53 protein-coding genes (2 of these 53 cut by a window edge) are annotated in these 57671 nt (G+C 68.2%); 19 read left to right on the forward strand and 34 right to left on the reverse strand.

Annotation, left to right across the window (positions count from 1 at the left end):
- The 7 genes from VIP82_RS13915 to VIP82_RS13945 all read right to left on the reverse strand — a co-directional run.
- On the reverse strand, positions 1-429 hold the start of the coding sequence (locus tag VIP82_RS13915) for an ABC transporter substrate-binding protein (protein WP_331909585.1). Its footprint begins 924 nt before the window's first position; the window shows 429 of its 1353 coding nt (coding positions 1-429); the start codon lies at positions 427-429; its stop codon lies beyond the left edge, outside the window.
- Positions 430-469: 40 nt separating this feature from the next.
- Positions 470-1672 carry an ABC transporter ATP-binding protein gene (locus tag VIP82_RS13920; protein WP_331909587.1) on the reverse strand — a complete coding sequence of 401 codons (1203 nt, stop codon included), beginning with the start codon at positions 1670-1672 and terminating at the stop codon, positions 470-472.
- Between the two features lie 101 nt (positions 1673-1773).
- Complete coding sequence (locus tag VIP82_RS13925; RefSeq protein ID WP_331909589.1) at positions 1774-2715, reverse strand: MurR/RpiR family transcriptional regulator; 942 nt, start codon at positions 2713-2715, stop codon at positions 1774-1776.
- Positions 2716-2739: 24 nt separating this feature from the next.
- A complete protein-coding gene (locus VIP82_RS13930) occupies positions 2740-3588 on the reverse strand; it encodes a metallophosphoesterase family protein (protein WP_331909591.1) in 849 nt (282 codons plus the stop codon).
- 253 nt (positions 3589-3841) lie between these two features.
- Positions 3842-4663 (reverse strand): carbohydrate ABC transporter permease, encoded by an 822-nt coding sequence (locus tag VIP82_RS13935; RefSeq protein ID WP_331909593.1) that lies wholly within the window; start codon positions 4661-4663, stop codon positions 3842-3844.
- Positions 4660-5568 (reverse strand): carbohydrate ABC transporter permease, encoded by a 909-nt coding sequence (locus VIP82_RS13940; protein ID WP_331909595.1) that lies wholly within the window; start codon positions 5566-5568, stop codon positions 4660-4662. Before VIP82_RS13940 ends, VIP82_RS13935 begins: the two co-directional genes overlap by 4 nt.
- 15 nt (positions 5569-5583) lie before the next feature.
- On the reverse strand, positions 5584-6792 hold the full coding sequence (locus tag VIP82_RS13945) for an ABC transporter substrate-binding protein (protein WP_331909597.1): 1209 nt from the start codon (positions 6790-6792) through the stop codon (positions 5584-5586).
- 234 nt (positions 6793-7026) lie between these two features.
- On the opposite strand from VIP82_RS13945, the gene VIP82_RS13950 reads away from it, so the two are divergent.
- Positions 7027-7638: a TetR/AcrR family transcriptional regulator gene (locus VIP82_RS13950; RefSeq protein WP_331909599.1), complete on the forward strand. Its 612-nt coding sequence runs from the start codon at positions 7027-7029 to the stop codon at positions 7636-7638.
- A 5-nt stretch (positions 7639-7643) separates the two neighbouring features.
- On the opposite strand, the gene VIP82_RS13955 is transcribed toward VIP82_RS13950, so the two are convergent.
- Positions 7644-8396: an alpha/beta hydrolase gene (locus VIP82_RS13955; RefSeq protein WP_331909601.1), complete on the reverse strand. Its 753-nt coding sequence runs from the start codon at positions 8394-8396 to the stop codon at positions 7644-7646.
- A gap of 258 nt (positions 8397-8654) precedes the next feature.
- On the opposite strand from VIP82_RS13955, the gene VIP82_RS13960 reads away from it, so the two are divergent.
- Genes VIP82_RS13960 through VIP82_RS14015 form a run of 12 tightly spaced genes read left to right on the forward strand, consistent with a single transcriptional unit; the run spans position 8655 to position 19118 of the window.
- Positions 8655-8894, forward strand: coding sequence for a hypothetical protein (locus VIP82_RS13960; protein WP_331909603.1), 240 nt, complete (start codon positions 8655-8657; stop codon positions 8892-8894).
- Positions 8891-9841, forward strand: a complete 951-nt coding sequence (locus tag VIP82_RS13965) for a carbohydrate kinase family protein (RefSeq protein WP_331909605.1) — start codon at positions 8891-8893, stop codon at positions 9839-9841. Before VIP82_RS13960 ends, VIP82_RS13965 begins: the two co-directional genes overlap by 4 nt.
- A complete protein-coding gene (locus tag VIP82_RS13970; protein ID WP_331909607.1) occupies positions 9838-10782 on the forward strand; it encodes a phosphorylase family protein in 945 nt (314 codons plus the stop codon). Before VIP82_RS13965 ends, VIP82_RS13970 begins: the two co-directional genes overlap by 4 nt.
- Positions 10779-11537 (forward strand): type 1 periplasmic-binding domain-containing protein, encoded by a 759-nt coding sequence (locus VIP82_RS13975; protein ID WP_331909609.1) that lies wholly within the window; start codon positions 10779-10781, stop codon positions 11535-11537. The genes VIP82_RS13970 and VIP82_RS13975 overlap by 4 nt, the downstream gene beginning before the upstream one ends.
- A 52-nt stretch (positions 11538-11589) precedes the next feature.
- On the forward strand, positions 11590-12702 hold the full coding sequence (locus VIP82_RS13980) for a class I SAM-dependent methyltransferase (RefSeq protein ID WP_331909611.1): 1113 nt from the start codon (positions 11590-11592) through the stop codon (positions 12700-12702).
- Positions 12699-13820, forward strand: coding sequence for a hypothetical protein (locus VIP82_RS13985; protein ID WP_331909613.1), 1122 nt, complete (start codon positions 12699-12701; stop codon positions 13818-13820). The genes VIP82_RS13980 and VIP82_RS13985 overlap by 4 nt, the downstream gene beginning before the upstream one ends.
- Before the next feature lie 15 nt (positions 13821-13835).
- Entirely contained in the window at positions 13836-14900 is a 1065-nt protein-coding gene (locus VIP82_RS13990) for an ABC transporter substrate-binding protein (protein ID WP_331909615.1), read from the forward strand.
- Positions 14901-14917: 17 nt separating this feature from the next.
- Entirely contained in the window at positions 14918-15688 is a 771-nt protein-coding gene (locus VIP82_RS13995; protein ID WP_331909617.1) for an ABC transporter ATP-binding protein, read from the forward strand.
- Positions 15685-16485, forward strand: a complete 801-nt coding sequence (locus VIP82_RS14000) for an ABC transporter permease (RefSeq protein WP_331909619.1) — start codon at positions 15685-15687, stop codon at positions 16483-16485. The genes VIP82_RS13995 and VIP82_RS14000 overlap by 4 nt, the downstream gene beginning before the upstream one ends.
- Positions 16482-17279: an ABC transporter permease gene (locus tag VIP82_RS14005; protein WP_331909621.1), complete on the forward strand. Its 798-nt coding sequence runs from the start codon at positions 16482-16484 to the stop codon at positions 17277-17279. The genes VIP82_RS14000 and VIP82_RS14005 overlap by 4 nt, the downstream gene beginning before the upstream one ends.
- Complete coding sequence (locus tag VIP82_RS14010; RefSeq protein WP_331909623.1) at positions 17276-18241, forward strand: carbohydrate kinase family protein; 966 nt, start codon at positions 17276-17278, stop codon at positions 18239-18241. Before VIP82_RS14005 ends, VIP82_RS14010 begins: the two co-directional genes overlap by 4 nt.
- A gap of 1 nt (position 18242) precedes the next feature.
- Entirely contained in the window at positions 18243-19118 is an 876-nt protein-coding gene (locus VIP82_RS14015; RefSeq protein ID WP_331909625.1) for a MurR/RpiR family transcriptional regulator, read from the forward strand.
- An 82-nt stretch (positions 19119-19200) separates the two neighbouring features.
- On the opposite strand, the gene VIP82_RS14020 is transcribed toward VIP82_RS14015, so the two are convergent.
- The 4 genes from VIP82_RS14020 to VIP82_RS14035 form a co-directional block, all read right to left on the reverse strand.
- Positions 19201-19944 carry a cysteine hydrolase family protein gene (locus VIP82_RS14020; RefSeq protein ID WP_331909627.1) on the reverse strand — a complete coding sequence of 248 codons (744 nt, stop codon included), beginning with the start codon at positions 19942-19944 and terminating at the stop codon, positions 19201-19203.
- A gap of 32 nt (positions 19945-19976) precedes the next feature.
- The gene (locus tag VIP82_RS14025) at positions 19977-21509 is read right to left on the reverse strand and encodes an AtzH-like domain-containing protein (protein ID WP_331909629.1); all 1533 of its coding nucleotides are present in this window, start codon (positions 21507-21509) and stop codon (positions 19977-19979) included.
- Between the two features lie 18 nt (positions 21510-21527).
- Entirely contained in the window at positions 21528-22010 is a 483-nt protein-coding gene (locus VIP82_RS14030; protein ID WP_331909630.1) for a cupin domain-containing protein, read from the reverse strand.
- A gap of 141 nt (positions 22011-22151) precedes the next feature.
- Positions 22152-22877: a GntR family transcriptional regulator gene (locus VIP82_RS14035; RefSeq protein ID WP_331909632.1), complete on the reverse strand. Its 726-nt coding sequence runs from the start codon at positions 22875-22877 to the stop codon at positions 22152-22154.
- Positions 22878-23009: 132 nt separating this feature from the next.
- On the opposite strand from VIP82_RS14035, the gene VIP82_RS14040 reads away from it, so the two are divergent.
- Together VIP82_RS14040 and VIP82_RS14045 are read left to right on the forward strand one after the other, a co-directional pair.
- The gene (locus VIP82_RS14040) at positions 23010-24158 is read left to right on the forward strand and encodes a methylenetetrahydrofolate reductase C-terminal domain-containing protein (protein WP_331909634.1); all 1149 of its coding nucleotides are present in this window, start codon (positions 23010-23012) and stop codon (positions 24156-24158) included.
- A complete protein-coding gene (locus VIP82_RS14045; protein ID WP_331909636.1) occupies positions 24155-25210 on the forward strand; it encodes a phosphotriesterase family protein in 1056 nt (351 codons plus the stop codon). Before VIP82_RS14040 ends, VIP82_RS14045 begins: the two co-directional genes overlap by 4 nt.
- A 121-nt stretch (positions 25211-25331) precedes the next feature.
- On the opposite strand, the gene VIP82_RS14050 is transcribed toward VIP82_RS14045, so the two are convergent.
- The 20 genes from VIP82_RS14050 to VIP82_RS14145 all read right to left on the reverse strand — a co-directional run bounded on the left by VIP82_RS14050 (position 25332) and on the right by VIP82_RS14145 (position 46825).
- The gene (locus VIP82_RS14050; RefSeq protein ID WP_331909638.1) at positions 25332-26666 is read right to left on the reverse strand and encodes an amidohydrolase family protein; all 1335 of its coding nucleotides are present in this window, start codon (positions 26664-26666) and stop codon (positions 25332-25334) included.
- 26 nt (positions 26667-26692) lie between these two features.
- Positions 26693-27550 (reverse strand): ABC transporter permease, encoded by an 858-nt coding sequence (locus VIP82_RS14055; protein WP_331909640.1) that lies wholly within the window; start codon positions 27548-27550, stop codon positions 26693-26695.
- Positions 27550-28335, reverse strand: coding sequence for an ABC transporter ATP-binding protein (locus tag VIP82_RS14060; RefSeq protein WP_331909642.1), 786 nt, complete (start codon positions 28333-28335; stop codon positions 27550-27552). The genes VIP82_RS14055 and VIP82_RS14060 overlap by 1 nt, the downstream gene beginning before the upstream one ends.
- A 53-nt stretch (positions 28336-28388) precedes the next feature.
- A complete protein-coding gene (locus VIP82_RS14065) occupies positions 28389-29474 on the reverse strand; it encodes an ABC transporter substrate-binding protein (protein ID WP_331909644.1) in 1086 nt (361 codons plus the stop codon).
- Between the two features lie 223 nt (positions 29475-29697).
- Positions 29698-30240, reverse strand: coding sequence for a site-specific integrase (locus VIP82_RS14070; RefSeq protein WP_331909646.1), 543 nt, complete (start codon positions 30238-30240; stop codon positions 29698-29700).
- A 21-nt stretch (positions 30241-30261) separates the two neighbouring features.
- Positions 30262-31275 (reverse strand): LacI family DNA-binding transcriptional regulator, encoded by a 1014-nt coding sequence (locus tag VIP82_RS14075; protein ID WP_331909648.1) that lies wholly within the window; start codon positions 31273-31275, stop codon positions 30262-30264.
- A gap of 2 nt (positions 31276-31277) precedes the next feature.
- Positions 31278-32201 carry a carbohydrate ABC transporter permease gene (locus tag VIP82_RS14080; protein WP_331909650.1) on the reverse strand — a complete coding sequence of 308 codons (924 nt, stop codon included), beginning with the start codon at positions 32199-32201 and terminating at the stop codon, positions 31278-31280.
- Positions 32198-33079 carry a carbohydrate ABC transporter permease gene (locus VIP82_RS14085; protein ID WP_331909715.1) on the reverse strand — a complete coding sequence of 294 codons (882 nt, stop codon included), beginning with the start codon at positions 33077-33079 and terminating at the stop codon, positions 32198-32200. Before VIP82_RS14085 ends, VIP82_RS14080 begins: the two co-directional genes overlap by 4 nt.
- 70 nt (positions 33080-33149) lie before the next feature.
- Positions 33150-34484 (reverse strand): ABC transporter substrate-binding protein, encoded by a 1335-nt coding sequence (locus VIP82_RS14090; RefSeq protein WP_331909652.1) that lies wholly within the window; start codon positions 34482-34484, stop codon positions 33150-33152.
- A 49-nt stretch (positions 34485-34533) separates the two neighbouring features.
- Entirely contained in the window at positions 34534-36009 is a 1476-nt protein-coding gene (locus VIP82_RS14095; RefSeq protein WP_331909654.1) for a family 43 glycosylhydrolase, read from the reverse strand.
- Positions 36010-36410: 401 nt separating this feature from the next.
- On the reverse strand, positions 36411-37844 hold the full coding sequence (locus tag VIP82_RS14100) for a glycoside hydrolase family 32 protein (RefSeq protein ID WP_331909656.1): 1434 nt from the start codon (positions 37842-37844) through the stop codon (positions 36411-36413).
- 56 nt (positions 37845-37900) lie between these two features.
- Positions 37901-39394, reverse strand: a complete 1494-nt coding sequence (locus VIP82_RS14105; RefSeq protein ID WP_331909658.1) for a glycoside hydrolase family 32 protein — start codon at positions 39392-39394, stop codon at positions 37901-37903.
- Entirely contained in the window at positions 39391-39867 is a 477-nt protein-coding gene (locus tag VIP82_RS14110; protein ID WP_331909660.1) for an ABC transporter ATP-binding protein, read from the reverse strand. Before VIP82_RS14110 ends, VIP82_RS14105 begins: the two co-directional genes overlap by 4 nt.
- Positions 39868-39939: 72 nt before the next feature.
- Positions 39940-40425 (reverse strand): ATP-binding cassette domain-containing protein, encoded by a 486-nt coding sequence (locus VIP82_RS14115; RefSeq protein ID WP_331909662.1) that lies wholly within the window; start codon positions 40423-40425, stop codon positions 39940-39942.
- Complete coding sequence (locus tag VIP82_RS14120; protein ID WP_331909664.1) at positions 40422-41339, reverse strand: ABC transporter ATP-binding protein; 918 nt, start codon at positions 41337-41339, stop codon at positions 40422-40424. Before VIP82_RS14120 ends, VIP82_RS14115 begins: the two co-directional genes overlap by 4 nt.
- Complete coding sequence (locus tag VIP82_RS14125) at positions 41336-42322, reverse strand: ABC transporter permease (RefSeq protein WP_414684678.1); 987 nt, start codon at positions 42320-42322, stop codon at positions 41336-41338. Before VIP82_RS14125 ends, VIP82_RS14120 begins: the two co-directional genes overlap by 4 nt.
- A gap of 39 nt (positions 42323-42361) precedes the next feature.
- Complete coding sequence (locus VIP82_RS14130; RefSeq protein WP_331909668.1) at positions 42362-43339, reverse strand: ABC transporter permease; 978 nt, start codon at positions 43337-43339, stop codon at positions 42362-42364.
- Positions 43340-43401: 62 nt separating this feature from the next.
- Positions 43402-45072, reverse strand: coding sequence for an ABC transporter substrate-binding protein (locus VIP82_RS14135; protein ID WP_331909670.1), 1671 nt, complete (start codon positions 45070-45072; stop codon positions 43402-43404).
- Between the two features lie 64 nt (positions 45073-45136).
- Entirely contained in the window at positions 45137-46153 is a 1017-nt protein-coding gene (locus VIP82_RS14140; RefSeq protein WP_331909672.1) for a LacI family DNA-binding transcriptional regulator, read from the reverse strand.
- A gap of 234 nt (positions 46154-46387) precedes the next feature.
- Entirely contained in the window at positions 46388-46825 is a 438-nt protein-coding gene (locus VIP82_RS14145; RefSeq protein WP_331909674.1) for an SRPBCC family protein, read from the reverse strand.
- Between the two features lie 280 nt (positions 46826-47105).
- Here VIP82_RS14145 and VIP82_RS14150 point away from each other — a divergent pair, with 280 nt between their 5' ends.
- Positions 47106-47570 carry a RidA family protein gene (locus VIP82_RS14150; RefSeq protein ID WP_331909676.1) on the forward strand — a complete coding sequence of 155 codons (465 nt, stop codon included), beginning with the start codon at positions 47106-47108 and terminating at the stop codon, positions 47568-47570.
- A 56-nt stretch (positions 47571-47626) separates the two neighbouring features.
- Positions 47627-48343, forward strand: coding sequence for an alpha/beta fold hydrolase (locus VIP82_RS14155; RefSeq protein ID WP_331909678.1), 717 nt, complete (start codon positions 47627-47629; stop codon positions 48341-48343).
- A 210-nt stretch (positions 48344-48553) separates the two neighbouring features.
- Here the strand turns inward: VIP82_RS14155 and VIP82_RS14160 are convergent, their stop codons facing one another.
- A complete protein-coding gene (locus tag VIP82_RS14160) occupies positions 48554-52426 on the reverse strand; it encodes a S8 family serine peptidase (RefSeq protein WP_331909683.1) in 3873 nt (1290 codons plus the stop codon).
- A 126-nt stretch (positions 52427-52552) separates the two neighbouring features.
- Here VIP82_RS14160 and VIP82_RS14165 point away from each other — a divergent pair, with 126 nt between their 5' ends.
- Complete coding sequence (locus VIP82_RS14165) at positions 52553-55435, forward strand: helix-turn-helix transcriptional regulator (protein ID WP_331909685.1); 2883 nt, start codon at positions 52553-52555, stop codon at positions 55433-55435.
- A 113-nt stretch (positions 55436-55548) separates the two neighbouring features.
- On the forward strand, positions 55549-57003 hold the full coding sequence (locus tag VIP82_RS14170; RefSeq protein ID WP_331909687.1) for a glycoside hydrolase family 130 protein: 1455 nt from the start codon (positions 55549-55551) through the stop codon (positions 57001-57003).
- 52 nt (positions 57004-57055) lie between these two features.
- Here the strand turns inward: VIP82_RS14170 and VIP82_RS14175 are convergent, their stop codons facing one another.
- Positions 57056-57671: the final stretch of a vWA domain-containing protein gene (locus VIP82_RS14175; protein WP_331909689.1), read on the reverse strand. 1427 nt of this gene lie beyond the right edge of the window; 616 of the gene's 2043 nt are visible here — the last part of the coding sequence; its start codon lies off the right edge, out of view; the stop codon is at positions 57056-57058.

Genomic DNA, 57671 nt, shown 5'->3' on the forward strand with positions numbered 1-57671 from the left:
GCCGAACTGCTCCTCCAGCCCCTCCTCGCCGACCAGGGCGGTGAGATCCTGCGCGCCGAGGGTGGTGGCGGCGAAGTCGAGCTCGTTGAACGTGAGCTGTGCGACGTCGGGCGGATCGCCGGCGAGCACCTGCTTCTGCACGCTCGCCGCGGTGCCGCTCGCCGAGTCGCTCGGCTGGCCGACGACCGTGATGTTCGGGTGCTCGGTCATGAACTCGTCCAGCAACGTGTTGATCGTGTCGGACCAGATGCCGGCGTTGCCGAGGTTGTAGGACTCGAAGACGATCTCCACCTTCTGGTCATCGGCGAGCTCGGTGAGGCCGGCAGCCGGGGCGGCGCCGGTCGCTGCGGCTCCGGCGCAGCCGCTGAGCGCGGCGACGGCGAGCACGGCGAGCGAGGCGAGCCCGACGCGGCGGGTTCGGGTGTTCATGTCGTGGTTCTCCTGTTTTCGGGTGGGAAGGGACGGCGTATCAGGCAGTGAGAATGGGTTCGGCAACGCGGGCGGAGGATGCCGTGGGCTCGGGGTCGACTGTCGTCGCCGCGCTCTCGCGGGCCGCGGACGCGTTGGCCTCGGTGGGTCCGACGTCGGCGACCCATTCGAGGCGGCGGCTGGTGGCACTGTCGAAGAGGTGGATGTGCAAGGGATCTGCTCGCAGAGTGAGCTGTTCGCCCACGGCGACGTGCACGTCGCGGGTGGTCCGCATGTGGACGCGGGAGTTACCTGTCGAGAAGGTGAGTATCTGCTCGCCGCCGAGGTTCTCGACGATTTCGACGGTGCCCTCGAGCAAGATCCCGTCGTGTGCGTCTGAGAGGTGGGCGATCTCGAGGTGCTCGGGGCGGATGCCGACGACGACGTCCAGGTCGTCGGTGCTGCCCAGCCACAGGTCGCCCGCCAGGCCGTTGCCCGACAGGGACACGGTGCCCTGGCGGCCGAGGACTTGCGCGTCGAGCAGATTCATCGCGGGGCTGCCGAGGAAGCCGGCGACGAACACGGATTCGGGGCGGTCGTAGACCTCTTCGGGTGTGCCGTACTGCTCGATGGCCCCGGCGTTGAGCACGACGATCTTGGTCGCCATCGTCATCGCCTCGACCTGATCGTGAGTGACGTAGACGAAGGTCGCGTTCAGGCTGCGGTGCAGCGCCGTCAGCTCGTGGCGCGTCTGCGTGCGCAGTTTCGCGTCGAGGTTCGATAGCGGCTCGTCCATGAGGAACGCCTTGGGGTTGCGTACCAGCGCGCGCCCGACGGCGACGCGCTGGCGCTGGCCGCCGGAGAGTTCCTTCGGCTTGCGGTCGAGCAGGTGACCGATCTCGAGGGAGTCGGCGACGTCCTGCACCCGGCGCTGGATCTCCTCTTTGCCCAGCCGCTGGACCTTCAGCGGAAAGGCCAGGTTCTTGCGCACACTCAGGTGCGGGTAGAGGGCATAGCTCTGGAAGACCATCGCGAGGTCGCGCTTCTTCGACGGCAGCTCGGTGATGTCGGCGCCGTCGAGCAGGATGCGGCCCGTGGTCGGTTCGAGCAGGCCGGCGATCATCCGCAGCAGTGTGGTCTTGCCGCAGCCGGACGGTCCGAGCAGGACGACGAACTCGCCGTCCGCGATCGTCAGGTCGATGTCGCGGACGGCAGCGGTGCTCTTGAAGCTGCGCCCGATGCCTGAAAGCTGGATCGTGCCCATGAGTCGCTTTCTGCAAGCGACTTACTGTGCGGGACCCTCCCGCGAAATTCGCTTGCCTGGCGATTCAAAGATGTGAAAGTGAATTGCAGGCAAACCCGGCGTCAACGTTCGGCGGTGCCGTCGCGAACATCGATGGCGACGTCCGGCTCGCCCTCGGGTTCGGCCGACTCCGCCGGCATCTCCTCGGCGACGATGCCGAGCACCTCGTCGCGCACGGCCGCCCTCGCGTGCTCCGCGGCATCCGTCATCCGCTCCGCCACCGCGATCTGGAGCGCCGTCAGCAGCAGGAGTTGGACGAGGCCGCTGCCGAGTGTGCCCCGATCCCAGGCCTGGAACCGGGCGCCGCCGACGAGCAGCAGGTCTGCGTGCTCGGCGATCGGTGCGCGAGCGAAGCCCGTCACACCGATCACGGTCGCGCCCCCATCCGCTGCCGCCGCGGCCGACGCGAGGGTGACCGAGTTCGCGCCACTCGAGCTCACCACGAGGCATACGTCGCCCGGCCCGAGCACGCTCGCAGTCAGCTGCTGCACGACTCCGTCGCTGGGAGCCTCGCACGAGCGCCCGTTCATGATGAAGTTCACGGCCACGGCCTGCGCTGCCGGGTGCGATCCGCCGGTGCCGACCACGAGCACACGTGGCGCACGCGCGATGGCGTCCGCAGCCGCGTCGAAGGCGCCGGGATCGACCGAGGCCAGCGAGCTGCGGAGGAGGCCGGCCGCACCGTCTGCGAGCGTACGCAGCCAGCCCTCGGTGCCCTGGGGGCGCGCTTCCTCGTCCTGCGCGGCCGCACCGAGATCGCGAATGAGCAGCATCCGCATGTGTTGGAAGCCGCGGAAGCCCAGCGCCTGGCTTGTGCGGCTGACCGTCGCAGCCGACGTGCCGGCGGCCTCGGCGAGGTCCGCGCCCGACATGTCGACGACTTCCTGCGGCCGCTCCGCGCAGATCCGGGCGACACGCTGGGCGCTCGGGATGAGCGAGGGCAACACGGAGAGGATGTGGTCGATGGTTCCGCCGATGGGCGGTTCGGAGACGTGCGCGTGCATGCTGTCGGGTCTATCACGCCGCGATCACGCGGGGAGCACGACACCCATCGCATCCAAGGCGAGACGCGCCTGCTCGACCTGCAGGAACTCCGGCTCCACGAGGTCGTGCGGCGCGCGGAAGAACGGAAGCGCCCCTCTCTCGTCGACCACGTACTCGACCACGCCCAGCTGGATGAGCCCCGGACCGACAATGTCGGCGCTGACGGCGCCGCGGTGAACAAAGGCCGTCGACGGAGCCGAGACCACGGGCACTCCGTCGCGGCGCGTGAGGGCATAGTGGTGGAGGTGCCCGCTGCCATAGCCGCGGACGTCGAGTGCCGCCAGGGCGGCCTCGAGTCGGGGCAGTGACTCTGGTCCCACCGACAGGCGCGGATCCTGCAGCTCTGGAGTGAACGCCCACACCGGCTTGTGCGTGAAGAACAAGGCGGGGCGCGGCCCGGCGAGGCCAGGAAGAGCTTCGATCCACTCCCACTGCTCATCCTCCTCGGGCAGCCCCGAGTCGAACAACTCGCTGTTCACGCCGATCACAACCCAGTCGCCGACCTCCTCGACGAAGCGATCCTCACCGAAGTGCGCACGGAATGCGGCGACGCGCTCACTCGTGACCGGGCGGTCCCCGAACGGCTCCTCCCCCGGTTCGCCCACGTCGTGATTGCCGGGGAGCACGCGCAGCGGGGCCGCGATTCCGGCGAGTACCTCACGGGCCGCAACGCGATCTCGGTCCTCGTCCGGGTCGAGGATGGTCACGTCCCCGCTGTGGACGACGAAGTCGGGCTCCAGCGCGTTGATGAACTCGACGATCCGCACGGCGTTGTCGGTGGGAGACCCCCCGAGGTGGCTGATGTGCGTGTCCGACAGCTGCACGATCTTCATGACTGCTCCAATGCATCGACAGAATGTCGCGCAACGGCGGATCCGCGACGCCGTCACGATAGGAGAGGCGAGAGACGTCCATGCGAACGAGCGGTGAATGACTCGTTCACGATGTCAACCCGCGAGGAAACCTGCTTCCGCCCCCGCAACTCCTCACGCGCCAGGGCGCAAACCGGCCGAAAGCTGCTCTCTCGAATTGGATCGGCGGCGCCGTCCACGGTGGACCCTTCGCGCCTCGGCGCCGTTCCGACGGTCAACCTTTGATCGCGCCTGCGAGAACCGCCTTTACGAAGTGACGCTGAAGCAGCAGAAAGATGATGAGGGTTGGAGCCATGAGCAGGATGGCGGCGGCACAGAGCAGGACGATGTCGGTTTGGTACTGGCCCTGAAACGCCCCCAAGGCGCCCGCCATAGTTCGCTTCGATGGGTCATCGATGAGGACGATGGCGAGGATGAAATGGTTCCACGTGTTCAGGAACTGCAGGATGCCCAACGTCACGAGCGCGGGCACGGCGAGTGGAAAGTGTATGTGCCGAAACAACTGCAACGTCGACGCGCCGTCCATCCGTGCGGCTTCTGACAATTCGAGTGGGATCGACCGGAAGTGTCCGGTCATCCAGAACACACCGAACGGCATCGCTAGGCCGATCAATGGCAGGATCAGAGCCCATTGAGTGTTCAGCGTCCCCAACTCTGCAGCCTGGTAATAGAGCGGGATCACCGCGGACTCGAAAGGGATCGTCAAGCCGAGCAGGAATGCCACGTAGACGGCACGTCGCCCTTTTGGGCGAAGGTACCCCAGCGCAAACCCTGCCAGTGAGGAGAACAGGAGGGCGGCCGGCACAACTCCTAGAACGATGAACGAGCTCGATGCTGCGAGTTGGAGGAAGTTGGTGGCCTCGAACGCTGCGGCGAAATTATCCCAGTGAGCCCTGGTTGGAAGAGATAGGCCGGTCGGAGGGCTCCCTGGTTCGTGCAGTGCGGTGATCAGCATCGCGACGAACGGCAATAGCGTCAACGCCATGAGCAGGACGAGGGTGATAGACCCGCCCAGTTGCTGCCCCCGATCTCTCATCGCACACTTCCCTCGCGGTTGAGTCGTTGCACAGGCAGAACGATGGCGAGGATGATCACGAGCAAGACGACGGCCAGGGCAGACGCGAGTCCGACTCTGTTCTCTGTGAACGCCAGACGCACGACCTGGACCCCTGGCACCATGGTTGAATACCCCGGCCCACCCTGTGTGGTCATGTAGATAAGGTCGAAGCTCGCGATGGCGGCGATCAGCGTGACAGTGACGCACACAACGATCTCGTGCCGCAAGCCCGGGAGCGTCACTGCAAAGAACTCCTGGAGAGCATTCGCCCCGTCGAGGCGTGCCGCCTCATAGAGCGATGCGTCGATGCGCCCTATGCCTGCTGTCAGCACCACGGTGCAGAATCCGATCATCACCCACGATCCGATGAGTCCGACGGCTGGTAGCGCCGTCGAGAAGTCACCCAGCCAAGGTCGAGTAAGGCCACCGAGGCCCACGGATCTGAGCAGCTGATTGATGGGGCCGGCGTCGGCGTACATCCAGGTCCAGGCAACGGCCGCGGCCGCGAGAGGCACGATCTGCGGGAGGAACAAGACAGCGCGGGCAGCCGCGGCGAAGCCTGCGGATCTGACTAAGCGTGCAGCCGAGGCGGCGACGAGCCCAAGGGCTACGGGAACGACGCAGATGAACAGGATGAGCGTGAGCGTGTTCACCAGCGATCCGTAGAGCTGCTGATCGGAGAGAACGCTGTGGTAATTGTCCAGTCCGACCCACGAAGCGAGGCCGATGCCATCCCAGTCGTAGAACGAATAGCGAATGGTCTGCGTCAGGGGGTAGACGGCGAAGATGCAGTACATGATCGCGGCGGGCGCGATCCACAGATAGGCAAGGAGGATGCTGGGAAGACGCCTTGACGTCTTCCCAGCCGTTCGGTCGGCCACCACAGCGTGCTCCTCTACTTACTGCTCGACAGCGACCAGGTAGTCAGCCTGAAGTCTCGCGACGTATTCCTGTGGTGTGACTTGGCCTGCGATGAGGAGGTCACCCTGCGGATCGAGTGTGGCGCTCGCCATGCCGGCGGTTGCATTCGCGAGGAAATCAACGATTCCGTCGTCCGCCGTGACGGCATCGAATGCCGCCACGGTTTCGGCGAACACCGTTCCGGGCTCGGTCGGCGGCACGGGCATGTCGGCACTCCCTCCACCCACGAGCCCGCCGACGCTGGCAAGTGTCTCTCGGGCGCTCTCGCCGTTCACCCAGTTGAGGAAGGCGGCTGCCTCGTTGGGGTGTTTCGCGTTCGCAGGAATCACCACCGCGTTCGGGGCGGCCATCGTTTGGTAGCCGTCCTCGAGCGCCGCCGGCGGCAGGAGGAAGAAGCTGAATGCACCAGGCGCGGTTGCGTCCAGTCCCGCGGCGAACCAGCTCCCGTTATGGAAGAACAGGCTCTCGCCGCTGGTGAAACGACCGAAATCCAGATTCGGGTCCGCTGAGCCGAAGTCACGGGGAAAGTAGCCCGCCTCCACCCAGCTCTGCACCTTTGCCGCGGCGTCGATCGTGTCCGCGGCGTCGATGCTCGCCCCAGGCTGATTGAAGACCCAAGACGAAATCGTCTCCGCGGCGCCCAATGACTGTGCGACCCCTTGGAACAGGTAACTCACGTTGCCGATGAGCGGGGTAATCCCCGCCGCGGACGCTTGTGCAAGCATCGATTCGAATTCCTCCAGGGTGGCGGGAGGTTCGTCAAACCCGAGGGCCTCGAACTTGTCCTTGTTGTAGTAGACCCCGACCAGCCCAAACCCGACGCCCATCGCGTAGAGCGAACCCTCGCCCCGGACTCGCCCGTCACCATCAATGGTCCACTGCTCGAGCTGGGACTTGGGGAACTCGTCCCATCCGTAAGCCTCCGAATACTCGTCCAGGTTCAGCAGCAGATCGTTCTTGACGGCGTCACCCGGAGCGGCGAGCCGAAGCAGATCCGGTGTGTGCTGCGCCGACAGGTACCGGGGGGCGTTCTGCTGCAGAGTAGCGAACGCCTCCGTTTCAAGCTCGACAGTCACCGAGGGGTTCTCCGATTCAAATCCCTCGGCGAGAGCTTCCCAAAGCGCCGATTGATCTTCATTCACTCTCGCGGTGATCGTTACAGGCGACGAACCGAGCTCGGTGCTCACCGGAACCGCTGTTTGGGCCGGAGTGGTTCCGCCCGGCGCGGCGCATCCTGCGAGGAGCACTGCGAGAAGGGATGCTGCGGCGGTGACGCGAAGTCCTCGATGCCTTCCGCCTGCATGGATGCTGTTGATGTTCGCCTCTCCTTTGAACCGGAGTCGCACCAAAGCTGACTCGCCAGTCAGTATCGCACAAAACTGACTGAACAGTAAACTGTTCGCACCACTCTTGGAGGATCGATGTCTACTACGCGCACGAAGGCCGGCGGCACGTACGCCAAGGGCCGTGCCAGCCGGGAGCGGCTGGTGGACGCGACCATGCGGTTGGTTGCTCGGAATGGCTCGAGAGGAACGACCCTGGCGCAGATCGCTGCCGAGGCGGGCGTCTCCCAAGCAGCTGTGATGTACCACTTCACATCGAAGGAAGAGCTTCTCAAGGCGGCTCTCGACCGTCGGGACGAACTCGAGCGTCCCGCCTATCGAGACGCCGGGATAGGGCTAGGGATCTTCGACGCCATCGCGGCAGCAGTCCATCAGTGGAGCTCGCGGCCGGATGCGGTCGGGATGCATTCGGTGCTGATAGCCGAAAACATCGGCAACGACGGCGCGCTCCGGCCGCGACTGCACTCGCACTATGAACGAACCATAGACGAGCTGACGAGAATCGTGGCTGTGGCGCAGGACGCAGGTGCGATTCGCCGCGAGATCGACCCGCGGCTCAAAGCGGTCGAGATCCTCGCCTTCATCAACGGACTGGAGACAGCCTGGCTGCTCAATCCCACAGCTCCGGTGGCCCAGGCAGCGACCCAGTGGGCCGCGAATCAAAAGATGGCGCTAGCTCAACGAGACTGAACGCGTTACGGCACGGGGAGCCATGCAACGACCTTCTCGATCTCGCGATCCCAGTAGTCCCACGTGTGAGCCCCTGGTCCGAACTCGACCCGAACGGGGACCTGCATCTCGTCCGCCACGCGCACAAACGTCTCGTTCTCGTGGAACAGCGGGTCATCGACCCCGCAGCAAACGTACAAAGCCGGAGCGTCCCGCGGGTCGGCGACGGACTGCAGCAGTGCCAAGACATCATCAGCACCGCCAACGATCGACCGGTTGTCAAAGATGCGATCCCAAAGACCTGCATCGAGGCTTCCTGGCCCGGGACGAGTGCGTGCGGCAAGCCCAAGCGCGCCAGACAGGCTTGCTGCTGCGGCAAAGCGCTCGGGATGCCTCAGCGCCCATTTCATCGCGCCATAGCCACCCATGGACAGGCCGGCCACGAAGGACCGGTCGCGGCTGGACGGGACGTCGAAGACAGACTCCACGACGCGAGGAAGCTCGTCAGAGAGAAAGCTCCAGTACGCACCACCGTGCACCTCGTCGCTGTAGTACGAGCGGTGCACCTGCGGCATCACAACAGCGAGCCCGCGAGCTGTGGCGTAACGCTCGATGCTTGTCTGGCGGACCCACATGGAGTCATCGTCACTCAGCCCGTGAAGCAGATAAAGAGTTCCGCGAGCCGCCACCCGCTCCGGGACGATGGCTGTCAGCGAAGTACTGAGTTCGAGGGCTTCGGACCGGAACGCGCAATGTAGGACGGCCACGTAGATCTCCAATACTGAGTAGGTAGTCAGTATCGATCCTAGTTGAATCTCCGAGCCCCTGTACACCTTTCACTGGCCGGCTGCAGTGGACGCCGCGCGCGGGACCGTTCGGGATGCGGCGAGCCGAGTCTGGTCGTCGCGCCAACCCGCTCCGTCGCAGATCAGCATCCATCTGACCGATGAAACATGTCCGTAACGACGCTGTCATACCAGATGCTCCAGTCGCTCCTAACGTGGACTCACGCTCAACCGGGACCGGAAGGACTCGAAATGTCCGACGTCGATTTACCGCTCGACACCATGGATCTGACGTTTCACCTCATCCATCCGTGGGACGCCGCGCGGCGGGCACGGCTCGCTGATTCGTCAGACGGATCGCACACCACGGTCCTCCTCGACAACGTCCAGATCATGGGGCACAAGGATGCCCGCATCACAGCCGTCTGCGCGTCGCGAAATCCCGGACGCACTAGCGCAGAGGTGCATCGACGGTTCGGGGTTGCCGCGTGAGCGCGGCATCAGCCGGCCGCATCACCGTGCTCTCGCGTGTCGTGCTGGACGAGATCGTGGAGGAGAGCACCACCAGAGTCGTGCTCGGCGGGTCGGGCTTCTGGGCGGCGTACGGTGCGGCGACGGTCTCGGACGGCGTCGCGCTGGCCTCGCGAGTCGGCACCGACTTCGCACCGTTCCTGCCGCAGTTCTCCGAGCTGGGCATCGGGACGATGGGACTGCTGCCTTCTGTGGATCCCACCTCGCGCACTCTGATCACGTACAGCGGCGATCAGGTGCGCCATGAGGAGTTCGTCGGCGGCTGGGACGCCCATCTGCGGATGCGAGCGTACCTGCCCGAGCTTCCACGCGTCATGCGGGAGGCATCGGCGCTGTACGTGTTCCGCGATCTTCCGCCTGGATTCTGGGGGCCGGTTCTCGAGCACGTCGCAGGCGGAGCCACGCTGATGTGGGAGATTCCCGGCGCCGTCTGCGCGGCACCGTTGAGCGACGAAGCCCGGATCGTGCTGCGCGCGACGTCCATCCTGTCGATCAACCGCGAAGAGGCGGCCGATCTGGTGGGGGACGGAGACGAGCGCGCGACCCTCGAGCGGCTCCTGGCGCTCGGGCCGCGCAGTGTCATACTCCGGCTGGGCAGTCGCGGGTCGATCGTGTCGGACGGGCACCGAGTCGTGGCGGCGAGCGTTGCGAGAGCGGCGACGGTCAAGGACCCTACCGGTGCCGGCAACGCATACTCGGGGGCCTTCCTCGCAGCGACGATGTCGGGCAGTGATCTTGCTGAGTCCGCGCGCACCGCCACGGCGGTCGCCGCCACCGCCATCGCACGGGTCGGTGCCCCGAGCGATCGCGAGTCTGCGAGGGCAGAGACGCGACGGCTCGCCGACTCGGTGACCGTGACCGAACTGGCTCCCATCACCGCAATCGCGGGAGAGGCGATGAACCGATGAGCGGATACCACGAGCCCACGTGGGCCGACGAGCGCGACAGCAGACTACTCGCCGAGGTGCGCGATCGCGCATGGGCGGGGTACGCGTATGCCGATGCGCTCCCCCGGCTTGGGCTCAGCGCTGCCGGCGTGCCGGCGCTCACAGGCATCCATCCCGATCGGGTTGGGCGATATGTCGTGCTGACCGTCCGCGACCCGCTCGCCGGCCATGCCGGGCGCTCCCACGCCGAGACCCTCGCGTCCGCGTTCGGTCCCGCCGAACCGGCCGGCTCTAGCAGCCTCTTCGATGCCTGGACGGCTCCGCTCGGCGATGAGCGAGTGACGGTCATCTCCACCGGCAGCGGTTCCCCGGAGTTGGAGCTGGTGCTGGTCGAGCTCATGCAGCACACCCCGGCGGATGTGCTCATCTACTTCGGCACCGCGGCAGGCCTGCACCCCTACGTGCATCCCGGGCACGTCGTGGTGGCGACCGGCGTAGTTCGGGGGGAGGCGACGACGCGGGCCTATATCGACTCGTCCTTCCCGGCGGCGCCGCACCACGACGTGGTCAGCGCCCTCCTTGCTGGCGCCCGCGACGAGTCGGTCGCCGCGGTGACCGGCATCACGAGGTCCACCGACTCGGACATCCTCGGCAACGGGCGGCCATCCGTCGGCGGCTACTTCCAGCCTGAGCTGCGCGACACGATCGACTACTGGGTACGCGCGGGAGTGCTCTGCAACGAGCGCGAGTCCTCTGCGGTGGTGACGCTGGGATCGCTTTTCGGACGCCGCACCGGCGTGGTGCTCGCGGTCACCGACAACTACCCCAACGGCCGCCCGCTCATCATCGGCGCCGGCGTCGCGGACGCCACGCGCACTCTGGTCGCGGGTATGCGCGAGCTCGAACAGCAGGATCGCGAGCGGCCGCGTGCCCGTGAGACCGGATGGCGGGCCGGCGCATGAGTCCCGACGTCGTCGTGCTGCTACCGGCCGCGCCCGGCGGCGCCGACCCGTGGATCGACGGGGCTACCGAAGCCGCGCGGCGGTTGGCCGGCCTGGGGATGACCGTCGATGTCCGCGTCGGCTTTCCGGAACGTTTGCCTGCCGCCGGGGTGACGGTGTGTCACGGCGTGCAGTACGAACCGCTGCTCGCCGGCGGTGCGGCTGCCCCGGTCATCGTGAGCGATCTGCTCAGCACCCGTGCGGCCGGCCCGGTGACGATGATCGACTGGTGCTGGGCACACGCCGCCGCCGACGCGGCGCGGTTCGCCGCCGAGAGCGGATTCCGTCGACTGGGATTCGTCGCCGGACCACCAGTGCCGACGCAGCGTCGAGTGGTCGCCGAGTTCGCCGACGCCGCCGCCGCGCCCCTCAGCGTCGTCCATCTGCCGGCGTTCGACGACGTCGACGCGGGGCGCGCAGCCGGGGCACTGCTGACGGATGAGTTCGGATGCGACCTCGTCGCCCATGCTGCCGACGCAGGTGGCGTCGCGGCCACGAGGATCGCACGCAGTCGAGGCGCGACGACATTCGGGTTCCTCTCCCCTGACCCCGACGACGACGGCTGGATCGGCAGTGACATCGCGGGTGCGCTGACCGCCCTCGCCACGCGGGCGCTCGCCGGCGAGCGGCTGCCGCAGCGGTTCGATGCGGACCTGGCATCGGGCTTCGGGGGCTTCCAGCGCCGCCCCGATTTCGGCGACGTTACTTCGGTGTAAAATTCCGTCCTTGAGCGTCTCGATTGGCATTTCACACCATACTGTCGATCCCATGAGCCAGAGCACAGTCGGAGTCGACGCCAACAGGGCGGCGCACGACCACATCGTCCGCGTGATCAATGAGGGCTGGCTCGCGCTCATCCTCTCGTTCGGTGAGCGGCTGGGCCTGAGCGCGGCTCTCGCCGAACTCGGCCGCGCGGACGTCGCCCGGCTGTCCGCGCAGACAGGTGTCGGCCACCGGTACGTCGAGGACTGGCTGTGGGCGATGGCCGCCGCCGGCATCGTGGACAGCGAGCGCGATGCCGACGGCGCCGACCGCTTCTTCCTCGCCCCGGGATACGCCGACGCCGTCACGTCGAGCGGCGGCACGGGCAACTGGGGGCGCATCGCCGAGCAGCTCGTCGCGATGGCGTCGTTGGAGGACGAGCTGGTCCGGGCCGCGCGGTCGACCGGCGGGCTCCCGGCATCCGTCTACGAAGGGCGGATCGTCGACGTGCTGGCCGTCGAGAGCGGTCCGATTCTCGAGGCAAGCCTGATCGACGAGGTGGTGCCCCTGCTGGGCGTGCACGATCGGCTGGATCGCGGCGGCCTGGTCCTTGATGCGGGGTGCGGGTCGGGCGAGGCGCTCGCGATCCTCGCTGCGCACTACCCCCGGTCCCGGTTTGTCGGCGTCGACCAGTCCGCGGATGCGATCGCGTCCGCTCGCGCCCGAACGCTTCGCCTCGGACTGGACAACATCGATCTGTACGTCGCCGACTTGGAGGACGAGTGGCCGGTGGGAGTGGCGGCGACCGAGTTCGACCTCGTCCTGGCCGTCAACGTCGCCCACGACCTGTCCGACCCGCACCTCTTCTTCCGCACCGTGCGAGACCTACTCGCCGATGGCGGCGTGTTCGGCCTTGTGGAACTCGGCTTCGACACCGACATGCGCGTGAACATCCAGCACCCCCACGCCATCGGCGTGCTCGCCTTCGGGCTCTATCACTGCCTCCCGCTCGCACAAAGGCGGGCCGGCATCGCTCCGGGCGGCATGTGGGGCAGTCGCACCTACGTCGACGCCCTGGGCACTGCCGGATTCACGGACATCGTTCTGACGCACGCCCCCTCCGACCCGACCAACGACCTCATCATCGCCCGCAACACAGGATCGAACACCGCATCATGAGCACCGCCTCTCCCGTCACCGCCCCCACCAGCTCCTACGAGACCTATCTCGTCATGCCGTACGTCGACGAGCTCCACCAACTCGAGGCCACATATGCGCAGGCCATGACACACGACGTGGGAACGCTCGCAGCCTGGCTCCGCACGCAGGCGTCGAAGCCGCTCGCGACCTTCGGCGCCGGCGGGTCCCTCGCCATCGCCGAGATGGCCGCCGTCCTCCACCAGCGTGCGACCGGTCGCCTGGCACGCAGCGGCGAGCCGATGGACCTCTACTTCCTCGACGAGACCACCACCGACACCGCCGTGCTGCTGGTCACCGCATCGGGAGGGCACAGCGACTCGCTCTTCGCTTGCAGACTTCTCCCGGACGTGCCCACTGATTCGGCCGTGCTGTGCGGGGCGCTCGACTCGGAGGGACAGCGCCTGCTGGCGGGCACCGACGTCGAGGTCTTCGCCTACCCGATGCTGCCGAAGGTGCACGGCTGGGTCGCCGTCAACTCGATCCTGGCGCAGGCCGTGGTCCTCGCACGCGCGTACGGCGAGGCCTTCCCCGAGCAGATCGGTGCACTGCCGCCCACCCTGTGGCCGCTGCTGCCCGACCCGGAAGGAGTGGATGCCTCGCTCGACCTCCTAACCGCGACGCTCGCGGGGGTGCTCGCCAAGCCGGCCCTCGTGCTGCTTCACGGCCCGGACACCCGCACTGCCCAGCGCGACTTGGACTCCAAGTTCGCCGAGTCTGGACTGGGTGAACTTGCCGCCTCCGAGTACCGCAACTTCGCGCACGGGCGCTACCAGGCGCTTCTGCCCCGCGAGTCGGAATTCGGGATCCTCGGCATCGCCTCCGCGCGCGAGTCCGCCGTGGCCGCTGCGACGTTCGCCGAACTGCCGGACGAGCTCCCCCATCGCCTGATCGCCATCCCCGGCGACTCTGCCGCCGCCGAGCAGGTCGCGTGCGTGCTCAATGTGCTGTTTGTGTGCGGCGCCCTCGAGCGCGTCCGCGGCACAGCGGTCGGATGGGGCAGCCGGAACACGTTCGGCGACACGCTCTACGAATTCGACCTCACCCCGATCTTCCGCCCGCACGGACCCTCCGCCACCGTTCCACTCCCACCCCGATAGGAAGGACGCTCCACCATGCACAGCACCAGAACCCGGTTCCGCCGAGGACTCATCGCCCTTGGCGTCGTCACCTTCGCCGCCGCCTCGCTCGCCGCTTGCGCCGCGGACGACTCCGGTTCGGCAGCCGCCGACGAGCTCACCTCCGTCGGGCTCCAGACCAACTGGATCCTCAATTCGACATGGGCGGGCAGCTACACCGCCGACGAGGAGGGCTACTTCGAGGATGCCGGCCTCGACGTGGACATCCTCACGGGTGGCCCCAACGTGGACTTCATGGCCGCGCTCAGCTCGGGCCAGGCGCTCGCTGCGTTCGCCGGATTCACCGAGCCGGCCACCCTCAACCAGGATGGCGGCGACTTCGTCGTCGTCGGCACGCTGTACCAGGCGAGCCCGCTCGCCTTCATCTCCGCCGCCGAGGATGGGATCACCGAACCAGCCGATCTCGAAGGCAAGCGCGTCGGGGTGTCGACCACCGCGATGTCGGTGTGGGAGCAGTTCTCGTCGGTGGCGGGCATCGACACCAGCACCGTCGAGCTCGTGCCGATCACCACGGGGCCGGAGGCGCTCGTCGCCGGGGACATCGACGCCTACCTCGGCTTCAGCACCGAGGGACCGGCGCTGCTGGAGTCGCTCGACATCGAGCCCGAGTGGTTCCTGCTTCAGGACTACGGCTACGGCTACTACGTGAACGTCTACACCGTGCGCGCCGCGGACCTCGAGGACGACACGAAGCGGGAGCAGATCAAGGCTCTCCTCAAGGCTGACCTCGAAGGACAGCTCGCGATGATCGAGGACCCGGCCGCCGCCGCACAGCTCACCGTCGACCTCCACGGCCAGGAACTCGGTCTCGACTACGACACCGAGCTGTTCACCGCGGAGAGCGCGTCGCAGCTGTTCTACTCGCCGACCACGGAGGAGCACGGCATCGGTTACATGGGCGGCGACGAGATGACCGTCGCGATGGAGACCCTGAACATGATCCTCGGCACCGACATGCCGCTGGACGGCAGCGGCTACGTCGACATGTCGCTGCTCGACGAGATCCGGGCCGAAGACCCCGGCTTCGGCATCCTTCCCTGACCAGGAGCTTCACCCTCGTGGAATCACGCACAACGATCTCGGTGGAGAATGTCTCCAAGACGTTCTCCACCGAGAGCGGTCCCGTACATGCACTCGACGACATCTCGGTGGAGGTGCCGGAGGGAGGATTCGTCTCGCTCGTCGGTCCCAGCGGGTCCGGCAAGTCCACCCTGCTGCGCATGATGGGAGCGCTCGATACGCCGAGCATCGGCGCGATCTCGCTCGGCGGCCTCTCGCCGGCGGACCGCGTCGGACGCCATGAGCTCGGCATGGCATTCCAGGACAGCGCCCTGCTGCCGTGGCGATCGGTCGAGAGCAACATCGCCTTCGCACGGCAGATGGCGCGATTGCCCAAGGACCCGGACTACGTGCGCGAGCTCGTGCAGCTGGTCGGGCTCGCGGGATTCGAGCGGGCTCGGCCGGCGCAGCTGTCTGGTGGCATGCGGCAGCGCGTCTCGATCGCCCGGGCGCTCGTGACGCGGCCTCGAGTGCTGCTGCTCGACGAGCCGTTCGGCGCGCTCGACGAGCTGCTCCGCGAGAACCTCAACTTCGAACTGCAGCGCATCTGGATGCACGAACGGATCACGACCGTGATGGTCACGCACTCGGTGGTCGAAGCTGTGCTGCTCAGCGATGCCATCGTCGTGATGAGCGCGCGCCCGGGTCGAGTGCACGCGGTCGTGGACGTGCCGTTCGCACGGCCGCGCCGACGGGAGCTGCTCGACTCGGACGAGTTCTTCCACATCTGCCGACGCGTCAGCGACGCACTGCGGGCGGAGACGCCGTGACGACCGCGACCACAACCACGGCTACGGCCACGACCCGGGCGTCGCGTTCGCGGCTGCCCCGCCGCCTGCCCGCCGTCCTCGCCTTCGCCGCATTCCTCCTCGCGTGGACGGCCTACGCCGCCGTCGCACCCGGCGGCGGCCGCCTGCTCCCGACCCCCCTCGCCGTGATCGAGCAGCTCGTCGTCGACGGCGCAATGATCATGGGCGCACTCAGCGTGACCTTGGTGTCGGCCCTGCAAGGCCTCCTTTACGGCACCCTCGTCGCCTTCGCAGGGTGCGTGATCGTCGTGTCGGTGCCGTTCCTCCGCCGGGCCACAACCCGTCAGCTGACGATCGTGTACTGCATCCCGCTCGCCGCCATCGCCCCGCTGCTCTTCCTGCTGCTGCCCCTTCCTGGGCCCCACGTCGCACTCGCCGCGATCGCCGTCGTGTTCCCCGTCTACATATCGCTCGTCCAGGGGCTCACGGCCTCGCACGCCCAGTGGGAAGATCTCGCCAACGTGGTCGGCGGCGGGCGGATCGCGTACTTCTTCCGCGTGCAGGTGCCGGCATCGACCCCGAACCTTCTGGTGGCGGCTCGCATCGCAGGCCCCACCGCCGTGCTCGGCACGACCCTCGCGGAGTACTTCGGGGGTACCCGCGGAGTCGGGGTGCTGATGATCAACAGCATGGCGCAGGTCAACGCACCGCGGGCGTACGCGCTCGGACTCGTCATCACGCTGCTGAGCGTGGTCGTCTATCTCCTGGTGGACGCCGTGGAGCGCTTGCTGCCGTGGACCGCGGAGCTCGGGTCATGACGGCCCGCACCCGCCCCCTGCGCAAGTTCGCGGCGGAAGTCGGCGCCGGACTGGCCCCGGTGGTGGTCCTGCTGGTGCTCTGGCAGGTCGCATATTGGGCGATTCCCGCGAACACGTTCCTCCGCAGCCCCATGGAGGCGCTGGCCTTCCTCGCCGACCCGGCCCACCTCGGCGACGTGCTCCAGGCGGCCGCAGGCACGCTTCTGATGCTCGGCGTCGGCTACGTGATCTCGCTCGTCGTCGCCCTCGCTCTCGCGTGCCTGGTGACGGCGAGCGACGTGCTCGACCGGGCGCTCTCGCCCCTCGCCCTCGCCCTCGGCGTGGTGCCGGTCGTCGTGATCACGCCGGTCGTCATCCTCCTGCTCGGCCGCACGCCGGCGACGAGCATCGCCGTGTGCGTCATGATCACGTTCTTCTCGAGCTTCGTCAGCCTCACGGCAGGTATGCGCTCGGCATCACGCGCGTCGCTCGACCTGGCAGCGGTGCTCGGCGCGGGTGCACTCCGCACGGTCATCGGCGTGCGGTTGCCGTCGGCGGTCCCGAGCCTGCTGTCGGCGACGAAGCTCGCATTGCCCGCCGCCCTGAGCGGCGTCATCCTCACCGAGTACATCGCCACAGGAGCGGGAATCGGAACGTTCATCAACCACGCGCGGGCCAACTACCACTACATCGATATGTGGGCCGGCATCCTCGTGATCGTCGTCGCCTCGACATTCGTCTACGTGCTGATCGGCGCGCTCGAGGCGTCGCTGGGTGATCGGTTCGCGCCGCGTCGGGCGAGGGCCACGTCATGAAGACTCGGCCGAAGGTGGTCGTCGTCGGAACGACATCTCTCGACTTCGTCGCAGCGAGCGATGACGCGCCCACGGCGCGGACCGCGGCCGGAAACTCCGGGTCGAACATCGCCGTGCGCCTTGCCGCACTCGGCTGGGACGCGCACTTGGTCGCCCTCGTCGGAGAGGACACGCTCGGCTCCCTGGTCCGTGCGGACCTCGAATCGTGGGGAGTCGACGTCACCGGTGTGGTCTCGCGCGACGGCTATCGCACCCCGCGTGTGTTCCACGTCGCCTCCGACTCCGGCTCCCACTTCTTGTTCGAGTGCCCACGCTGCCACCGGCCGCGTGGTCACACGCTCGACCTGCCTCACCCCGAGGAGATCTCCGCGGCGACCTGGGGGGCCATCGAGGATGCCGATGCGGTCGTCGTGGACATCGCTCAGCCGCTCGCGATCGAGGCGGCGCGACGCACGCGCGCGGGGCTCGTCTGGTACGAGCAGAGTCTCGCGGAGGCATCCCCCGCGCAGATGCGGGAGATGACGGCGTCCGCACACGTGGTGAAGGTGTCGTCGGACGACGTGGACCACTACCGCCCATCGGAGCAGGTGGACGGACCGCACCTGCGACTGGTGTCTCGCGGCGCCGACGGCGTCGAGGCGTACTGCCGCGCCGACGGTGGCTGGGTCTCGTCCGGGCGAAAGCGCGGCCCCGCCCCCCGCTCGGTCGTCGACACGATCGGCGCGGGCGATGCGTTCACCGCGCACGCGGTGAACGGCATGGTGGGCGGAGCGCCGCGCGATGAATGGCTCAGAGACGCTCTGACGGCGGGCGCCCGTGCATGCGAAGTCGTCGGCGCGCGCGGCGATATGATCGACTCCGCCAGAGCCCGCGAGGCTCGGGTGTCGCCAGTCGTCGCGTTCCAGTGCGCAGTGTGCGATGCCGAGGACGCCACCGCGCTCGGACCGTCTGCGAAAGGGTGACATGCCACGGGTGAAGTTCGAGGAGTCGGCTGCCGTTCCGTCCGCGCTCGGGCGCATCCGCTCCCGCTTGCCGTCTCTGTCGCCGAGCGAGACGCGGATCGCGGAGTTCGTACTCGCGAATCCCGCCGAGGTCATCCACATGTCGGTCGCCGAGGTGGCCGAGCGCGCCGGATCGGCGGAATCCACGGCGGTGCGATTCTGCCGCCGGGTCGGGTTCACGGGCTTCCAGGACCTCAAGATCCAGCTCGCGCGCGACACCACGTCGCTTTCGCACTACGCGTATGACGACGTCGAGCCCACCGATGCTCCCGGCGACGTTCTGCTCAAGGTGATGGGGTTCTCCTCGCGCGTCATCCAGGACGCCGCGAGCAGCATCGATGCCGCCGTGTTCGACGACACCGTAGCGATGATGTCGGCCGCGTCGGAGATCCTGATCATCGGCTACGGCACCTCGCAGAACGTAGCCTTGAGCGCCCGCGATCAGCTGACGTCGATCGGGCTGAAGGTCGCCGTACCCGAAGACGCCAACCACAAGCACCTTGCCGCACGCACTGCGGCGCACGATTCGTGCGCGCTGCTCATCAGCCACACCGGCGCGACACGTGACACCATCCGCTGCGCGGAGGCGCTGCACGCTCGCGGCGTGCCCACGGCGGCCCTCACCAGCACTCCGCAGTCGCGGCTCACGACCGTCGTCGACCGCTCGCTGGTGGCGGGAGGGCATTCGATGTCGTTCCGGTTCGAGGCGCTGTCGGGCCGGCTTGTGCACCTCGCGGTCATCGACGCGCTGTATCTCGCGCTGGCGCTGCGCGACCCGGTCCGGGCCCGCGCTGCGCTCGACGTCTACTTCGAGGCCGATTCGTCCTGGCGGCTCTGAGCGTCGCCAGCCCAGGCGAGCCCGTGGGGTCGGTCGTGTGCGCCGTCGATCGGGCCGAACCCCGGCTGCAGCACGTCAACGGTCATGACGACGAGAGTGCAGTCTCGAGCTGCGCCGGGGTGGTCGTGAACCCGAAGCACTGGCGCACGTTGTAGACGGTCGCGTCGAGGCAGAAGGCGGGCGAAGTCGTCGCGCTCGCCTCCTCCACGAGCACGACGTCGTAGCCGAGGCATGCCGCGTCGGTGAGTGTCGCGAGGACGCACTGGTCGGCGTTCACCCCGGCGAACAGGATCGTGTCGACGCGCAGGGAGCGCAGGATCGAGTCGAGGGCAGTGTCGAAGAAGCCGCTCATCCGGTACTTCGAGACATGGATGTCGGTCGGTTCGACGTCCAATCCGTCGACGATCTCCGCACCCCAGCTGCCCGCGACGAGCACGGCGTCGCTCGAGCCGACGCGGTCGCCGATGCCTCCCCCGGTGCCATCGGCGTCGTACACGTGCAGCACGTTCGGCGGCAGATTCGCCACGTCGGCACGGTTGCCCCAATTGAGCCAGATCACCGAGACGCCGCCGTCGCGCAGGCGTGGCAGCAGCCGCCGCAACGGGTCGACGGCGGCCGCGGCCATCGCGACGTCGACGCCGATCGCGTCGAGCCAGCCTCCGGGCGTGCAGAAGTCGTTCTGCATGTCGACGACGATGACCGCTGTGCGCTCGAGGTCGATGGTGAGGTCTTGCGGGAGCGCACCGAGCGACGTCGCGCGCACCGTCGGCGCGCCCGTTGTGTCGACGTGCGCCGCGGCGAGGGACCATCTGCGGAGCGAGGCCATCGGGATTCCTTTCGGGGAGCGGAAGTCGGATGTCAGCGGGCCGAGGAGGCTCGCTGGGCGATGTCGACGAGGTCGAGATCGCGGCCGCGACCGCCGATCACGCACACCCCCACCGACGGGTCGCCGGGCGAGGGAAACGCGACGGCGGGCAGGCCCGCGATCGGCGCGAGGCAGCAGAGCCGCAGTGTGTTCGCGCGGTGCGCGTCGATCTCCTCCGCGGTCGCGTTCAGCGCCGGCGGGGCCGAGGCGGTGGTCGGCAGAACGAGCACGCGATCGGCGACGACGTCACGCAGAACGGATGCTGCGCGCCCCGTCACCGCGCGTGCAGCCTCGGCTTCGGCAGCGCTCACGCCCGCGGCCAACGCGAACCGTGCGGCGACATCGCCATCGAGAGTTCCGGGGTGCGCGATGATCCACGCTCCGTGCTGCGCCCACGCCTCGAACGCCTGCACTGTCCGGAACGCCGCGAAGGCCTCGTCGAGGTCGAGTTCGAGTTCGAGCTCGAGCTCGAGACTGTCGGCATCGAGCGCGCGCGCCGAGGCCTCGGCCGCGGCACGCCCGGCCTGATCCGACAGAGCGTTGAGCGAGCTCACCGTCACCGCACGGCTGAAGGCGCGTGACTCGGCCGGAAGCATCGCGGCGGTCACCCGTCGCAGCGTGTCGGCGTCTCGGGTGATCCATCCGGCCGCGTCGAACGTGGGGGCGAGCGGCAGCACGCCGTCCAGCGGCACGGCCCCGTGGGTGGCGCGCAGCCCCCACAGGCCCTGGTAGGCGCTGGGCACGCGGATCGACCCCGCGGTATCGGTGCCGAGCGCGACCGAGGCCCACCCGAGCGCGACGGCGGTCGTGCCGCCGCTCGTCGACCCGCCCGGCAGCGCGTGCGGCGCGAGCGGATTGAGCGGCACGCCGTATTGGCGGTTGGCCCCGGCGATGCTGTACGCGAACTGGTCGGTCTGCGCGATTCCCACCACATCGGCACCGCGCTGCAGCAGTGCCTCCACGGCCGCGGCGTTACGCGGTTCGGGCGTCGCCTCGCGCACGAACGACGGCACTCCCCCGCCCAGTCGCTGTCCTTCGACGGCGTAGACGTCTTTCACTGCGACCGTGAGGCCCGTCAGTGCTCCCTCCCGCGGCGCGGGCACGAGCGGTGCTCCCACCACGCGCCACACGGCGCGGTCGAGGGGCGCCGCCGGAGCGTTTACATGCGCTGCAGTGACGCGCCAGCACCCCTCGCTCCACCGCCACAGCTGCGTCTGCAATCCTGGCGCGCCGGTCGACGACCGCACGCTAGCCATGATCAACGCCTCGTTCGCGCCAGCCGGCACGACGTGCACGCTGCTCACGGTGCGCGTCGGCACTGTCGTGCGCGCATGCCGGAAGCGCGAGATCTCGTCATGACCGACGGCGAGGGTGATGCCGTCCCCGCGCGCCGTGTCGGCACCGGGCGCGAAGAGCGCGTCGAGTGCGGCGACGTCGTTCGTGAGCAGCGCGCGGTCGTACTCCCAGAACGCGTCGAGCAGACCGGGGTACGTCGTGAGCTCTCCCGTGGGGGCGTGCAGAGTCATGGGCTGCGGCGCCGAACGTCAGGACGTGTAGCCGCTGATGGTGGCCGCGTGGGCGCCGATCACGGCGAGGTCGGCGTCGTCGAGGGGCACGCTCACCCCGGACGTGACGAGCGCGTGGAACCCGGGCATCGTCGACTCCTCGGGCTGCGAGCCGAGGTCGTTGGCCATCACCGTGATCGCATACAGGCGGTCGGTGTCCGAGGCGTTCTCGATGTGATGCACCGAACCGACGGGCAGCACGAGCACGTCACCCGCGCGCACCTCGACGCTGTGCTCGTCGCTCTGGGCGATGCCCTCGCCCTGCAGGAAGACGAAGATCTCGACGGAGTCGGGATGGGAGTTGTCGGGCTGGCATCCCTTTGGGTCCCAGATCTCGACGAAAACGCTCGTGGGCGAGCCGTCGATGGGTCCGGTGAGCGGTACGAGCCGCACGGTGTCGGACTCCGTGATGCGGTAGGCGGGCAGGTCGGCGATGCTCTTGAGAAGGGGCTGATCGGCCATGGGTGCTCCAGACGTGAATCGGTACGCGTGCCGAGTGCGCGGCGTATGGCTGGCAACGGTACTGGCGTGATCAGACAGCGACGTAACAGACATGTTTCGTCGGCGTATCGCATGCTCCGACACGGAGCGGAAGCGACTCGCTCAGCGCTGGCGCACGTGGGCAGGTGCGCGACGCACCATGCCGTACTCGGGGCCGCGTGAGGTGTGGAGCTCGTAGGCGCGGAAGAGCCGGTCGCCGTGCAGCGACACCCCGACGAGGGTGATCGCGAGCAGCGGTTCGCGATCGCCAACGGAGAGAAGTTCCTGATCGGAGGCGGAGGGCAGCACCGGCCGCAGCGATGCCGACTCCCACTCCACCACCGCGCCGCGCAGCCGATCGACGATGTCGAACACCGAGTAGTCGTCCGGAAAGTCGACGTCGTCGCGACGCCGGGCGGGCACCACGTCTTCGGCGAGGATGAGTGGCTCGCCGTCGGCGCACCAGCGCTTGACGACGCGGAAGCACGACGCACCCTCCTCGAGCTGGAGGTCGTGCGCTTCATCGGCCGTGAGCGTCGACCACTCCCCCGACACCACGTCGACGCTCACGTCCAGGCCGGACTCGGTCAGGCGTGCGGTGAGTTCGTAGCTCTGGTCGATGCGGAACGGGATCGACAGGGCGCTCACGTTGGGGAACGTGCCCTGGTGTGCGCGGCGCGCGATGAGTCCGTCTGCCTCCATGCGCACAAGGGCTTCGCGCACCATGGGCCTACTCGCCCCGAGGGCGGTCGCCAATTCCAACTCGGTGGGAAGCGGCATCCGCTTTTGCGCGGAGTCGTGCCAGATCTGCTGCAGGCGCTCGTCGATGGAACCCGCGTCGGATGGCATGTGCCGATTCTATGTAGCGCCCGCGGGCGAATCGGGCCGGTTTTGTAACCAGAGCCGTTGAGCTACGAAACATGTCTGTTACAGCGCAGTCTTACTGTCGCTAGCACGACGGCGAGAGGATCGAGGATGTCGATGAGCGTGACCACGTATATGGACGTGTGCCCGAAGGCGATGAAGATCGGGCCGTGCGGCGGCGTTTTCGCGAACAACGGCTGCGAGGTCGAACCCGGTGTGGGCTGCTTCTTCCTCGATCCAGCGCGGCGCGAGCAGATCCAGGCCGACGAGCGCGCGCTGCTACCGCTCGCACTTGCAGGCGAGACGTTCGCGCCGGTGAGCCGGCTGAAGCGCGTGCTGGACTCCGGGAAGTTCACTTTCATCGCCGAGGTCAACGGCGCCGACAGCGCCGATGCGACCGACTTCGTCAATGCCGCCCGCGTGGTGGCGAGCGTTGCCGACATCGTCTCGATCACCGACCATTCGGGCGCGAACGTGCACATGGGCAACATCGCCGCCGTCGCCCACCTGCGGGCTGCGGACATCGACATCATGCCGACATTCGCGTGCCGTGACCGCAATCGCATGGCACTGCAGGGCGACCTGTTGGGCGCGGCGAGCCTCGGCGTGCAGAACGCGCTGCTCGTCACCGGAAACCATGTGCGCGTCGGCGACTCCCCCAATGCCACTCCGGTGTTCGATGTCGACAGCCCCCGCTTGCTCGCCATCGCCGACCGGCTGCGCCGCAAGGGCGAGTACGACAACGGGCGCAAGGTGGAGGTTAAGCCCGATCTTTACCTCGGCAGCGTCGCGCACCCGTTCGCGCCGCCCTATGAGGACCGGCCGCGCCAGGTCCTGCGCAAGGTGCGCGCGGGCGCCGACTTCATCATCTCGCAGCACATCTTCGACCTGCCGCGCTGGCGCGAGTTCCTCGCAGAGGTCAACGTGCTCCGCGCCGACGCAGCCCCATTCCACCTACTCGGCGGCGTCGCGATTCTGCCCGACGAGCCCACGGCGCGCGCGATCAACGCGGGGCTGCGCGGCTTCTCCATCCCCGAAGCGCTCTTCACCCGTCTGCGCCAGGCCACTGACCCGCAAGACGAGGGCCTCGAGATCGCCGCCGAGACGCTGCGTGAACTGATCGATGCCGAAGGCGTTGCGGGATGTCTCCTCGCCCCGGTCACAGGGCGACAGAATGCCCTCGTGGCCTCGATCGAGCAGCAAGAACTCATCCTGGAAGTACGCCGGCGTGCCGGCATCCCCGTCGAAAGGAGCGCGGCCGCATGACGTCGACCGTGATGACCGTCACCGGCCCCTTGCCGGTCGACCGGATGGGCATGACGCTGCCCCACGAGCACCTCATCGCCAACGCGAACGGGCAGTGGGCCTACCCCGACGACCCGGCGCAGCTCGCGCACTACACACAGCCCTACGAGGCCCGCCTGCACGGCCGGGTGCAGCTGGAGCCGTTCTCGTATCGATCGGCCATGCAGCAACTCGACCTCGACGTCGCTCGCGAGGAGCTCGACGGCTTCCGCGCGGCCGGCGGCGGCACGGTCGTCGACATGGGAATCCCCGGTTACGGGCGCGATCCTCTCGCATTGCGCGCACTGTCGGACCTCACCGGGGTGCCGATCGTGATGGGATGCGGCGAGTACGTCGAGCCCGCCCACTCGCCGTACGTCAAGTACGCGTCGGCCGAGGTGGTGCGCGACGTCATCCTCGATGAGATCCGCGACGGCGTCGGAAGGTCGGGGGTGCGCCCGGGTGTGATCGGCGAGATCGGCACGGGCAACCCGCCGACCGAGCAGGAGACGAAGGTCGTGCGCGGCGCCGCCCTCGCGCAGGTCGCGAGCGGCCTGGCGCTCAACCTCCACCGCACCATCTATCCCGACGCACTGGCGACCCTGCCGTTGGTCGACGAGGTGCTGGGCTGGGGAGTCGACCCCCGCAAGCTCATCGTGAGCCATTGCGACGAACGCCCCGAGCCCGAGTTCGCATTCGAGCTGGCGCGCCGCGGTTGCTGGGTCGAGCTCGACACGTTCGGCATGGAGCAGTGGGCCACGTCTGCCCGACGTGGCGACGACTACCCGCTGCGCGCGTTCGATCATCACCGCGTCGACATGCTCGTGGCACTCCTCGACGCCGGCTTCGCCGACCAGATCCTGCTCAGTCACGACATCGCGATGAAACCGCAGTTCACCCATTACGGGGGCTGGGGACTCACCCATCTCGGCGCGAACATCCGCCCCCGCCTGGCCGCACGCGGTGTGACCGACGAGGTGTTCACGCAACTGACGGTCGCGAATCCCGCGGTCGCCCTGGGTAGCGCCGGCTGAGCCGATCACCGCGACGGCGCCGCCCCGGTCAACCGACCGGGGCGGCGCCGTCGTTCATCGCAGGATGCTGCGAACGTCCGCGACGTCGTCGCTCAGGATGGCGTCACGCCAGCGCCTTCAACTAAGGGGCGAACCGCCGGTGCGCCTGCCGCGATGCGTCGGCAGCGAGGGGCGAGGTCGCGATGCCCTCGTGCGAGGCGAGTTCGCCGCCGACGTACACCGAGCGCAGGTTGCGCTGGCCGACGGACAGCACGTACGACGCGAGCGGGTCTCGGAGCGGCCCGAGGTCGGGCTGCCGCGGGTCGACGATGACGAAGTCGGCGTATTTGCCGGGCTCTAGCGAGCCGACGCGGTCGTCGACGCCAATGATCTCGGCGGCGCCGAGCGTCTGCATGCGCAGCACGTCGCTCACCGACAACGCGGTCGATCGCGTGCTTGCGCGGTGCTGGTAGAGGCCGAACCGCATGTTCTGCCACGGATCGGAGAGATCGGAGCACGCCTGATCGTCGAGGCCGAGTCCGACGCGGATGCCGCTAGCCCGCAATCGCGTGATGTCGGCGGTTCCCGACCCGAGGCGGCCGTTGGCGACCGGCTGCCACGAGACGGCGCATCCGGCCCGCGCGCAGGCGTCGACGATGTGGTCTGTGGGGTGCACGAAGTGGCCGAAGATCATGCCGGAACCGAGCGCCCCGGCACGCTCGTACCAGGCGAACTTCTCCCATTGCGCTTCGATCTGCTCGCGAGTCTCGAGCAAGTGCGCCTGATTGACGATGCCGAAGTGGCGCATCGCCTCGACCTCGACGTCCGCGAGCTGCTCGTCGCGCGCCCACTGTGCGGCGCCGTAGACCGCAGCATCCAACAGGTATCGCCGGTCGCCGCCCCGGATGTGGGCGACGGCGTCGGCGAAGTCCTTCCATGCCTGGTCACGATCCGCGTCGACGCCCTCGAGCTTCACGGCCATCACACCGCGGATGCCCGCGTCGGCGTGGGCATCGACCTGCCGATGCACATAGGCCGGTGGCCGCAGGGCGGGTTCGGTGGCGTCGTCGCGCATCGACACCCAGGGTCGGCGCGAGTCGATGAAGTCGAATACCGTCGTCACGCCGCTGTTGAGGCTGTCGAAGGCGCCGTGAGCGGCAGCCCAGTAGACATCTTCGGCATCGGCGTCGGCGCTGACCGAGTACATCGCGTCAGCCCAGCCGTACAGCGGCTCGTCGGCGCCGAGCCCGCGTGCGACGCTCGTGAACAGGTGGCTGTGCGACGACACGAACCCGGGCCCGACGTACGCTCCCGCGACATCGAGCACCTCGGTCTCGGCGTCGGCCACGGGTGGACGACCGGCACCGGTGTCGACGATCACCCCGTCCTCCGCCAGGAGCCAACCCCCGGGTCGCACACGGGGTTGGTTGGTCACATCGACGAGGAGGGCATCGGTGACGAGTAGTCGGCGGGTCATGGTCCTCCGTCGGGCGGGTCGCGGTGTCAGTCTTCGGGTGTGGCCGACTCGTGCCAGCGGTGAAGCACGAGCCACTCGATGAACGAGATGACACCGAACAGCACCAGCGCGACGACACTGGCGAGCACCACCGACGCGAACAGCTCGGGCGTGCGCAGCTGGTTCGCGAACCGGGTGATCGCGTATCCGAGACCACCGGCCCCGCCACCCACGCCCGCAGCGAACTCGCCGACGATCGCGCCGATCGCCGCCGAGCTGGCCGCGATCTTCAGGCCGGTCATGATCTGCGGCAGCGCGCCCGGCACACGGAGCGAGAAGAGCTGCACCCGGGGCGGCGCGCCGGCCATCCGATACAGCTGAAGAAGGTTGCGGTCCGTCGACTTGAGCCCCTGCAGGGTGTTGGCGGCCACAGGGAACACCGCGATCATCGCGGCGACGAGCATGTTGGTCGCCGCGCCCGCGCCGAACCACACGACGAGGATCGGGGCGACGGCGATGATCGGCACCGTCTGCAGGATCACGAGGTATGGGTAGAAGCCCAGCTCCATCGTTTTGAACCGGGCCATGACCAGTGCGGCACCGAAGCCGCTCACCGCGGCGATCGCGAAGCCTGCGTAGGCCTCGTATGCGGTGACCAGCGTCGGCTCCAGCAGGACGGGGGCGCTCTCGATCAGCGCGTTCAGCACGTCGAGCGGACCGGGCACGAGGTAAGGCGGCACGCCGGTGATCGTCACCCCGATCTGCCACAACGCGAGGGCGATCGCCGCGAACGCCACGGGGATGACGATGCGGCGCGCGGTGGAGGTGTCACCCGAATGCTTGCGGGCAGCGGTCTCGGGTTCGGTGGCGACAGTTTCGGGTGCGGAGAGAGTCGAGGACGACATCACGCCTCCTTATGAGCTGTGGCGAGGAGGCCCGAGATCTCGGCCTCGAGGTCCGCGAGCGCCGAGGTGTCGCGAGCGGCGTCGGCAGAGGGCGGACTGGGCGAGTCGATGATGCGAACGATGCGGCCGGGGTGTGCCGCCATGACGACGACACGGTGCGACAGGTACACCGCCTCGTGGATGGAGTGCGTGATGAAGAGTGCGCTGAAGTCGTTGCCGCGCCACAGGTCGAGCAGCACGTCGGCCATGCGGGCGCGGGTGAACTCGTCGAGAGCCGCGAACGGCTCGTCGAGGAACATGATGTCGGGGGAGCTCGTGATCGCGCGGGCGAGCGAGACGCGCATCTTCATTCCGCCCGAAAGCTGCCGGGGCAGGGATGACGCGACCGACGAGAGCCCCACCGTCTCGAGCGCGTCGGCGGCAGCAGCGCGACGCTGCGCCTTGGGCATCTTCTTGAGTTTCGCGACGAGCTCGGCATTGCTCTGTACCGAGCGCCAGGGAAGCAGCGTCGGATCCTGGAACACGTACGCCTGTTCTCTCGCTGTGCTCACGAGTTCGCCACGGCTGACGTCGGTGAGACCAGCGGCCATGCGCAGCACGGTGGTCTTGCCGCATCCAGACGGGCCGACGATCGACACGATCTCGCCGCGCTGAACGCTGAGACTCACCGGCGTGATGGCGTGAAAGCCGTTGCGGAACACCTTCTCGACGTTGCGGAACTCGAGGACGGGCGCGGCAGCGGCGCTAACGGGGGCGGCGGGCGGGTGGCTGGGAGCGAGAGACATGGCGGTCCTTTCGGGGGCAGTCGGGGAGGCCGTCGGACGGCCTCCCCGACGATTCAGAACTGGATCTCGTCGAAAGATCCCTCGGGGGCGGCCGGTACTTCCTCCAGCGGCGCAATGTCGGGCGTGACGGTGAGGTCAGCCACGTCCGTGACGGCGACGTCGGGGTCGTCGAGCATCCCGAGTGTGTTCAGCTGGTCGATGAGCGTCTGCCAGCGCTCTTCGGTCATCGCGCCGATCTTGTCGGCGCCCTCGGCCGTCAACACGTAGTCACGCTGCGCGTCCCATTCGAACCAGAGGAGCTCGGGATCGAGCTGATCGTCGACCTCGCTTATGAGGTAGTCGTTGATCTGCGTGGCGATGTCGACGTCCCCCATGTAGTCGCGCCATCCCTCGTTGCTGGCCTCGACGAAGGCCTCGACCACCTCACGGTTCTCAGCGAGGTAGTCCTGCGTGACGTAGGTGACGGTGTTGTAGGGGTTGAAGCCTGCCTCCGAGAACGGCAGGAAGGTCACGGCGAGGTCGCCCTCCTTGTGCGCGACGTATGGCTCGTTGGGTGCGATCCCTTGCTGCACGAGGTTGGGGTCGCGGATGAAGTTCGCCAGGCTGCCGGTGTACTGCATCGACTCGAAGTCGATGCCGTACTCATGCTTGACCCACTCGGGTCCCAGCACGCCGGCCGAGTTCACCCACGTCATGCCGTCCGTCTCTTCGAACGACGTGATGCCGGTGTCGGAGTGCACCATCATCCCGGTGATGCTCTCCTGAATGATCGCGTTGACCGCGACCAGCGGGATGCCCTCGTCCTGGGCTTGCACGATTTCGTTGGCTCCGGATCCGGTGATCCCGAACTGTGCGCGCCCTGAAGCGACGAGCTGCGTGCCCGACACCTGCGGTCCGCCGGGCTCGATGGTGACGTTGAGGCCCGCTTCTTCGTAGTAGCCGAGTTGCTGCGCGGTGTAGAAACCACCGCTCTCGGCGTTGGGGAACCAGCCGAGCACGACGGTGACATCGGTGAGTTCGTCGGAGTCGCCGCCGCCGGAGGCGGCTGTGCTGCTCTGGGATGCGCAGGAAGTAAGGGCAAGAGCGGATACGGCCAATACCGCCAGCGCAACGGAGGAGGCCTTCATTCGGTGGATCACGAGACGGCTCTTTTCGCTAGGATGTGACGGCGCGGGACGTCTCTCGCACCTGCTGCGGGTGATGTCGGCGCCGACAGTGCGACAGTAAAACAGCGCTGTAACGCGAAACCGCTCGTACTGTTTCTCGCTCGTGAAGATGTCCGCGACCCGGGCGCGGGCTCCGGAATAGCGTCAAAGCGCCCGGCGCTGAACGCCGGGCGGCGGGACCAGCGCGAGCCTCGCCTCAGCGGGCGATAGCGGCGCTCCGAGCCGCGTTCAAGGAAACCGACACCGTGTCGAGGTCGTCGTCGAACAGGTCGGCATTGACGTCGAGCGTCATCGCAGCGGACGCGTGTCCGAGCATTCGCTGCACCGCCTTCACGTTCGCGCCCGAGCTGATCGCGAGCGAGGCCGCCGTGTGCCGCAGGTCATGGATCGTCATGCGCTCGAGCGCCGCCTCTTCCAGCGCAGTCTTGAACCACGACCGCGAGTACTCGGATGAGCGGGGCCGCCCGAAGTAGTCGTCGCCATCATGGAACAGCAGCTGGTTGCGCGTCTTGCCCGCGCACAGCTCTGCGATCGCGTCGTCGAGGAACTCCGGGTACGGCACCGACCGCCGCTCGTGCGTCTTGGGCGTCCCGACGTGGATGTCGGCGCCGACGCGCACGGCGTTCTCGTTCACCGCGAGACGCCGGCGGACGGCATCCACATCCCGCACGCGGAGTGCGGTCAGCTCGCGTCCACTGGCCGCGGTCCGCTCGTAGACGCCGAGACCGCGCGGTCGCACCTCCGGCTGCGCGCACCCGTCTCAGGTGGATTGCCGGACGACCGGCGGGCACGCGACGAGATACTGATGGGTGTCCTTCGCCGGCTCGAGACCGAGCAGGACTCGCACCGCGACAGCGCCGAGATCGTAGTGAGGCAACGCGACCGTCGAAAGCGGTGGCCGAAGGTGGGCAGAGATCACGTCCTGGTTGTCGAACCCCATGACGGCGATGTCGTCGGGAATCCGTATGCCGTGCTCGCGGAGCCCGTCATAGAGGCCCATGGCCACCCGGTCGTTGTGGCAGAAGACCGCCGTCGCGTCAGTCGCGAGGAGCAGCGGCGCAGCGGCGTATCCGCCTTGCTGATCGGGAGCGGTGGGAAAGACCAGCTCAGGGTCGAAGGCGACGCCCGCCGCTTCGAGCGCCGCGCGGTATCCCGCGAGGCGTCCGGTCTGCGCGGGCGAGGGTGTCGTCGTGTTGAGGAACGCGATGCGGCGGTGGCCGCCGGCGAGGAGCTCCTCGGTGGCGACACGTCCGCCTTGTTCCTCGTCGGGCACCACTGTGGGCAGTTCGCTTCTCGACGCGTAACAGTCGACGAGCACTGTGTCGGTGTTCTCCAAGGCGGGGGGAACCGTCACCTCGTGGTGAAACCAGCTCGAGTACAGCACGCCGTGCACTTGATGCTCGAGCATCATCGCGATGGCCTCGTCTTCGGCTGCACGGTTGCCGTCGGTGTCGGCGACGAGAAGCACGTATCCGTGCTTCCACGCCTCGTCCTGAGCGCCGTGGATGATCTGGCCCGCGAACGGGGTGGTCGCGATGGCGTCGGACACGAGGCCGATGAATCGAGACGTTCCCCGCGACAGCGTCTTCGCAAGCGCGTTCGGCCGGTACCCGAGCTCGGCGACCGCATCGTGGACACGCCGCCGGGCGTCCTCCCCGATGCGCACGCCTTGCTTGTCGTTGACCACATGCGACACGGTCGCCACCGACACGCCGGCGGCCTTGGCGACGTCGCGCATCGTGACCGCGGAACCGCTCCTGCCGTGCTCGGGCATCCTCACCCCTTCGTCGCCCCGCTCTCGAGTCCGTAGATCATCGCCTTGTTGAGGACGAGGAACACGAGCAGCAACGGCGTCACGGTGACGCAGACGGCAGCGAACGTCGCGGTCCAGTCCGTGTTGCCCATCGCTCCGATGTAGTTTTGCAGACCCAGCGGGATCGTCTTCAATCCGTCCGAGAGCACGAAGGTGTTCGCGAAGATGAAGTCGTTCCAGATGAAGATGCTGTTGACCAGCACCACGGTGATGATGGTGTTGACCGAGAGCGGCAGCGTGATGCGAGCGAAGATGCGGTACGGCCCGGCACCGTCCAACGACGCCGCCTCGTACGTCTCCCGCGGGATGTACTTGTAGAACGACGAGAACAGGTAAACCGCCATCGGCAGCGAGAACGCCGCGAGCGGGATGATCATCGACATATGGGTGTCGAGCAGCCCGACCTGCGAGTAGTCGATGAACAACGGCACAAGGGCGATCTGCACCGGCACGATGATGCCGAGCAGCAGCAGAGCCCTCACCCCGTCGCTGGACCGGAAGCCGAGCACCTCCAACGCGAATGCCGCCATCATGCCCGCGATGACGATGAGCGCGCTGGCACCGAGCGTGACGATCAGACTGTTGAGGATGTTGAGCCAGAGATTGCCGGTGCCGAACGCGCGCGCGTAATTGTCGAGCGTGAACGATCCCGGCAGCGCGAAGGGGTTCCCGGCCGCGAAGTCGGCGGCGGTGCGGAAGCTGGTCAGAAGCAGCCAGAGCAGCGGATACACCTGCACGATCACGATGAGCACGATGGTCGCACTCAGCAGCGTCCGCTGGACGCGCAGCCTGGGTGATCGCGACGGCACCCGCCGCTGGGCGGCCGGTGGCGCGGCCGGCTCGCGCCTGTGGGGCGGCGCGGGGGCGGTGAGCGTGGGAGCGGTCATGAGTCGTCCCTTCGACGAAGCACGAGCAGGATGATGGCGACGGCGACCAGGCACTCGACGACGATGAACACCGAGATCGCACTGGCATATCCGTAGTCGGTGTGCACGAACGCGGTCTTGTACATGTAGGTGGTGAGGAGTTCGGATGCCTGGCCCGGGCCGCCGTTCGTGAGCAGGTACGGGATATCGAATCCGCGCAGCGCGAAGGTGGTCGCCATGATCGTGGTGGTGATCCACACCGGGCGGATGTACGGGAAGCGGATGCGCCAGAACACCTGCCACCACGACGCACCGTCCAGCCGGGCCGCCTCTTCGAGCTCACGGGGCACCGCGATGAGCGCCGCGTAGATGATGAGCATGTACAACCCGGTGAAGCGCCATCCTTCGGGGATGGAGACCGCCGCCAGCACGGTCTGGATGTTCGACAGCCACGCGGTCTGCAGGTTCTCGAGGCCCACCCATGCGAGCACCTGGTTGAGCAGGCCGACCGGTTCGAGCGAGTAGATCCGCTGGAACAGGAACGCGATCGCGACGGTGGAGATGATGGCGGGCAGCAGGTACATCGTCTTCACGACTTCTCGCGCCCTGGGCAGCGCCGTGAGAAGGCTCGCGACGATCAGCGCGCCACCCAGCTGCAGTACCAGGCAGATGGCGAGGTAGCCCAGCGCGTTGCCGAACGCCGTCCAGAAGACATCGTCACGGGTGAACATCTTGACGTAGTTGTCGACGCCGACGAACACCATGTCGGTGATGCCGTCCCAGCGGAAGACGCTCAGGAACAGCGATTGGAGGATCGGCAGCAGCACTGCCACGCCGTACAGCAGCAACGGGGGGACGAGGAAGACGACCACAGACAGCGTGGAGCGCCTCGGCAGCATCGAGCTGAGCGCGGGGCGCGCCCGCCGGTGCTGGCGCGACACGGCCGCGCCAGCCCCGACAGTGAGGGATTCAGGCATTGGCGTTCTCCGCGAGAGCGGCGTCCATCGTGGTGATGAACTCGTCGGGAGTGATGTCCCCCTGCACCAGCAGCGTCAGCTCCTGCTGGAGGCGGGTGTTCGTCGCAGGGTCGAGCTGCGTGTCCCACGGCATCGCGATGCGGGGCCCGACGTTGTCGGCCTGCTCGATCGCGCGGGCGTACAGCGGCGTGGCGTTGTCGGGGATCGTGGTCGCTGCCGTCGTGGTCGGAGACAGTGCGCCGGTCGCGGCATACACCTCGGGGTAGCGCTCCAGCGCGAATCCGAGGAAGTCCCGCACGAGCGGGTCGTACGTCTTCGCGTTCACGGCCATGCCGATTCCCGAAGGCGTGACGTATTCGTTGTCGTCGGTGACGGCCCCGTCGATCGTCGGGAGCGTGAAGTAGTCCACGTCATCCCGGACGCCGGGGTCGAGCGCGTCGGTGGCCAAGTTGCTCAGCTCCCACGTGCCGATGTTGTACACCGCAGCCTTGCCCGAGGTGAGGAGCGCCTGCGCGTCGGCGTAGCCGGTCGACGAGAACCCCTCCTGGAAGCAGCCGGCCTCGCCGAGTGACGACAGCCACTCGGCGGCGGCGCGTCCGGCCGGGTCGCCGAACGATGCCTCGCCGTTCTTGAGCTGCTGCACGTACTCGGGTCCGGCGAGCCGGAACGGGTAGTAGGCCATGTACCGCTCCAGAGGCCACTGGTCCTGTCCATCGAGCGCGATCGGGGTGATGCCCTTCGCGCGGAGCGCTTCGCACATCGCGGGGAAGTCGTCCAGGGTTGCCGGCACGCCCACGCCCGCCTCCTCCAGCAGGGCCGAGTTGTACCAGAAGTACTCGAGCTGGAACTCGAACGGCACCATGTACAGCGAGCCGTCGTCGAAGCGCTGATAGTTCAGTGCCGCTTCGCGGTAGTCGTCCAGTCCAAGGTCGTCGAGCAGGGCTTCGATGTCGATCATCCGCCCCTGTGCAGCGAGCTTCTGCGCGAACGGCGTCGCATCCGTGTCGAAGAGCTCCGGCAGCTTGTTGGCGGCCGCGAGCGTCTCGTACTTCTGGATGTACGACGGCCGATCGGGAGTCGTGATGAGGTTCAGCGCGAAGCCGGGATGGTCGGCGGCGTACTCGTCGGCGATCTGCTCCATCGCGGTGATGACGCCGCCGTCTGCGGGGCGCGAGAGCAGCCACGAGATCTGGCGGGGGACGACCTCTCCGTCGGGGTCGACGTCGGTCGGGTCGGACGCGCCTGACGAGCCGGCGCAGCCGGTGAGGATGAGTGCGGTCGCGGCGGCGACGGCGACCATCGCCGCCGTGCGGGTGAGAGCTGCCATGTCGGAATCTCCTTTGATCGGGTACTGCAGGTGGGTGCGGGATCGGCTGCTACGCGGTTTTGGCGAGGAGCGAGTCGGAGTGCGTTTGCTGACTGGGGTCGGCAGGGGCGGGCGAGAACACCGAGAACTCGGTGATCGTGACGGCGCCCTCACCGACGAAGGCGCCGAGTCGGCCGTTCCGTCGGTCGTACAGACGGGTGCTCAGGACGGTGGCGTCGTCGAGCGTCGCGACGCAGATGTCGCCGTCGACGATCACATCGAGAACGTGTTCGCCGGCGCCGATGTGGCACGGCCGCTCCAGCTCGATCGCGAACGGCACGTCGCCCGAGATCTGCCATTGCTCGGTGCCGGTCGCACGCCGGGGCCAGCGGTCGAAGACGAGCCGCCCGCGCTCGGGCTCCAGGCGCAGCACGTACCCCTCATCGCCGTCCGCGCCGGCCCGCAGCAGCACGCCGCATTCCGTCGTGCTGTCGGCGATATCGAAGCGCGCACGCAGACGGAACGCCGTCGGGGCATCCTCTCTCGTGAGCAGATCGCGGTACCCGTCGGGTGCCAGCAGGACGCTCCCGGCGGGAATCCCCTCCTCGGGCTGCGAGAACGCGTCGCGCGACTCCTCCGGCGGGCGGAAGGCGAGAGTGCCATCGGCGCGTTGCTCGGCCTCGAGCACCGACATCGTGCCCGCCCACTGCCACGGGCCATCGTCCTGCGCGCCCTCGCGCGATGCGATCCAGCCGAAGAAGAACCGCCGGTCGCCACGGGCAGCGGACTTCGCCGCGTAGTAGGCACGCCCGTCGATCGTGTCGTGCTCAGGGACCTGCCAGGGACCGTCGAGGCTGCGGGCCATGCGGTAGCGCGTTGTGAAGGCGTCACTGAACTCGGAGAACACGAGGTACCACCAGCCGCCCCACTGGAACACCTCGGGGCACTCGTGCGCGAGATACCGCCGCGGGTTCCAGAACGGTGCAGCCGGCTCCCACGTGGAGAGGTCGTGCGATGTGCACTGGGCGATCACGCCACGGCGCCGCGACGGCCCGTGCGCGTGGCGCGCCGTGATCAGCATCCGCCATACGCGCGCCGCTTCGTCCCAGAACACGAACGGGTCCCGCCAGTCGCCGGTCTCGTAGCCGGGGGTGGCTCCGAACGTGTCGTCGGGGTGGCGCTGCCAGGAACGCATTCCGTCCACGCTCGTCGCGTGCATCACCACCTGCAGCGCCCGTCCGTCGTCGCCGACCGCGTCGGGGTTCTGCCCGGTGTAGAACACGTGGTGCGTGCCGTCTTCGGCGAGCACGATGCTGCCGGTGTAGACGTTGAAGTCGGCCGCCGTGACGCCGCCCGAGGCGATCGCTTCGCCGCGGTCGTCGAAGTCGACGAGGTTGTCCGTCACCACGCGGTGCCACGGCATCCCTTCGCGCGGCACCTGGCGCGATTCGTACAGGTAGAAGAGGTGGAACTCGCCATCCTCCTGCCAGGGGATGACATCCCCCACCCACGCGCCTTCCGGCTGGTAGAACCCTCGCTGGCCCATCGTCACCCTCTTTGGTTAATCGGTTATTCACACGATAGACCGGATGTCGCGGCTTGGTCAAGCGGTTAATCACCTGATGACAGACCGTGCACGACCCGCGAGCCGGGAACCCTTGCCGCCTCGCCTCAGAGCGACGAGACCGGGACCGGATGGGCGCAGAAGGTCCGTGCCGTCGGCGATATCGACACCGGGTACAGCCAAGGCGGCCTCTTGGTCACTGAGCTTGTGCACGACCGGGCGATCGACTCCACGCGACCGCGCCTGGCCCGGCAGGCCGACGAGTTCCCGTCGGATGTTGCAGTCCAACGACCGAAGGCGTGCAGGCTCGTGCTCCAGGATCCGACCCATCGGTGTCGTCGCGCACAGTGAGGCTCTCGTTTATCACGAGCACGCGATCGCCATCACGCGCGGGTCTCCGTCGGTACGGAGAGCTCGCGAATCGTCATGTCATGGAAGACCGCGGTCGCGCCACGCGCATAAAGTCGAATGCCGTCATCCCCCGCGAGGGGGAAGAGGCGGTGCGACTGCGCGCTCCCCCCGTTGCCCACGAACAGCTCGACACTCGTGCGATCGACTAGCAGGCGGATTGCCACGCGCCCCGCTGACGTTTCGAGCGGCGCCTGCGTGCGGCCGCGCGTCGGGTTGAACGTCAGCGTCCGGTCGAGGTAGGCGGACGGACCGGACAGGTCCAAACCGGCCGTGACGTAGCGCGACCCGCCGCCGGCGCGGCACACCTGAAAGCCGATGTCGGCCGTGGGGCAGGCGGCCTCGGCATCCCACTCGATTTCGCAGCTCAGGTCGTACGCCGGCGCGTGTACGTCGAGATCGAGGTCACCGTCGACCTCCAGATCGCCGAGGCGGTGCGTACGAACCGTGTACTCCGTCAATGAACCGGTGGGGGTGGAAGCGAGGGCGTATCCGTCACGCTCACGCACCAGCCGGAGGTCCCGCACGATCATGTCGTCACCGTTGTAGCGATCGGTCACGAGGGTAGGGGTGTTGTGCGGGTAGTCCCAGAAGTTCGCCCAGCCGATGGCGTGACGAAGGGATGCGTCTTCCTCACCGGACGGCTCGTAGTGCGGGTAGGTGACGGCCCCGTAGAAGTCGAAGCCCCAGTCGAGCCAGCGTGGCTCGTGCGCCTCGGGAACGAAGTTGCTGCCGTCGAATGCGCCCGTCCAGTAGGCGTACGTCGCCGGCAATCCGCGATGCTTTGCGTTGGCGCTGACCCCGAGAACCCACTGCCAGGATCCGTCGTCGGCCGTCATCTGGAAGATGTCCGGACACTCCAGCAGACCCAAATCGTCACGGGCGAATTCGCCGACCCGCGTCCAGGTGGCGAGGTCGGGTGACGCGTAGAAGCCGAGGCGATGGCCCTCCGCGAGGGCCATGAACCACCGTTCACGGATGCTGTCCCAGATCACCTTCGGGTCGCGGAAGTCTGTGACGTCCGGATCCGCCAGCACCGGGTCGTCGCCGCCTGCCCGGAAGGAGCGGCCGCCGTCGGTGGAGTACCAGAGGAACTGCGCCTGGCGCCCCTCCGGCACCTGATTGACCAGCGCCTGGGTGACCAAGGCGATGACCGCTCCTCTGCCGAACCCAGCGGTGTCCTCGGTGTCGATGACGAGCGATCCCGACCAGCAGTCCCCGTTGCCGTTGGTGAACTTCTCGATTGCGACGCCGTGATCAACGAAGCTCACGTGGTCCCGGGTCGTGGCCCGCCGCCAGGAGGTGCCGGCGCCGCCGGCGAGGTAGTCCGCGTTGTACAGGTAGTAGTAGTGGTACTCGCCGTCGATGAAGATCGGCCGCTGAGGGTCGTTCTTCCAGTTATCGGGCACGCTGAAATGAAACGCGGGCCGCACGGTCGGCCCTGTGGACAGCCCAGTGACGATGTTCATGCAGTGGCCGCCGCGTTCCGTGCGACCGTGTGCATCGACCAGGCGCGCAGTTGCACCGGGACGTCGGCCCCGGACAGGCGGACGCTGAGGGCATCCTCCCGGGTCGGGTACACGCGGGCCGTGAGCGGAACTCCACCCGCGAACACTTCGAGCGCCGAATGGTCCACGAGGATCCGTATGTCTGCGCCGCCGTCTCCGTCTAAGGGCACCTTGCCCCCGCGCGGGCTCGCGTCGACCTCGGGATCCAGGCTCGACCGCGAGCGGTCGAGGCTCAGCTCCGCGCGATCACCGTGTCGCTGCAGTCGCAGGACCGTGCGCTCGGCGCCGTCATCAGTGGCCCGCAGGGCGATCGTGACGGCGCCGCCGTCGGGGATTGTCAGTCGCAGCTCGAGATCGAGCTGGTCCCCGCGGACGATCTCCACCGGTTCGGCGCTCAGCACCGAAGAGAGGACGACCAGCTCTTCGTCGCGCAGCGCATCGACCTCGGGAGCCGGTGCCTGGTGAATGGCCCCGTCCGGGGATGCCGTCACCACGCGCGGCAGCGACATGACGCCGGACCATCCCGCCGCGACGGCGGCGCTGTCCGGTCGACCTTCCTGCAGCCAGCCGAACATGAGACGCCTGCCCGATTCGTCGCGCATCGACTGCGGGGCATAGAAGTACCGTCCGCCCAGGTCGAGCCGGTGCAGCGCGGCCGGCGTGAACCGGTCGCCGTCGTAGCGACCGGACCAGTACAGCGAGTGGTGGGTGACGCCCTCGTCCCAGGCCGAGAAGACGAGGATATCGCGGTGCGCGGCATCCTGCCCGCCGATCCGGAACAGATCCACGCACTCCCACATGGTGCCGGTCCAGTCGGGCGAACTCGCATCGCCCACCGCGCTGTCGCCGACCAGCAGGGGCCCGACGTACGTCCACTCGCGCAGATCGGGAGACTCGTACAGGAACGCCGTCCCTCCCCGACCCCGGATGCCGGAGCCGATCAGCTGCCGCCATGTCTCCCCCTCGCGCCATACGCAGTGGTCGCGAAACGCGGTGACGTCGACGCCCGCGGGCGGAGCCGCGATCACCGGGCCCTCGGCATCCTTCGTCCACTCGACGAGATCGGGGGTACCGGTCGCCACGCACGGCAGCTCCCGGTCTCCGTGACGGCCCGAGTACACGATCGTGGGGGTGTCGCCGTCGTACACGAGCACGCCGGACCAGCATCCGTCGACGTCGGGCCCGTCGCTCGGCGTCAGCGCGATCGGCAGATCGCGCCAGTGCACCAGGTCGGCGCTGACGGCGTGCCCCCAGTGAATGCGGTGGTGCAACGGCGCGTGCGGGTTGAACTGGTAGAAGAGGTGGTACTCGCCGTCGCGCTGGGTGAGGCCGTTGGGGTCGTTGAGCCATCCCGCCGGCGCGGTGAAATGATAGGCCGGGCGGTGCGGGTCGGCGGCGGCGCGCGCGATCAGCTCCGCCGGGACGATCGTGGATGTGGACGTCGCGGTCATGCGGCAGGGCTTTCTTCGAGGTCGTCGGGCAGTTCCAAGGCGGTCCCGGGGGCGTCGGAAGGCGGAGCGTAGAGCCCGCACCGCACCCAGTGCTCGGGCTGTTCACTGACGTGATGGAAGACGGGCTTCGCGTCGGAGCATGGCTCGGCGGCTGTCTGGGCCAGCGCGCAGTCGGTCGGCGTCAGCACCTCGCGGCGCAGACGAGCGCGTTCGACTGGGTCGAACGGCTCGGTGCGCTTGGGGTCGGGTACTGCCGAGATCAGTAGCCGCGTGTACGGGTGCTGCGGGTTTGCCAGCAGCTCCATCGCATCGCCGCCCTCGACGAACTCGCCGGCGAACATCACGACGATGCGGTCGGCGAGGTAGCGCGCCGACGCGAGGTCGTGCGTGATGTAGAGCATCGAGATGCCCTGCTCCTCGCACAGCGTGCGCATGAGGTTGAGCACCCCGATCCGCACCGAGACATCGAGCATCGACGTCGGCTCGTCGGCGAGGATGAGCCGCGGGTTGACCGCGAGCGCGCGGGCGATCGCGATGCGCTGCCGCTAGCCGCCGGAGAGTTCGTGCGGGTAGCGGTCCAGCATCTCGTCGGGAAGCCCGACCTTCGCCATCAGCCGCTGCTTCGCGCGCTCCATTTCCGCGCGGCCGGATGCGGCACCGTGAATGCGCAGCGGACGCTCGAGGAAGTGGCCGATCCGGTGGACAGGATTCAGCGACCCGAAGGGGTCCTGGAAGATCATCTGCACGGCCGAGCGGTACTCGCGGGTCGCGCGCCGCTTGGATGTGGCGATGATGTCTTCGCCCTCGAAGAGGAAGGTGCCGGCCGACGGCTGCTCGAGGCGGGCGATGCAGCGCGCGAGTGTGGACTTTCCGCTGCCGGACTCGCCGACGAGTGCGACGACCTCGCCGTGGGCGATGTCGAGGTCGACGCCGCCGAGGGCGCGGACGCTCTTGCGGGAGAATGCCCCGCCGATGGTGAATGTCTTCTGCAGCCCTCGTGTCGAGAGCACGGGGGTCTCGGGTGCGGTCATGAGATGGTCTCCGTGATCAGGGAGTCGTCGTCGCTGGGTGCCACCCAGTGGGTGGGCGTGATCGGTTCGAGATCGGGGATGTCGCGGAACCTCACGCCTTCGCCGAGGCCCTGCAGACGGGTGCGGGGACCGGACATGGGAGGGAAGGCGTTCATCAGGGCGCGGGTGTACGGGTGCTCGGGCGTGTCGAAGATCTCGTCGGATCGTGCGGTCTCGACGAAGCGCCCCGCGTACATCACGGCCATCCGGTCGGAGAGTTCGACCATGAGCGACATGTCGTGGGTGATGAAGAGGATCGCGAACCCCAGCTCGCGCTGCAGGTCCTTGATCTGCGCCATGATCTCCTGCTGCACGACGACGTCGAGCGCCGTGGTGGGCTCATCCATGATGAGCAGTGGAGGTCGTAGTGCCGTCGCCATCGCGATGACGACTCGCTGCCGCATCCCGCCCGACAGCTGGTGCGGGTACGAGCGCAGTCGGTCTCGCGGGATGCCCACGAGATCGAGCAGGTCGCCGGCCCGCGCGAGCGCGGTCTTCTTCGATACGCCGTCGTGGGTGGTGTAGATGTCGACGATCTGGTCACCGATCGTCATCACCGGGTTCAGCGCGTTCATGGCGCTCTGGAAGACCATGGCCACCTTGCGCCACCGGAACTCGCGAAGCTCCTCGGCGTTCAGTGCCAGCACGTCGGTGCCGGCGAAGCGGACCGACCCACCGGAGATCACTGCGGGGTCCCGCAGCAGCCGCAGGATCGCGTTGGCGATCGTCGACTTGCCGCAGCCCGACTCCCCCGCGAGGCCGAACACCTCGCGCTCGGCGATCGAGAAGGACACTCGATCGACGGCACGCACGGTGCGGGCCTCGGTGACGTACTCGACGGAGAGATCCTGGATCTCGAGCAGCGGGGCGGTCATCGCGCCGTCTCCTTGCGCGTGCGGGGGACGACACGGGTGGGCGCGTCCGGGGTGGTGCGGCGGCGCGGCCGACGCAGGCGGGGGTTGGTCGTCTCGTCAACGCCGTAGTTGACGAGCGCGAGCGCGAAGGCGACGAGCGCGATGCACACGCCCGGAGGAACGAACACCCACCAGGCTCCCGTCAGCAGGGCGCCGTCGTTGCTGGCCCAGTACAGGTTCGTACCCCAGCTGATGGTGCTGATGTCGCCGAGACCGAGGAACTCGAGGCCGGCCTGAGCGCCGATGCCGAAGATCACGCAGGCGAGGAACGTGCTCATGACGATCGACGCCATGTTCGGCAGCATCTCGCGGAACATGATGCGCAAGCCGCCCTCGCCGGTGACCTGCGAGGCGGCCACGAAGTCCTTGCCGCGGATCGACATGGCCTGCGAGCGCAGCACGCGGGCGGACCCGGCCCAACCGGTGATGACGAGCACCAGGATGACGGTGCCGAGCCCCTGCGGCAGGAACGCCGCGAGGATCACGAGCAGCGGCAGGCCGGGAAGGAGCAGGAACACGTTCGTGACGAGCGACAGGACGTTGTCGATGGTGCGTCCGAAGAAGGCCGATGCGAGGCCGACGAGGAGCCCGACGAACGTCGCGAGGATCCCGACGGTGAAGCCGACGAACAGCGACGAACGCGAGCCCCAGATGTTCAGTGCCAGCACGTCCTGCCCCTTGGCCGTCGTTCCCAGCCAGTGCTCCGGCGACGGCGGCTGTGAACCGATGCCCTGGATGAGCGTGGGGTCTCCGGGAGCGAGGACCGGAGCGAAGACCGCCATCAGCAGGAAGAGGATGAGGATCACCAGGCCCCACGCTGCCTTCGCGTTGCCGAGCAGGCCTCCCAGGAGTCCGCCTCCGCCACGGCGGCGACGCGGAGGCGTCGGCGTGGTCGTGACCTGCCCGTCGGGGCCGGGCGGGCTGCCGAGCTCCAGCTCGGCCATGGCGCGGGGATCTTGCGCGAGTGACATCACACCCTCCGTTCAGCTCACGCGCACGCGCGGATCGAGGCGCACGTACACGATGTCGACGAGGAAGTTGGCGATCAGCACGGCCGTGGTGATCGTGAGGAAGAGTCCTTGCATGAGCGGGTAGTCGAGGTTCTGCACCGCGGCCAGCAGGGTGTAGCCGATGCCCGGGTAGGCGAAGACGACCTCGGTGAGCAGCGCGCCGCCGACGACGAAGCCCAGCGACATGCCGAATGCCGTGACCGACGGCAGCAGCGCGTTGCGGGCCGCGTACTGCATCATCACGCGGTTCGCCCGCAGGCCCTTGGCTTCGGCCATCACGATGTAGTCCTCGGCGTTGGTGGCGATCATCGTGTTGCGCATGCCCAGCATCCAGCCGCCGACCGAGACGAGCACGATCGACGTGGCGGGGAGGATCAGGTGGTACGCGACGTCGCCGAGGAACGCGAGGGAGAACTCCGGAGTGGTGCCCACCTCGTACGCGTGGCGCAGCGGGAACCATCCGAGCGTGACACCGAAGAGGTAGAGCAGCCCCATCGCCAGCCAGAAGTACGGGAACGAGCCGATGAAGATGAGCAGCGGCGGAACGAAGGAGTCGAGGACGCCGCCGCGGCGCCAGGCAGCGAGGATACCGAGCACGTTGCCGATGACGACGGCGATGATCAGAGACACGAAGCCCAGCAGGAAGGTCCATCCGATGACGCTGGAGATGACGTCGATGACGGGGGTCGGGAACCTCGAGATCGAGAAGCCCAGGTTGCCCGTGAAGATCTGGCCGAGGTAGCGCAAATACTGCTCCCACAGCGGAGCGTCGCTCAGCCCGAAGGACTCTCTCAGAGCCTCGACCTGGTCAGGTCGGATCTGCCCCTGCAGTCGCGCGACCATGCGTGACACCGGGTCGCCCGGCATGAAACGAGGAAGGAAGAAATTGAGGGTGATCGACACCCAGAACGCCACGAGATAGAACCCGAAGCGCCGCAGCATGTAGCCCATGATGTGTCTCCTCGGCCGTTCTGCTGCGCCGCGAGGGCGACGCAGCAGAACGGCACGATGGGTCAGTCGGTGACGACGGGTTCGAGGCTGGTGAGGATGAGCACGGCGCTGCGCGCACGCACGCCCCCGAGGATGGCGTACGGGTTGTCCTCACTCGGCCAGCCCGTGAAGCGCAGGGTGCTGGCGGCGCCAAACTCCGGCCCGGGGAACAGCGTCACCACCGGGGCCACCTCAGCGAACAGTGCCTGGAGATCGTTCATGATCGTCTGCTGTTGGGCTTCGTCGGAGGTCGCGGCGAACTGCGCGAGCAGCGCGTCGGCCTCGACGTTGCCGTAGCGATGGTAGTTGTCGAACGACTGCTCACCGACCGGCTTGACCGTCTCGGTCGACATCACACCGCGGTAGAACTGGTACGGCGTGGGTGCGTTGGCGCTCCACACGATGCCCGAATCGAACGTGCCGTTCTCATAACCGGCGACGACATCACCCCAGTCCTTGGCCGCGACGTTGACGGTCACCCCCAACTCGGCGAGGTTCTGCGAAATGACGTTGCCGACCGACACCCAGTCGCTCGAGGTCGAGCCCACCGAGAAGTCGAACTCGAAAGGCGCACCATCGGGAAGAACGCGCTTGCCGTCCGCACCGAGCGTGATGCCCGCGGCATCCAGCAGCTCACCGGCAGCCTCGAGGTCACGCTCGGTCCACGTGCACGAGTCGACGACGGTCTGGTCGCGCCAGCTGTCGTACGAACCCGAGAGGCCTGTGCAGTCGGCGGGGTGTGTGTACCCCTGCATGCCGATCTCCGTGACCTGGTCGCGATCAACTGCCATCGAGAGTGCCTTGCGCACGTTCACGTCGTCGAAAGGTGCCTTGGTGGTGTTGAACTGCCAGCTGATCATCGACCCGGTCGTCGGGAACCAGTAGAACCGGTGCTCCGGGTCTTTCGCGACGTACGCCTCCTCGATGTTGGGGATGAACTGCGGGGCCCAATCGACGTCGCCGTTGGCGGCGGCGAGGTTGGCGCCGTCGTTGCCCGCGAAGGCCAGCATCCGGATGCCCTCGATCTTCTGCTTGTCGGGCTGCCAGTAGTTCGGGTTCTTGCCAAGGTCAAACGACTGCGCCTGGAAGTTGGTGATCTCGGTGTAGGGACCGGTGCCGACCGGCTCCTCATTGGCGAACTTCGTCGGGTCGTCGACATCGCTCCAGACATGGGCGGGAGCGATCACCTGCTGGCCGATGTCGAGCAACGCGGGAGAGAACGGCTGGCTGAAGTCGAACTGCACCGTGAGTGGGTCGACCGCCGTCACGGACTCGATGTAGTCGAATCCGCCGCGCACTTCTCGCTGCAGGTCGAACGACAACACGACATCGTCGGCGACGAACGGCTCGCCGTCCGACCACTCCACGCCCTCACGCAGGTGGTACGTGATGCTCATGCTGTCGGGAGCCACCTCCCACTCCGTCGCCAGCCACGGAGTGGTGGAGCCGTCGGCGGGGTTGTAGACGAGCATCGACTCGAAGATCGCCTGCTGCGTCATCGGGAAGTCGGGGTTGGCGAACGGGTTGAAGTTGCGGTCGAAGGTGCCCATGTCTTCACGGGGGATCGTCAGCAGCTGGCTGCCGTCCAGCGAGTCCGCGGAGTCGCCTCCGCCGGCGCTGCAGCCGGAGAGTGCGAGCGCGGCGGTCGCCGCCACCGTGACGGCGATGAGCGCCGCCTTGCGGTGAACTGTCATGATGAGTGTGTTCCTTTCTTCTTCGTTGAAGCCGAAGGGGCTGCGCGTCGGACGAGATGTCCAGTCACACCGACGCGCGTTCTAGGAGCGGGCAGTCGACCGTCACGGTTCCCGTGCCGGTCGACTGACCCGCGATGATCGCGGCGAGAAGATCCACGCCGCGGGCGCCCATCTGTTCGAAGGGCAGTGCCACCGTCGTCAGGCCCGGTCTCAGGTAGGCCGCGATGAGCTCCTGATTGTCGAATCCGATGACGGCGATGTCGTGAGGGATGCGCATGCCGCGTTCCTTGATCGCGTCGTACGCGCCCATCGCCATGCGGTCGTTGGCGCAGAAGATCGCCGTGGGCGGGTCGGCGAGGTCGAGGAGAGCGGATGCCGCGGAGTAGCCGCCGTCGGCCGTCGCGTGTCCCGAGATCTCGAGCTTCTCGTCGGGTGCGACACCCGCCTCCTGGAGCACCTCGTGGTAGCCGACGCGCCTCCCGACCGCCGCGGGGATGTCGGGATCGAGGTTGATGAAGCCGATGCGACGGTGTCCGGCCGCGAGGAGGCGCTCGGTCGCCCGACGCCCGCCCGTGCGCTCGTCGGGGACGATGGCCGGGTACCGGCCCGCGACATCGAAGCAGTTGACGAGCACGGTCGGCACTTCACGTGCGATCTCGGGAAGCTCGACGGCACGATGCCACGTCGCGGCATAGAGGAGTCCTTCGACGCGCTGCTCGAGCAGCCGCTCGATGGCCGCCGTCTCTGCGGCGGGGTCGGACTCAGTGGACGCGATCAGCAGGTACTTCTCATCGACGAGGGCGCGATCCTGCGCTCCCTTGATGATGTCCACGGCGAACGGCGCCGTCACAATCTCGGTGACGAGTCCGTACCAGTCGCTCTGCTTCTTGGCGAGTGCGCGCGCGCCCGCGTTGGGACGGTAGCCGAGTTCGGCCGCGGCGGCCAACACACGATCGCGGGTGTCTTCGGCGATGCTGACCGAGCGTCGATCATTGAGCACGAATGAGACGGCCGAACGGGACACGCCGGCGTGACGCGCGACATCCGCCATCGTCACCGGGCGTCGGGTCGTCTCTGACATCTGCTGTTCCTTCATTGGATTCGCACGGCTGACTAACGCGCGTGAGTTCGAGGTGATGTGAGACTAACGCGAGTTAGCGCGTGGCGCAACTCTCTTCTTCCGGGAGTGCTGGTCGGGAGATTTCCGCCCGCCCAGACGCTGACGAGATCGCTCAATCGTGAGGGCGACCCCGGCAGCAGTCGCCAGCTCTCGATGGACCGAAAGGGGCCCCTCCGAAAAGCTCGAGCCGAACAGCTAGCCGGCGAGCACGCGGTCCAGCTTCGCGAACGTGCGTCGCCAGCCCTGGGCGTAATCGTGATCCGACCCGCCGCGGAGTTCGCCGTGCACGAATCGCATCCGCGTCCCGGTGTCATCCGTCGCGAAGACCACGCTCACCCGTGACGGGGGGTTGGTCTCGCTGAGCCACGACCACGTGAACTCCAGCTCGGTCGGTTCCTCGACGCGGAGGTACTCCCCCGTGCTGGTGTGCACGTCACCACTGGAGTCCTGGAACGAGATGGTGAAGCGGCCGCCCAGTCGCACGTCGAGCGCTGCCGATGTCACGACGCCGTCCGGGTCGGAGCCCCACCAGCGACTGACGATCGCCGGATCCGTCCATGCCCTCCACACCGCGCTCTGGCCGGCATCGAAGTGGTGATAGACGGTGATGGATGTCGCGGGCTCCTCGGCCATGCGACGAATGCTATCGCCGGCCATCGACGTCGTCGCCCGAATCGAAGGACGATGAGCCCGCGCCGACCTGACGACCGCCCTCACCCTGTGCACCGGAGCGCGCTCCGCCACGTGGCTCGACGAGGTGCGTGCGGCGTTGACGCCATTCCGGGGTGACGCCGAAACGGCGCGACCGCCGGGAGGCGACATTCTTCGTCGTCATTCCGTGAGAGCGCTCCCAGTACCGCTACGGTGAAGCTCTGCCACTGCCCCGGGTGGCGACGAGCTTGGGAGTTTTGTCATGGGCGCGATCACCGATCGAATCGCTGAGCTCGGCGTCGAGATTCCGTCGCAGGCCGCAGCGCCCGCGGGCGTGTACGTCCCCGCTGTGGTGAGCGGCAACTACGTCTACACGGCCGGGCAGCTCCCATTCGTCGCGGGCGCCCTGCGGACGACCGGCAAGGTCGGCTCCGCGGTCACTCCCGAGGCGGCCAAGGACCTCGCCCGGGTCAGCGCGATCAATGCGCTCGCAGCGGTCGCAACGGTGATCGGCTCGCTCGATCGCGTGACCCGCATCGTGAAGGTCGTCGGGTTCGTGTCGTCCGACCCGGAGTTCTACGGACAGGCCGGCGTGCTCAACGGCGCCTCCGAACTGCTCGGCGACATCTTCGGCGATGCCGGGGTCCACTCCCGCAGCGCCGTGGGAGTCGCGGTGCTGCCGCTCAACTCCCCGGTGGAGGTCGAGATCGTCGTCGAGTTCGCGTGACAGCATCCCTCCCCCGTCTCACCGGCCCCAGCATCCACCCCAGAGAAAGAGAAGCAGTGTCTGAATCCCTCACCGTCGTGCTCGTCCATGGCGCCTTCGCCGAGTCCTCCAGCTGGACGGGCGTCCTCGCGAACCTCCACGCCCGCGGCGTGGCCGCGATCGCGACCCCGAACCAGCTGCGCAGCGTCACCACCGACGCCGACAACGTTCGTCGCGCGGTCGAGTCGGTCGGAGGCCCCGTGCTGCTCGTGGGCCACTCCTACGGCGGGGCCGTCATCACCGAAGCCGCCGTCGGCGCCGACGCGGTGAAGGGGCTCGTGTATGTCGCGGCGTTCGCTCCCGAGCACGGCGAGACCGCACTGGGCCTCACCGGCCAGTTCCCGGGCAGCACGCTGGGCGAGACCGTGCGGCCGATCCCTCTCGGTGACGGAACGAACGACCTCATCGTCGACCGCGAGCTGTTCCCGAACCAGTTCGCCGGCGACGTGCCGCTCGCCGACGCGCAGATCGCTGCGGCGACCCAGCGCGCCATCCGCGACTTCGCACTCACCGAGCCGCAGCCCGCCGAGACGTCGGCATGGAAGACCCTGCCGTCGTGGTTCGTGTACGGCACCGGCGACAAGAACATCCCCGCCGAGGGCCTGCGGTTCATGGCCGAGCGGGCCGGGTCGCTGAAGACGGTCGAGATTCCCGATGCCTCGCACTCGGTGATGGTCTCGCACCCTGACGAGGTCGCCGACCTGATCGTCGGCGCCCTCGCCTACCTGGCCTGATTTCTCGGAAGCGAGGCCGGGTGTCACCTTCGGGTGGCGCCCGGTTTCCGTCACGCCAGGCGTCGGTGACACCCTCGCCGCCCTCGTCGGCACGCTTGGACATCTTCATCCCGGGGGTTGCCGGAAGACCGCGACTGTATAGCAGCTGCGGCAACGACGAGGCCGCCGGGTGAGGAACGATTCCTCTCCCGGCGGCCGCGCCGCTGTCGGCTAGTCGAACGGGTCGAAGTAGGCGACCGTCGCCGCGTCGATGTTGCTGTCGAGCCCGACCGAGTCGTACGCGGTGGTGCTCGCTCCGGTGACGAACACCCGTCGCGAACCATCGGCCCGCTGGTCGACCGCCACGCCGTTCGCCCCGTCGCTGGCGCCCGTCGCGTCGTAGCTGCCCGACCAGATCTGCTCGCCGGTGCTCATGTCGTACGCGATCGTGACATAGTCCCAGGCCGTCTCGGCGCTCCGGGACTCGCCGGTCACGACGGCGCGGGTGCCGTCCGCGGTCAGCGCGACGTCGTAGGCGACGTCGAGCCCATGAGCGGTGCCGTCGTAGCGCGTCGCCCACAGCTGCTCGCCGTCGGCCACGTTGTACGCGACCGTGGCGTAGTCCATGTCGGCGCCTCCTTCCACGTTGCCGACCACGACCACCGTGCCGCCGTCCGGACTCACTCCGAGCGACTGCGGCGTATCCGTGAGCGCCTCTCCGTACCCGATCGCCCACCGCTCTGCACCGGTCGCCAGGTCGTACGCGACGGTCTCCCAGTCGGTCTGACGGTCCGTGTTGCTGACGACACCCGCGACGATCACGGTGTCACCAGTGACGGCGATGTTCTCCGCGATGTCGATGTGACCGTCCGACCCGTTGCGCAGGACCTGCCAGAGCTGCTCGCCGGTGGCCGCATCGTATGCGACGGTGCCCCAGTCGGTGAGACCGGTGCCGTCACCCTGGCTCTGCCCGGTGATCACGACCGTCGAGCCGTCCTCGCTCACCGCGATGCCCCGCGCGTCGTCCGTGCCGCTCACCGGATCGTCGTAGCGCGCGACCCATCGCTGCTCACCGGTCGCCGCGTCGTATGCCACGGTGGCGTAGTCGAGCTGCGGCCCGCCCATGTTGTGGTAACCGGTGACGTAGACGGTCGAGCCGTCGGGGCTGACGGCGAGGTCGTTGACGAAATCACCGGCCTCGCCCGGCCCATCGAGACGCGTGGTCCACCGCTTCTCCCCCGTCTCACCGTCATAGGCGACGGTCAGGTAGTCGCCACCGCTGGTTCCGGCGACATAGACGGTGTCGCCGTCGGGGCTCATCCCGAAGCCCGCCGGCTCATCGGAGCCGCCGTCGGAGGCATCCCACTGCTCCTCCCAGAGCGTGTCACCGGTCTCGGGGTCGTAGGCAGCGGTGAGGAAGTCGCTCACCAGCCCGCCGGCCGACGGCGGCCGGCTGTAGCCGCTCATGTAGACGCGCTGGCCGTCGGGGTGGACGAGAACCTCGTTGCCGACATCCGACGAGCTCCCGAACTGCCCGCCGGCTCCGTCGTACCGAGCGGCCCAGTCCTCCTCACCCGGCTGCTTGGCCCGGAGCACGATCGGGGACCGCACCGTGTGGCTGCCGTCCGTCCACGAGAGCTGACCCGCGAGATAGTCGAACAGCTCGGTCTCGTCGCCGACCGTGAAGGTCACCGCGTACGACGCGGTCTCCCCCGGCGCGACGGTGATCGTGCTCGGCTCGACGGTGACGCCCACTCCCGTGAGACCGCTCACCGATGCGGTGTAGGTCGCGGCCTCGTCGTCGACGTTGGTCACCGTGCGGGTGACCGTCTGGGTGCCGTCGAGCAGGCCGATGCCGATGGACGGCGTGTTGAGGTCGCTGGGGTCCAGCGAGCGCCCGTCCGCCTCGAGGTCGTCACACGTGGCGGCCGGCACGCTGCGCGTCGAGCCGCACAGGAACGCCAGCCACTCGTCGACACCGCTCTCGTATACCAGGCCGGGATCGGCCGCGCTGGTGGGCTGCACGTGTCCGGCGCCCTGCTTGAAGATCAGGTTCGGATCGCTGGAGGTCTCGCCGTCCAGGACGTCCGACCCGGTGGTCATGAGCGCCGACTTGATCGCCATCGGCGACCAATCGGGGTGCAGGTCGCGCAGCAGGGCGGCCAGTCCCGTGACGTGCGGCGCCGACATCGACGTGCCGCTCATGAGGTTGAAGTCCATGCCGCCCTGACCCGGAGGGGCGACCGCCGCCAGGATGTCCTGTCCCGGAGCGATCACGTCGGGCTTCAGCACATCGCCGTTGCCGGCGACGAGCGGACCGCGAGAGGAGAACGCCGCCGTGTAGGGCGCGGCACCGCCGCTCGCGATGACGGCCTTCTCGATGGTCGCGGTCGCTCCGGCAGTAGCCGCGTAGGCGCTGATCGCGGACCCCTCCGTGTCGGGCAGGTGCACCGTGGGCACGGAATGGAAGTCGGCGTTGAGCGAGTTCTCGAACGCGTTCACGAAGATCATGCCGACCCCGCCCGCTTCGGCGACCGCTCGCGAAGAATCGACGCGGGCGATGTCACCGCCGCGCTCGCAGAGCACGATCTTGCCGGTGACCTTGGCGGGGTCGAGCGCCGGCTTGCCGTTGTTGGCGCTCGCCGGATAGCAGCGGACCGCGGCGCCGGCAGAGGCACCCGCAGCGCGGGCGGCGGCTCCGGCGATCAGCGGGACGGGACCGACCGCCGAGTTGCTGACCGACACCCCCTCGTAGCGCGCGCCGTTGCCCAGGACCACGGCGCCCGTCGTCGTGCGGTCGTGAGTACCCGCGGCGACGGTGGTCAGCCAGGGCCCGGGGTGGGCGACCGTGCCCGCATCGGGGCCGGAGTTGCCCGCGGATGCCGAGACGAAGATGCCGGCAGCAGCGGCGTTGAGGAACGCCGCCTCGGTGGGCTCGAGGAAGTCCGTGCTGGATCCTGACACCGAGTAGTTGATGACGTCGACCCCGTCGGCGACGGCCTTATCGATGGCCGCCACCATGTCGGAGGTGTAGCCGTTCGCGGTGGAGCCGTCCTCGACGGACCACAGCGCCTTGTACGACGCGATGCGGGCCCGCGGTGCGATGCCCGAGATCTCACCGAACGCGGCGGCCGGGCCGGTCACGTCGACGCCATGGTTGCCGCCGGCGGTCGATGCCGTGTGGGTGCCGTGCCCGTTGTAGTCGCGGGGCGAGAGGAACTCCCACGGCAGCTGCTGCGCGACACCCTCGTTCCCGCCCCAGGCGGCGTTGAAGTACTGCGCGGTGACCAGCTTGTTGTTGCAGAGGTTGGCGTCCCACGAGTCGTCGCCGACGTTCTCGGCCGACGCGCACGTGCCGCGGAACCCCTCGGGCTTGCCCTGGTACACGAGCTTGTTCGACTCGTTGCGGTCGGAGAAGCTGCCGACCTCGGGCCAGATGCCGCTGTCGATGACGCCGATGACGATGTCCTCACCTGCGCCGGGCGTCTTCTTTCCGCCGGTCGGACCGCCGAGCTGGCCCCACAACCCGTCTTCGCCGTCCAAGCCCAGGAAGCTCGGCGTCGAGGACGTGTCGGTCTCGACCAGCTCATCCGGATGCACCGACACCACGTCGGGCTGCGCCTCGAGTTCGGCGGCCTGCGCGGGGGTGAGCTCGGCGGCGAACCCGTTGAAGCTGTAGACGTAGCTGTACGACGGCCCGCCGCCGTTCACCTTCGCCAGAGCGGCTCGCTGCTGCCCCTTGAGATGCGTGCTGTACGCCTCGACCGCGGGGTCGGCCGGATCCACCTTGGCGCCGCCGCGGGGCTTCGTCGACTTCAGTCCTGCCTCACCGCCGTCGTATGCGACGACCGGCGCGAGGGCCATCTGGACCACATAGGTCTGGGGCTCGCCCGCATCTGCCGTGACGGCTTGCGTGTCCTCGGCCCGAGTCACCTCGATGGCGCCGCTGCCCTCCCCGAGGTCCTCAACAGCGGCCGGAGCCGGCGGTGCAGCGAACGCGCCGGCCGGTGTCGCCGTCGCCACCAGCGCGACGGCGGTGGCCAGCGCGATCGTCAGTCGCGGGGGTGTGAAACGCCGCTGTCGTTGCCTCAGGTACCTGGTCACTGTCTCTCCTCGCGCGCGGATGATTCGATTCATTCGTTGCGTTGCAGGTTACGGACGGGTGAATGGCGCCGGCATCCGTGACCTACACTGACTTTTGCTCGCGCCCCACCCGAGGGAATGGCAGTCATGCCTCAGCAATCCGCTCCACCCGCAGGCGGGGTGTCGCCCGTGCTGGTCGGTCGTCACGCCGAGTTCACCGCGCTGACAGCTGTTGTTTCGGCTCCTCCGGCCCTCGTCGTCATCCAAGGCGAAGCCGGGATCGGCAAGAGCCGACTGGTCCGCGAACTGCTCGCCGCCGCGTCGGGCACCGCTGCCGTGCTCGTCGGTCACTGTCAGCAGCTCCACGACCCGTTCCCCCTGGGGCCGGTGCTCGACGCGTTCCAGCACCATGGCGACCTCATCGAGATCGACGGGCTGAGCCCGGTCGTGGGCAGCCTGGCGCCGCTCGTGCCGGAGATCGCCGATCGTCTGCCGGCTGCGCCGGAGCGGCCCGCGGATCAGCGTGAGGCACGGCATCAGATCTTCCGGGCGGCGACGGAGCTGCTCGAGCAGGTGTCCCCCGCGATCCTGGTGCTCGAGGATCTGCACTGGGCCGACACGGTCACCTTCGACTTCCTCACGTATCTCATCGCGCACCAGCCCGCGAAGCTCACCATCATCGTCACCAGTCGCGCGGATCTCGGGACCACTCCTGTCGGTGAGGCGTTCGCCCGCGCACCTGCCGGCCGAACGCGGAGTGTGCGGCTCGCGCCGCTCGACGTCGCCGAAGTCGGCGAGCTCTCGCGGCATCTGCTGGGCGTCGATGTTCCCGCTCCGATCGCGACGGGGTTGTACGAAGTCACCGGCGGTGTCCCCTTCGTCGTCGAAGAGGTGCTGCGAACCCTGCTCGCGCGCCTGCCTGCCGAGGAGATCCCCGGTCATCCGGATGCCCTTGCCGCACTGTCCGTCTCCACCGCGTTGCGCGACGTCGTCGTCCAGCGGCTGACCACTCTCGATGCGACCGCCCGCGAGGTCATCGACGCGGCAGCCGTGATCGATCTCTCCATCGATCCCGCCCTCGTCGCGGAGGTCACCGAGCACGACCCCCGGCAGGTGGCGGCCGCACTCACGTCCGCCCACGCCGCGGGCCTCCTGCACGACCACGACGGTCGCATCCGCTTCCGCCACGTTCTCGCTCAGCAGATCGTCTACGAGGCGACGCCCCTGCCGACGCGCCAATGGTGGCACGCTCGCGTCGCCGGAGTGCTGGAGGAGCGGCGCGATCCGATGCTCTCGGCACGGATCGCGCACCACTACCAGCGCGCCGGCCGGGTCAGGGACTTCGTGCGCTGGGCGGAGGCCGCGGCCGACGAGGCGGTGCGCCACGGGAACGAGTCCGCGGCCGCCGAGTTCCTGCGCGAGGCGACCGCCGATATGGCCGACCTCTCGATCGACGACCGTGTGCGCATCGCGACGAAACTCGGGCGCGTGGCCGTCGACGGTCTGGCTCACGCCGAAGCCGCCCCGATCCTCACTCGACTTCTGGACAGCCAGCAGCTCACGCAGGCGGCTCGAGGCGAACTCCGTTTCGCTCTCGGCAGGCTGTACCGCCAGCAGGGCTTCGCACGGGACGGCTACGGCGAGATCGAGCGCGCGATCGATGACCTCTACGACCGCCCCGACCTCCAGGCACGCGCGCTGGCGGTACTGGCGGCTCCCGAGACGGTCGTCGACGTGCCGCTCGAGGTGCATCTCGCGCGGTCCGTTCAGGCCGAACAGGCGGCGAGCCGAGCCGGATCGCCGGAGGTCGAACTCGGTGTGCGGATCGCGCGGGCATCGCTCCTCTTGGAGCAGGGCGATCCGCACGCGTGGCAGCTCATCGAGTCGGCGCGTCACGACACCGTCCTCCTCACCCAGCCCAGGGAGCACGCGCGTGCGGCGATCAACTGGGCGCAGGGTGCGCTCCACATCGGCTACGTGAGCCGCGCCGACGAGCTGCTGAGCGAGGGACGATCGATCGCAGAGCGGTCGGGTTCACCCCGGCTGCTGGAGGTGTACGAACTCGTCTGCGCCATGGTGGACCACGCCGCCGGCCGCTGGGACGGCCTTGCTGAACGCACGCAGGACCTGGCCTCGCGCGCATTCGGATTCGGCGCGGCATCCTTCGAAGCCCAGTACCTGTACTGCCTGATGCTCGGCTCTCTCGGGAGCACCGTCGAGGCAGCCGAGCGCCTGACGGAGCTCATCCGGGACTGCGAGAAGGTGGGCACAGCCTGGCCGTTGATCCCCGCGCGTGCGGCCCTCGCCCGGCTCCGGCTGACCCTGGGCGATGCACGAGGCGGCTTCGACGAAGCCTCGGCCGCCCTCGACCAGATCCAGCGCAAGGGCATGTGGACCTGGGCTGCCGATGCCCTCGTCTGCCTGGTGGATGCCGCCTCGGCACTGGGCACAACGGACGAGGTGCGTTCCCGGGTGAGGGCGATCAGCACGCATGTCCGCGATGTCGAGGCGCCGGCGATCTCCGTGGCGGTGACCATGTGCGACGCGCTCCTCGCGCACGTCGACGGCGACGGCGATGCGGCTGAGCGTCTGATGTCCGACGCGCGGACGATGGCGCGTGCGGCTGGCCTGGTCGAGGTGGCCGCGCAGACGACCGAGCGGCTGGGCGACTGGCGCTGCGCCCGTGGTGCCGCCGACGGGCCGAGCCTGCTCATCGAGGCGCTGACCGCATACGGCCGGCTCTCGGCACGGCAGGACATCGCCAGAGTCACCCGGACGATGCGCGGCCACGGTGTTCCCGTGCCGTACCCGTGGCGCGGCGGGCGCCCGGCGCACGGAAACGATCTGTCCCGACGCGAGCGGGAGGTCGTCGGACGAGCGGCGGCAGGACGGACGAATCGGGAGATCGCCGCCGAGATGTTCCTGTCACCGCGCACCGTGGAGACGCACATGTCCAACGCGCTCCGCAAACTCGGGCTGAGCTCTCGCGACGAGCTCGATGCAGACGTGCTCGAGGCCGAGCGCGGCTGAAGACCGGACCGCGGTTCTCGCCGATCGCTGTCAACCCCTCCCGCCGCCCTGACTGCCGTGCTTCAATCGGCGCTGTACTCGCCAACGGCGGGACGAACGGAGAGGGCGTCCGCATGATCCTCGAACCACATCCGGCGGCGCTCCACCACGAGCCTTCCCGCGTCGTCGACCGGCTGTTCCTGCCGGGCGAGGAGACGCGCACCGCCCACTCGCGGATGCTTCCCATCATCGAGCGCGTCCGCGTGATGCCGCGGGACGAGGTGAGCGCCCTCGCCGAGGCCATCGTCGCCGATTTCGCGACGAAGCAGCCGGAGGCGGCATCCATCCTTCTGTCGAACGCTCACGCGCTGGTGGCGCGCGTCGATGCTGAGCACGATCTGACCGAGGCGCAGCTGCTCGTCGTCGGGTCGGCGTTCACAGCCCAGTACGCCGTCGAAGGCGCGGCTCTGTGCAACCCGAGTGCCGTCGAGCATCCCTCACAGGCCGGTCTCGGCGACGGCGAGCTGCGGGTCGCGGTGTCGCTGCGCTGCATCGGCGAGGGGCACACGTCGGCGATCGGCTTCGCGGAGGCCGTCATCGGGGCGGACGACACCTGGCTCTTCGGCGAGCGCGCCGTTCCGCCGGCGCGGGCGGATGTCGCACTCGGCGTATGGTCGCTGACGGACTTCGCGCGGACGCTCGACGTCGCCGATCGGCTCGACGACCTGGCGGGCGCGGTCCTGGCCGCGCTGCCCGATCGCTTCACCGCCAACGAGCTGGAGGCGGCCATCGAGGCTCTGCCGCCGAAGCTGGCCATGCGGCCGTCCAGTCGCCGACCACTGCAGACGCTCCGCGACGCGGCGGCGTCGAGTTATCGCTTGGGGTTCGACGCGGACGTGGAGTTGTCGGCGCGCACCATTCTGCCGGTTCTGCCCGAGGAGGACCGCGGCGTGGAGGACGCGCGGTTCGTGCGGTTCACCGCCGGCGACGGTGGCGTCGAGTACCGCGGAACGTACACGGCCTACGACGGACGCACCGTGGCGCCGCGCCTGCTGACATCGCCGGACCTCGTCTCGTTCGAGTCGCAGCGACTCGTCGGACCTGGCGCGCGCGGCAAGGGCATGGCGCTGTTCCCGCGTCTCGTCGTCGGGCGCCACCTCGCGATAGCCCGCGGCGACGGCGAGAACATCGCGCTGTCGAGTTCGGACGACGGCGTGCTGTGGGACGACCTCGGCGTGATCCATGCGCCGACCGAGGTGTGGGAGCTGATCCAGCTCGGCAACTGCGGCTCCCCCATCGAGACGTCGCGCGGGTGGCTCCTGCTCACCCACGGCGTCGGCCCGTTGCGCACCTACTCGCTCGGCGCGCTGCTGCTCGACCTCGACGACCCGTCGCGCATCCTTGCCCGCACGCGCCAGCCGCTGCTCACGCCCGAGGGCGACATGGTGGACGGCTACGTGCCGCGCGTCGTGTACTCGTGCGGCGGCATCGTGCATCGCGAACGACTGTGGGTTCCCACCGGCATCGGCGACTCGCGCATCCGGATGTACTCCGCACCCCTCGACCGCGTGTGGGACGCGATGAGCTGAGCGGACGCCCGCCCGCCGCGGCGGACGCGAGACGGCGGATCGGTGCGCCGGCCTACCACCACCAGGATCGGCCGTGCAGCATGTCGCCGAAGTCCTCGGGGGACCCGCGCCCCGTATGGCGTGACCCCAGGTAGCTGTCCACGACGGCTCGCCCGAGGTCGTCGAGCTCGGGGGCGACGACCTGCCCACCGGCGCGCCGCGCGAGGGCGTCGATGAATCGGGCGAGGCTCGGGTCCTCGCCGAGCCGGAAGAACGTGGTCTGGGCTCCGAGCCGCTGCACGGTGTCGAGCTCGCGCACCGTGACGGCCACCGTGCGGGCGTCCGGCGGATATGAGAAGTGCACGTGGCCGTCGGGGCGGAGGTGCGCCGTCGGCTCGCCGTCGGTGACGATGAGCAGCACGGGCTGTGCCGTGGGGTTGCGGCGGAAGTGCCGCTGCGCGAGCAGCAGGCCGTGCTGCAGATTGGTGCCCTTGTCCCAGACGGCGTCCTTGGCCGTCAGCTGCTCGATGTCGATCACCTCGGCATGGCGGGCGAACGCGATCAGCTGGAGGCTGTCGCCGCGGAAGCGCGTGGAGATGAGGTGATGAAGGGCGAGGGCGGTGCGCTTCATGGGAACCCAGCGGCCGTCCAGCGCCATGGAGAACGACGTGTCGACGAGGAGGGCGACC

Origin of the sequence: Microbacterium sp. (assembly GCF_036566905.1) — a bacterium.
In the GTDB taxonomy this organism is placed as follows: domain Bacteria; phylum Actinomycetota; class Actinomycetes; order Actinomycetales; family Microbacteriaceae; genus Microbacterium.

What these genes read in the sequence shown, in the direction of transcription:
- VIP82_RS13925 (WP_331909589.1), bottom strand. Translation starts at nt 2,715, where the DNA reads ATGCACGCGCACGTCTCCGAACCGCCCATCGGCGGAACCATCGACCAC.
- VIP82_RS14050 (WP_331909638.1), bottom strand. Translation starts at nt 26,666, where the DNA reads ATGACCCGCCGACTACTCGTCACCGATGCCCTCCTCGTCGATGTGACC.
- VIP82_RS13990 (WP_331909615.1), top strand. Translation starts at nt 13,836, where the DNA reads ATGCACAGCACCAGAACCCGGTTCCGCCGAGGACTCATCGCCCTTGGC.
- VIP82_RS14095 (WP_331909654.1), bottom strand. Translation starts at nt 36,009, where the DNA reads ATGGGCCAGCGAGGGTTCTACCAGCCGGAAGGCGCGTGGGTGGGGGAT.
- VIP82_RS13950 (WP_331909599.1), top strand. Translation starts at nt 7,027, where the DNA reads ATGTCTACTACGCGCACGAAGGCCGGCGGCACGTACGCCAAGGGCCGT.
- VIP82_RS14120 (WP_331909664.1), bottom strand. Translation starts at nt 41,339, where the DNA reads ATGACCGCCCCGCTGCTCGAGATCCAGGATCTCTCCGTCGAGTACGTC.
- VIP82_RS14165 (WP_331909685.1), top strand. Translation starts at nt 52,553, where the DNA reads ATGCCTCAGCAATCCGCTCCACCCGCAGGCGGGGTGTCGCCCGTGCTG.
- VIP82_RS14085 (WP_331909715.1), bottom strand. Translation starts at nt 33,079, where the DNA reads ATGCTGCCGAGGCGCTCCACGCTGTCTGTGGTCGTCTTCCTCGTCCCC.
- VIP82_RS14145 (WP_331909674.1), bottom strand. Translation starts at nt 46,825, where the DNA reads ATGGCCGAGGAGCCCGCGACATCCATCACCGTCTATCACCACTTCGAT.
- VIP82_RS14015 (WP_331909625.1), top strand. Translation starts at nt 18,243, where the DNA reads ATGCCACGGGTGAAGTTCGAGGAGTCGGCTGCCGTTCCGTCCGCGCTC.
- VIP82_RS14010 (WP_331909623.1), top strand. Translation starts at nt 17,276, where the DNA reads ATGAAGACTCGGCCGAAGGTGGTCGTCGTCGGAACGACATCTCTCGAC.
- VIP82_RS14080 (WP_331909650.1), bottom strand. Translation starts at nt 32,201, where the DNA reads ATGACCGCTCCCACGCTCACCGCCCCCGCGCCGCCCCACAGGCGCGAG.
- VIP82_RS13985 (WP_331909613.1), top strand. Translation starts at nt 12,699, where the DNA reads ATGAGCACCGCCTCTCCCGTCACCGCCCCCACCAGCTCCTACGAGACC.
- VIP82_RS14110 (WP_331909660.1), bottom strand. Translation starts at nt 39,867, where the DNA reads ATGCTCGATGTCTCGGTGCGGATCGGGGTGCTCAACCTCATGCGCACG.
- VIP82_RS14025 (WP_331909629.1), bottom strand. Translation starts at nt 21,509, where the DNA reads ATGACTCTGCACGCCCCCACGGGAGAGCTCACGACGTACCCCGGTCTG.
- VIP82_RS14055 (WP_331909640.1), bottom strand. Translation starts at nt 27,550, where the DNA reads ATGTCGTCCTCGACTCTCTCCGCACCCGAAACTGTCGCCACCGAACCC.
- VIP82_RS14090 (WP_331909652.1), bottom strand. Translation starts at nt 34,484, where the DNA reads ATGGCAGCTCTCACCCGCACGGCGGCGATGGTCGCCGTCGCCGCCGCG.
- VIP82_RS14125 (WP_414684678.1), bottom strand. Translation starts at nt 42,322, where the DNA reads ATGGCCGAGCTGGAGCTCGGCAGCCCGCCCGGCCCCGACGGGCAGGTC.
- VIP82_RS14130 (WP_331909668.1), bottom strand. Translation starts at nt 43,339, where the DNA reads ATGGGCTACATGCTGCGGCGCTTCGGGTTCTATCTCGTGGCGTTCTGG.
- VIP82_RS13935 (WP_331909593.1), bottom strand. Translation starts at nt 4,663, where the DNA reads ATGAGAGATCGGGGGCAGCAACTGGGCGGGTCTATCACCCTCGTCCTG.
- VIP82_RS14170 (WP_331909687.1), top strand. Translation starts at nt 55,549, where the DNA reads ATGATCCTCGAACCACATCCGGCGGCGCTCCACCACGAGCCTTCCCGC.
- VIP82_RS14045 (WP_331909636.1), top strand. Translation starts at nt 24,155, where the DNA reads ATGACGTCGACCGTGATGACCGTCACCGGCCCCTTGCCGGTCGACCGG.
- VIP82_RS14040 (WP_331909634.1), top strand. Translation starts at nt 23,010, where the DNA reads ATGAGCGTGACCACGTATATGGACGTGTGCCCGAAGGCGATGAAGATC.
- VIP82_RS13980 (WP_331909611.1), top strand. Translation starts at nt 11,590, where the DNA reads ATGAGCCAGAGCACAGTCGGAGTCGACGCCAACAGGGCGGCGCACGAC.
- VIP82_RS14035 (WP_331909632.1), bottom strand. Translation starts at nt 22,877, where the DNA reads ATGCCATCCGACGCGGGTTCCATCGACGAGCGCCTGCAGCAGATCTGG.
- VIP82_RS13960 (WP_331909603.1), top strand. Translation starts at nt 8,655, where the DNA reads ATGTCCGACGTCGATTTACCGCTCGACACCATGGATCTGACGTTTCAC.
- VIP82_RS14060 (WP_331909642.1), bottom strand. Translation starts at nt 28,335, where the DNA reads ATGTCTCTCGCTCCCAGCCACCCGCCCGCCGCCCCCGTTAGCGCCGCT.
- VIP82_RS14030 (WP_331909630.1), bottom strand. Translation starts at nt 22,010, where the DNA reads ATGGCCGATCAGCCCCTTCTCAAGAGCATCGCCGACCTGCCCGCCTAC.
- VIP82_RS13970 (WP_331909607.1), top strand. Translation starts at nt 9,838, where the DNA reads ATGAGCGGATACCACGAGCCCACGTGGGCCGACGAGCGCGACAGCAGA.
- VIP82_RS14020 (WP_331909627.1), bottom strand. Translation starts at nt 19,944, where the DNA reads ATGGCCTCGCTCCGCAGATGGTCCCTCGCCGCGGCGCACGTCGACACA.
- VIP82_RS14105 (WP_331909658.1), bottom strand. Translation starts at nt 39,394, where the DNA reads ATGACCGCGACGTCCACATCCACGATCGTCCCGGCGGAGCTGATCGCG.
- VIP82_RS14140 (WP_331909672.1), bottom strand. Translation starts at nt 46,153, where the DNA reads ATGTCAGAGACGACCCGACGCCCGGTGACGATGGCGGATGTCGCGCGT.
- VIP82_RS14075 (WP_331909648.1), bottom strand. Translation starts at nt 31,275, where the DNA reads ATGCCCGAGCACGGCAGGAGCGGTTCCGCGGTCACGATGCGCGACGTC.
- VIP82_RS14150 (WP_331909676.1), top strand. Translation starts at nt 47,106, where the DNA reads ATGGGCGCGATCACCGATCGAATCGCTGAGCTCGGCGTCGAGATTCCG.
- VIP82_RS13975 (WP_331909609.1), top strand. Translation starts at nt 10,779, where the DNA reads ATGAGTCCCGACGTCGTCGTGCTGCTACCGGCCGCGCCCGGCGGCGCC.
- VIP82_RS14135 (WP_331909670.1), bottom strand. Translation starts at nt 45,072, where the DNA reads ATGACAGTTCACCGCAAGGCGGCGCTCATCGCCGTCACGGTGGCGGCG.
- VIP82_RS13920 (WP_331909587.1), bottom strand. Translation starts at nt 1,672, where the DNA reads ATGGGCACGATCCAGCTTTCAGGCATCGGGCGCAGCTTCAAGAGCACC.
- VIP82_RS13930 (WP_331909591.1), bottom strand. Translation starts at nt 3,588, where the DNA reads ATGAAGATCGTGCAGCTGTCGGACACGCACATCAGCCACCTCGGGGGG.
- VIP82_RS14005 (WP_331909621.1), top strand. Translation starts at nt 16,482, where the DNA reads ATGACGGCCCGCACCCGCCCCCTGCGCAAGTTCGCGGCGGAAGTCGGC.
- VIP82_RS14115 (WP_331909662.1), bottom strand. Translation starts at nt 40,425, where the DNA reads ATGACCGCACCCGAGACCCCCGTGCTCTCGACACGAGGGCTGCAGAAG.